At 73.6% G+C, this 55,581-nt stretch carries 51 protein-coding genes and 1 pseudogene (1 of these 52 only partly in view); 26 read left to right on the forward strand and 26 right to left on the reverse strand.

What is annotated here, in order from left to right:
* Window positions 1-67: 67 nt before the first annotated feature.
* The 3 genes from ACE1OA_RS15020 to ACE1OA_RS15030 all read left to right on the forward strand — a co-directional run bounded on the left by ACE1OA_RS15020 (window position 68) and on the right by ACE1OA_RS15030 (window position 2,716).
* The gene (locus ACE1OA_RS15020; RefSeq protein WP_432752890.1) at window positions 68-1,327 is read left to right on the forward strand and encodes a serine/threonine-protein kinase; all 1,260 of its coding nucleotides are present in this window, start codon (window positions 68-70) and stop codon (window positions 1,325-1,327) included.
* Window positions 1,324-2,079, forward strand: a complete 756-nt coding sequence (locus ACE1OA_RS15025; protein WP_432752891.1) for a hypothetical protein — start codon at window positions 1,324-1,326, stop codon at window positions 2,077-2,079. Before ACE1OA_RS15020 ends, ACE1OA_RS15025 begins: the two co-directional genes overlap by 4 nt.
* A gap of 130 nt (window positions 2,080-2,209) precedes the next feature.
* Entirely contained in the window at window positions 2,210-2,716 is a 507-nt protein-coding gene (locus tag ACE1OA_RS15030) for a mycothiol transferase (RefSeq protein WP_356599844.1), read from the forward strand.
* A gap of 23 nt (window positions 2,717-2,739) precedes the next feature.
* Here ACE1OA_RS15030 and ACE1OA_RS15035 read toward each other — a convergent pair whose 3' ends face one another.
* Entirely contained in the window at window positions 2,740-3,168 is a 429-nt protein-coding gene (locus tag ACE1OA_RS15035; RefSeq protein WP_356599846.1) for an ATP-binding protein, read from the reverse strand.
* A 91-nt stretch (window positions 3,169-3,259) separates the two neighbouring features.
* On the opposite strand from ACE1OA_RS15035, the pseudogene ACE1OA_RS15040 reads away from it, so the two are divergent.
* The 6 genes and pseudogenes from ACE1OA_RS15040 to ACE1OA_RS15065 all read left to right on the forward strand — a co-directional run bounded on the left by ACE1OA_RS15040 (window position 3,260) and on the right by ACE1OA_RS15065 (window position 10,320).
* Window positions 3,260-4,123: pseudogene (locus ACE1OA_RS15040) on the forward strand (helix-turn-helix domain-containing protein).
* On the forward strand, window positions 4,120-4,374 hold the full coding sequence (locus ACE1OA_RS15045) for a DUF397 domain-containing protein (protein ID WP_432752892.1): 255 nt from the start codon (window positions 4,120-4,122) through the stop codon (window positions 4,372-4,374). The pseudogene ACE1OA_RS15040 and the gene ACE1OA_RS15045 overlap by 4 nt, the downstream one beginning before the upstream one ends.
* Window positions 4,371-5,000 (forward strand): HAD-IA family hydrolase, encoded by a 630-nt coding sequence (locus tag ACE1OA_RS15050; RefSeq protein WP_432752893.1) that lies wholly within the window; start codon window positions 4,371-4,373, stop codon window positions 4,998-5,000. Before ACE1OA_RS15045 ends, ACE1OA_RS15050 begins: the two co-directional genes overlap by 4 nt.
* A 96-nt stretch (window positions 5,001-5,096) precedes the next feature.
* Window positions 5,097-7,205, forward strand: a complete 2,109-nt coding sequence (locus tag ACE1OA_RS15055) for a hypothetical protein (protein ID WP_432752894.1) — start codon at window positions 5,097-5,099, stop codon at window positions 7,203-7,205.
* Complete coding sequence (locus tag ACE1OA_RS15060; RefSeq protein ID WP_356599856.1) at window positions 7,202-9,454, forward strand: WD40 repeat domain-containing protein; 2,253 nt, start codon at window positions 7,202-7,204, stop codon at window positions 9,452-9,454. The genes ACE1OA_RS15055 and ACE1OA_RS15060 overlap by 4 nt, the downstream gene beginning before the upstream one ends.
* Window positions 9,451-10,320, forward strand: coding sequence for a hypothetical protein (locus tag ACE1OA_RS15065; RefSeq protein WP_356599858.1), 870 nt, complete (start codon window positions 9,451-9,453; stop codon window positions 10,318-10,320). Before ACE1OA_RS15060 ends, ACE1OA_RS15065 begins: the two co-directional genes overlap by 4 nt.
* Before the next feature lie 69 nt (window positions 10,321-10,389).
* Here the strand turns inward: ACE1OA_RS15065 and ACE1OA_RS15070 are convergent, their stop codons facing one another.
* Together ACE1OA_RS15070 and ACE1OA_RS15075 are read right to left on the reverse strand one after the other, a co-directional pair.
* Entirely contained in the window at window positions 10,390-10,866 is a 477-nt protein-coding gene (locus ACE1OA_RS15070) for a Zn-ribbon domain-containing OB-fold protein (protein ID WP_356599860.1), read from the reverse strand.
* On the reverse strand, window positions 10,863-11,315 hold the full coding sequence (locus ACE1OA_RS15075) for a DoxX family protein (RefSeq protein WP_356779349.1): 453 nt from the start codon (window positions 11,313-11,315) through the stop codon (window positions 10,863-10,865). Before ACE1OA_RS15075 ends, ACE1OA_RS15070 begins: the two co-directional genes overlap by 4 nt.
* A gap of 157 nt (window positions 11,316-11,472) precedes the next feature.
* Between ACE1OA_RS15075 and ACE1OA_RS15080 the strand changes: the two genes are divergently transcribed.
* From ACE1OA_RS15080 to ACE1OA_RS15095, 4 genes are all read left to right on the forward strand, one after another.
* Complete coding sequence (locus ACE1OA_RS15080; protein ID WP_356599864.1) at window positions 11,473-12,624, forward strand: flavin-containing monooxygenase; 1,152 nt, start codon at window positions 11,473-11,475, stop codon at window positions 12,622-12,624.
* Between the two features lie 274 nt (window positions 12,625-12,898).
* Window positions 12,899-15,142: an acetate--CoA ligase family protein gene (locus ACE1OA_RS15085; protein WP_386540905.1), complete on the forward strand. Its 2,244-nt coding sequence runs from the start codon at window positions 12,899-12,901 to the stop codon at window positions 15,140-15,142.
* Window positions 15,143-15,215: 73 nt separating this feature from the next.
* The gene (locus ACE1OA_RS15090) at window positions 15,216-15,953 is read left to right on the forward strand and encodes an enoyl-CoA hydratase/isomerase family protein (protein ID WP_432754066.1); all 738 of its coding nucleotides are present in this window, start codon (window positions 15,216-15,218) and stop codon (window positions 15,951-15,953) included.
* 74 nt (window positions 15,954-16,027) lie between these two features.
* The gene (locus ACE1OA_RS15095; protein WP_356599870.1) at window positions 16,028-16,636 is read left to right on the forward strand and encodes a flavin reductase family protein; all 609 of its coding nucleotides are present in this window, start codon (window positions 16,028-16,030) and stop codon (window positions 16,634-16,636) included.
* Between the two features lie 15 nt (window positions 16,637-16,651).
* On the opposite strand, the gene ACE1OA_RS15100 is transcribed toward ACE1OA_RS15095, so the two are convergent.
* Window positions 16,652-17,974, reverse strand: a complete 1,323-nt coding sequence (locus ACE1OA_RS15100; RefSeq protein WP_386540907.1) for an MFS transporter — start codon at window positions 17,972-17,974, stop codon at window positions 16,652-16,654.
* Between the two features lie 136 nt (window positions 17,975-18,110).
* Window positions 18,111-19,403, reverse strand: coding sequence for an MFS transporter (locus tag ACE1OA_RS15105; protein WP_432752895.1), 1,293 nt, complete (start codon window positions 19,401-19,403; stop codon window positions 18,111-18,113).
* A gap of 59 nt (window positions 19,404-19,462) precedes the next feature.
* On the opposite strand from ACE1OA_RS15105, the gene ACE1OA_RS15110 reads away from it, so the two are divergent.
* The gene (locus ACE1OA_RS15110; RefSeq protein WP_384871277.1) at window positions 19,463-20,434 is read left to right on the forward strand and encodes a GlxA family transcriptional regulator; all 972 of its coding nucleotides are present in this window, start codon (window positions 19,463-19,465) and stop codon (window positions 20,432-20,434) included.
* Here ACE1OA_RS15110 and ACE1OA_RS15115 read toward each other — a convergent pair.
* The 3 genes from ACE1OA_RS15115 to ACE1OA_RS15125 form a co-directional block, all read right to left on the reverse strand.
* Window positions 20,398-21,612, reverse strand: a complete 1,215-nt coding sequence (locus tag ACE1OA_RS15115) for an MFS transporter (protein ID WP_432752896.1) — start codon at window positions 21,610-21,612, stop codon at window positions 20,398-20,400. The two genes, ACE1OA_RS15110 and ACE1OA_RS15115, sit on opposite strands and share 37 nt — an antisense overlap.
* 63 nt (window positions 21,613-21,675) lie before the next feature.
* Entirely contained in the window at window positions 21,676-22,725 is a 1,050-nt protein-coding gene (locus ACE1OA_RS15120; protein ID WP_386540914.1) for a Zn-dependent alcohol dehydrogenase, read from the reverse strand.
* Window positions 22,722-23,654 carry an SDR family oxidoreductase gene (locus ACE1OA_RS15125; RefSeq protein ID WP_356599880.1) on the reverse strand — a complete coding sequence of 311 codons (933 nt, stop codon included), beginning with the start codon at window positions 23,652-23,654 and terminating at the stop codon, window positions 22,722-22,724. The genes ACE1OA_RS15120 and ACE1OA_RS15125 overlap by 4 nt, the downstream gene beginning before the upstream one ends.
* Before the next feature lie 98 nt (window positions 23,655-23,752).
* Here ACE1OA_RS15125 and ACE1OA_RS15130 point away from each other — a divergent pair, with 98 nt between their 5' ends.
* Window positions 23,753-24,691, forward strand: a complete 939-nt coding sequence (locus tag ACE1OA_RS15130) for a cyclase family protein (RefSeq protein WP_356599882.1) — start codon at window positions 23,753-23,755, stop codon at window positions 24,689-24,691.
* 217 nt (window positions 24,692-24,908) lie between these two features.
* Here ACE1OA_RS15130 and ACE1OA_RS15135 read toward each other — a convergent pair whose 3' ends face one another.
* From ACE1OA_RS15135 to ACE1OA_RS15150, 4 genes are all read right to left on the reverse strand, one after another.
* A complete protein-coding gene (locus ACE1OA_RS15135; protein ID WP_356599884.1) occupies window positions 24,909-25,367 on the reverse strand; it encodes an ATP-binding protein in 459 nt (152 codons plus the stop codon).
* Between the two features lie 401 nt (window positions 25,368-25,768).
* Entirely contained in the window at window positions 25,769-26,674 is a 906-nt protein-coding gene (locus ACE1OA_RS15140; protein WP_356779359.1) for an acyl-CoA dehydrogenase family protein, read from the reverse strand.
* A gap of 5 nt (window positions 26,675-26,679) precedes the next feature.
* Entirely contained in the window at window positions 26,680-27,813 is a 1,134-nt protein-coding gene (locus ACE1OA_RS15145; RefSeq protein ID WP_356599888.1) for an acyl-CoA dehydrogenase family protein, read from the reverse strand.
* Entirely contained in the window at window positions 27,813-29,006 is a 1,194-nt protein-coding gene (locus ACE1OA_RS15150) for an amidohydrolase family protein (protein ID WP_356599890.1), read from the reverse strand. The genes ACE1OA_RS15145 and ACE1OA_RS15150 overlap by 1 nt, the downstream gene beginning before the upstream one ends.
* 134 nt (window positions 29,007-29,140) lie before the next feature.
* Between ACE1OA_RS15150 and ACE1OA_RS15155 the strand changes: the two genes are divergently transcribed.
* Together ACE1OA_RS15155 and ACE1OA_RS15160 are read left to right on the forward strand one after the other, a co-directional pair.
* Window positions 29,141-30,685 (forward strand): class I adenylate-forming enzyme family protein, encoded by a 1,545-nt coding sequence (locus ACE1OA_RS15155; protein WP_356779360.1) that lies wholly within the window; start codon window positions 29,141-29,143, stop codon window positions 30,683-30,685.
* A gap of 110 nt (window positions 30,686-30,795) precedes the next feature.
* The gene (locus ACE1OA_RS15160; protein WP_356599894.1) at window positions 30,796-31,584 is read left to right on the forward strand and encodes a polysaccharide deacetylase family protein; all 789 of its coding nucleotides are present in this window, start codon (window positions 30,796-30,798) and stop codon (window positions 31,582-31,584) included.
* 7 nt (window positions 31,585-31,591) lie between these two features.
* Here ACE1OA_RS15160 and ACE1OA_RS15165 read toward each other — a convergent pair whose 3' ends face one another.
* Together ACE1OA_RS15165 and ACE1OA_RS15170 are read right to left on the reverse strand one after the other, a co-directional pair.
* Entirely contained in the window at window positions 31,592-32,119 is a 528-nt protein-coding gene (locus ACE1OA_RS15165; protein ID WP_356599896.1) for an EF-hand domain-containing protein, read from the reverse strand.
* Between the two features lie 27 nt (window positions 32,120-32,146).
* A complete protein-coding gene (locus ACE1OA_RS15170; RefSeq protein ID WP_356599898.1) occupies window positions 32,147-32,527 on the reverse strand; it encodes an STAS domain-containing protein in 381 nt (126 codons plus the stop codon).
* Between the two features lie 222 nt (window positions 32,528-32,749).
* Between ACE1OA_RS15170 and ACE1OA_RS15175 the strand changes: the two genes are divergently transcribed.
* Both ACE1OA_RS15175 and ACE1OA_RS15180 read left to right on the forward strand, forming a co-directional pair.
* Window positions 32,750-33,331, forward strand: coding sequence for a sigma-70 family RNA polymerase sigma factor (locus tag ACE1OA_RS15175; RefSeq protein WP_356599900.1), 582 nt, complete (start codon window positions 32,750-32,752; stop codon window positions 33,329-33,331).
* Window positions 33,328-34,608 carry a zf-HC2 domain-containing protein gene (locus tag ACE1OA_RS15180; RefSeq protein WP_356779361.1) on the forward strand — a complete coding sequence of 427 codons (1,281 nt, stop codon included), beginning with the start codon at window positions 33,328-33,330 and terminating at the stop codon, window positions 34,606-34,608. Before ACE1OA_RS15175 ends, ACE1OA_RS15180 begins: the two co-directional genes overlap by 4 nt.
* A 93-nt stretch (window positions 34,609-34,701) precedes the next feature.
* Here ACE1OA_RS15180 and purU read toward each other — a convergent pair whose 3' ends face one another.
* Window positions 34,702-35,553 carry a formyltetrahydrofolate deformylase gene (gene purU / locus ACE1OA_RS15185; RefSeq protein WP_356599902.1) on the reverse strand — a complete coding sequence of 284 codons (852 nt, stop codon included), beginning with the start codon at window positions 35,551-35,553 and terminating at the stop codon, window positions 34,702-34,704.
* Between the two features lie 46 nt (window positions 35,554-35,599).
* Window positions 35,600-36,046, reverse strand: a complete 447-nt coding sequence (locus ACE1OA_RS15190; protein WP_410093987.1) for an SCO4402 family protein — start codon at window positions 36,044-36,046, stop codon at window positions 35,600-35,602.
* Between the two features lie 181 nt (window positions 36,047-36,227).
* Here ACE1OA_RS15190 and ACE1OA_RS15195 point away from each other — a divergent pair, with 181 nt between their 5' ends.
* Window positions 36,228-37,496, forward strand: a complete 1,269-nt coding sequence (locus ACE1OA_RS15195; protein WP_384871255.1) for an ABC transporter substrate-binding protein — start codon at window positions 36,228-36,230, stop codon at window positions 37,494-37,496.
* Between the two features lie 85 nt (window positions 37,497-37,581).
* On the opposite strand, the gene ACE1OA_RS15200 is transcribed toward ACE1OA_RS15195, so the two are convergent.
* Both ACE1OA_RS15200 and ACE1OA_RS15205 read right to left on the reverse strand, forming a co-directional pair.
* The gene (locus ACE1OA_RS15200; protein ID WP_356599906.1) at window positions 37,582-38,988 is read right to left on the reverse strand and encodes a hypothetical protein; all 1,407 of its coding nucleotides are present in this window, start codon (window positions 38,986-38,988) and stop codon (window positions 37,582-37,584) included.
* Between the two features lie 294 nt (window positions 38,989-39,282).
* Window positions 39,283-40,665: a transcriptional regulator gene (locus ACE1OA_RS15205; RefSeq protein ID WP_432752897.1), complete on the reverse strand. Its 1,383-nt coding sequence runs from the start codon at window positions 40,663-40,665 to the stop codon at window positions 39,283-39,285.
* Window positions 40,666-40,932: 267 nt separating this feature from the next.
* On the opposite strand from ACE1OA_RS15205, the gene ACE1OA_RS15210 reads away from it, so the two are divergent.
* The 4 genes from ACE1OA_RS15210 to ACE1OA_RS15225 all read left to right on the forward strand — a co-directional run bounded on the left by ACE1OA_RS15210 (window position 40,933) and on the right by ACE1OA_RS15225 (window position 45,032).
* Window positions 40,933-41,610: a bifunctional DNA primase/polymerase gene (locus tag ACE1OA_RS15210; RefSeq protein WP_356779366.1), complete on the forward strand. Its 678-nt coding sequence runs from the start codon at window positions 40,933-40,935 to the stop codon at window positions 41,608-41,610.
* Window positions 41,611-41,682: 72 nt separating this feature from the next.
* Window positions 41,683-42,522, forward strand: a complete 840-nt coding sequence (locus ACE1OA_RS15215) for an ABC transporter ATP-binding protein (protein ID WP_432752898.1) — start codon at window positions 41,683-41,685, stop codon at window positions 42,520-42,522.
* Window positions 42,519-44,156 (forward strand): transporter, encoded by a 1,638-nt coding sequence (locus ACE1OA_RS15220; RefSeq protein ID WP_432752899.1) that lies wholly within the window; start codon window positions 42,519-42,521, stop codon window positions 44,154-44,156. Before ACE1OA_RS15215 ends, ACE1OA_RS15220 begins: the two co-directional genes overlap by 4 nt.
* Before the next feature lie 423 nt (window positions 44,157-44,579).
* Window positions 44,580-45,032, forward strand: coding sequence for a subtilase-type protease inhibitor (locus ACE1OA_RS15225; protein ID WP_432752900.1), 453 nt, complete (start codon window positions 44,580-44,582; stop codon window positions 45,030-45,032).
* 68 nt (window positions 45,033-45,100) lie between these two features.
* On the opposite strand, the gene ACE1OA_RS15230 is transcribed toward ACE1OA_RS15225, so the two are convergent.
* Both ACE1OA_RS15230 and ACE1OA_RS15235 read right to left on the reverse strand, forming a co-directional pair.
* Window positions 45,101-45,958 carry an alpha/beta fold hydrolase gene (locus ACE1OA_RS15230; protein ID WP_356599916.1) on the reverse strand — a complete coding sequence of 286 codons (858 nt, stop codon included), beginning with the start codon at window positions 45,956-45,958 and terminating at the stop codon, window positions 45,101-45,103.
* 565 nt (window positions 45,959-46,523) lie between these two features.
* Complete coding sequence (locus ACE1OA_RS15235; RefSeq protein WP_147978483.1) at window positions 46,524-47,216, reverse strand: metal-dependent transcriptional regulator; 693 nt, start codon at window positions 47,214-47,216, stop codon at window positions 46,524-46,526.
* Between the two features lie 149 nt (window positions 47,217-47,365).
* On the opposite strand from ACE1OA_RS15235, the gene ACE1OA_RS15240 reads away from it, so the two are divergent.
* A complete protein-coding gene (locus ACE1OA_RS15240; protein WP_356599918.1) occupies window positions 47,366-48,133 on the forward strand; it encodes an SIS domain-containing protein in 768 nt (255 codons plus the stop codon).
* Between the two features lie 102 nt (window positions 48,134-48,235).
* Here the strand turns inward: ACE1OA_RS15240 and ACE1OA_RS15245 are convergent, their stop codons facing one another.
* Together ACE1OA_RS15245 and pdxH are read right to left on the reverse strand one after the other, a co-directional pair.
* Window positions 48,236-49,603, reverse strand: coding sequence for a PAS domain-containing protein (locus tag ACE1OA_RS15245; RefSeq protein ID WP_432752901.1), 1,368 nt, complete (start codon window positions 49,601-49,603; stop codon window positions 48,236-48,238).
* Window positions 49,604-50,102: 499 nt separating this feature from the next.
* Window positions 50,103-50,753 (reverse strand): pyridoxamine 5'-phosphate oxidase, encoded by a 651-nt coding sequence (gene pdxH / locus ACE1OA_RS15250; RefSeq protein WP_356599986.1) that lies wholly within the window; start codon window positions 50,751-50,753, stop codon window positions 50,103-50,105.
* 218 nt (window positions 50,754-50,971) lie between these two features.
* Between pdxH and ACE1OA_RS15255 the strand changes: the two genes are divergently transcribed.
* Window positions 50,972-52,081 (forward strand): citrate synthase 2, encoded by a 1,110-nt coding sequence (locus ACE1OA_RS15255; protein WP_356599925.1) that lies wholly within the window; start codon window positions 50,972-50,974, stop codon window positions 52,079-52,081.
* Window positions 52,082-52,155: 74 nt separating this feature from the next.
* Here ACE1OA_RS15255 and ACE1OA_RS15260 read toward each other — a convergent pair whose 3' ends face one another.
* From ACE1OA_RS15260 to ACE1OA_RS15275, 4 genes are all read right to left on the reverse strand, one after another.
* Window positions 52,156-53,199, reverse strand: coding sequence for an isopenicillin N synthase family dioxygenase (locus ACE1OA_RS15260; RefSeq protein ID WP_384871239.1), 1,044 nt, complete (start codon window positions 53,197-53,199; stop codon window positions 52,156-52,158).
* Window positions 53,200-53,465: 266 nt separating this feature from the next.
* Window positions 53,466-54,044 carry a TetR/AcrR family transcriptional regulator gene (locus ACE1OA_RS15265; protein WP_356599927.1) on the reverse strand — a complete coding sequence of 193 codons (579 nt, stop codon included), beginning with the start codon at window positions 54,042-54,044 and terminating at the stop codon, window positions 53,466-53,468.
* Window positions 54,032-54,754, reverse strand: coding sequence for an enoyl-CoA hydratase family protein (locus tag ACE1OA_RS15270; protein WP_356599929.1), 723 nt, complete (start codon window positions 54,752-54,754; stop codon window positions 54,032-54,034). The genes ACE1OA_RS15265 and ACE1OA_RS15270 overlap by 13 nt, the downstream gene beginning before the upstream one ends.
* Window positions 54,751-55,581 carry the 3' portion of a 4-coumarate--CoA ligase family protein gene (locus ACE1OA_RS15275; RefSeq protein ID WP_356599931.1) on the reverse strand. The gene runs 753 nt beyond the window's last position, so 831 of the gene's 1,584 nt are visible here — the last part of the coding sequence; its start codon lies off the right edge, out of view; it ends in the stop codon at window positions 54,751-54,753. Before ACE1OA_RS15275 ends, ACE1OA_RS15270 begins: the two co-directional genes overlap by 4 nt.

The raw sequence follows: 55,581 nt of genomic DNA on the forward strand, positions 1-55,581 counted from the left end.
CCTCCTCCACCCTGACGCGCGTTCGACTGACCACGCATCAGGTTCGACCGGGGGGAGCCAGGCCGGCATGCGCAGCGACAGCGGCAAGGAGAGGGCACGGGGCGGGGCTGACGGGGGCATCGAACCGCTCGTGCCCGGGGATCCGCGCCGGATAGGCCCCTACCGCCTCCTCGGCCGGCTCGGCTCCGGCGGCATGGGACGCGTCTACCTGGCCCGCTCCGAGGGCGGGCGCACCGTGGCCGTCAAGGTGGTGCACGAGGAGCACGCCTCGGACCAGCGGTTCCGGGCCCGCTTCCGCCGCGAGGTCGAGGCAGTGCGGAAGGTCGGCGAGCACTTCACCGCGCCCGTGCTCGACGCCGACCCGGAGGCCGACCGGCCGTGGGTGGCGACCGGCTTCGTCCCGGGGCCGTCCCTCGAACAGGTCGTCCGCGGGCACGGTCCCCTGCCCGCGGAGTCGATCCTGGCGCTCGCCGACGGGCTGCTCAAGGCGCTCCGCGGCATCCACGGGGCCGGCATCCTGCACCGCGATCTGAAGCCCTCCAACGTGATGCTCACGGTCGAGGGCCCCCGGGTGATCGACTTCGGCATCGCGCGCGCCCTGGAACCCTCGGTCGACTCGCTCCTCACCAGCACCGGCCTGGTCGTCGGCTCCCCCGGGTTCATGGCCCCGGAACAGGTCCGCGGCGAGTCCCTGGGTCCCGCCGCCGACGTCTTCGCGCTGGGCTGCGTGCTCATGTACGCGGCCACGGGCCGGCTGCCGTTCGGGCACGGCGCCAGCAACCAGCACGCGATCATGTTCCAGATCGTCGAGGCGGAGCCCGACCTCGACCGGGTGAAGGACGAGGCCCTGCGCGGCGTCATCGCCCGCTGCCTGACGAAGAGTCCGGACGAACGCCCGGGCGTCGACGCCCTGCTGGAGGACCCGGCGCTGTCCGGCGCGACCACGGCCGACGGTTCCTGGCTGCCCCCGGGCTGGTGGCTCGCCTCGCCCGGCAGGCGGCGCGGCTGCTCGACGTGGAGGCGCTGGCCACGACCGACCGGGCGCCGGAGGCGGACGGACCGGAGCCGGTCGCGGCGACGGGCGGAGAGACGGCGGGCGGGAAGGGGGGCGCCGGGAGCGAGGACGGGTCCGGCCCGGCCCCGGCGGTCTCCTCCGGTACCGGCACCCTCGGCCTGCGGGCCAGGGTGGCCGACGCGGACGGGCGCGACGGCGCGCGGGATCCCGGAGCGGCGGCGGGCTCCGCCCCCGAGGGCGCGGGCGAACGCCCCGAGCGCCGCCGCGGCCGCGGGACCTGGCTCGTCGCGGCGGCCGCCCTCGCGGTGGTGAGCGTCGGCGGCAGCGTCACCTACTACATCCAGGACGAGGCCCGGCACCGCGACATCCAGGGAGCACCCGGCGGCCGAGGCTCCACCCCACCGGCCTCGCCCACCACCGGCGCGACCGCGACGCCCCCCTCCACGGCGCCGCCCTCCCGGGGCCCGTCGGGCACGCCGGGCCCGCCGAGCGGCGCGGCCGGCGCGGGCGGGGCGGCGAGCACCGGCGGAGCCGTCGGCGGCGGCTCCACGGGCCCGACCGGGGGCGGCGGGTCGCCGTCCGGGGGCGCCGCCTCGATCGGCGGCTCGTCCTCCTCGGGCGGCTCGTCCGGCGGCTCCTCCACGTCCGGAGGAACGACCACCTCGGGCGGCTCCTCCAGCACCCGGGGCACGGGCTCCGGCGGCACCACCTCCGCGCCCGACAACCGCGTCCCGTCGTCGTTCGTCGGTACCTGGACCCTCAGCGGCTCGTACGCCATCGGCCAGCCGCAGACCGTCACCATCTACCGGGTCGCCCCCGGCCGGATCGCCGCCAAGCTGGTCATCGACTCCCAGGGCTTCCACTGCGAGCACCACGCGACGCTGCTCTCGGTCGCCGACGGCGGCAAGCGCATCAACCTGTCCTCCGGCGCCCTGGACAAGGCGCGCTCCACCAGCTTCTGCGGAAACAGCGACCCGTCGTACTTCGCCCTCGCCGTGCCGACCGGCCTGCGTCACGACGTCGGCCCCTCCCACGGCGACGGCTACCACTACGAGCGGAGCTGACCGCGGCCCGGCGGCCGGACGGGTGAATCTCGCCCGTCCGGCTGCCCCGCCGACCGTGCGGGCCGCGACGCCTCGGGGAGCCTGACGGGACCGAACGGAGCCCGACCCGACCCGCGAGGAGCCCCGCCCCATGAAGAGCGCCGACCTGCTGCTCGACGCGTTCGACCGCGTCCGGGACGCCGTGCACGGGGCCGTCCAGGGCCTGTCCGAGGACGAGCTGACCGCGCGGATCGACGACGAGGCGAACTCGATCGCCTGGCTGGTCTGGCACCTCACCCGGATCCAGGACGACCACGTCGCGGGCGCGTTCGGCACGGAGCAGGTGTGGACCGAGGAAGACTGGATCTCCCGCTTCGGCCTCGGCTTCCCGAAGGGCGCCACCGGCTACGGGCACTCCAGCGCCCAGGTCGCCGCCGTCCGGGCCCCGGCGGACCTGCTCCTCGGCTACTACGACGCGGTGCACGCCCGCTCCCTGGAGCAGCTGGGCGCCCTCACGAACACCGACCTCGACCGGGTGGTGGACGAGGCGTGGGATCCGCCGGTGACGCTCGGTGTCCGCCTCGTGAGCGTGATCGCGGAGGACAACCAGCACGCGGGCCAGGCGGCCTACGTCCGCGGCGTGCTGGAACGCCGCTAGGAGGTGTCTTGCCGGGCGCGGTCTCACGGCAGCGGGACCGTCGCCCAGACGGTCTTGCCCACGCAACGGCTCCTGACGCCCCACGCGGTGGCCAGGGCCGCGACGAGCAGCAGGCCGTAGCCGCCCTCGTCGGGACACCCCGCCGCCCGAGGTTCGCGTTCCGCGCGGGCGTCGCTGACCTCGATCCGGACGTGGTCGGGGGCCGGCACGAGCCGCAGCTCGAAGTCACGGCCGGGGACCCGGCCGTGCCGGACCGCGTTCGAGGCGAGCTCGGCGACGACCAGCTCGACCGTGTCGGTGGCGGCGGCGGCCACGCCCCAGTCGCGGAGCTGCTGCGCGGCGAGCAGCCGGGCGAGCCGGGCTCCCCGGCGGGTGGCCGACAGGCGCTGCACGAACACGTCGGCGGACACGCCGCCGAACTCACCGTTCGGGGTGACGATTTCGGACTTCATGCCCCTGAGCCTGGTGCGCCCGCTCTACGCTGACCAGCAGCGACGCCACGACGCTGAGTAACTGTACGGGTACGCCAAGAGGGCGGTACGGATGTCGGGGAACCAGGGTGAACGGCCGGAGCGGCCGTCCGAGGTCGACGGTACGGCGCACCTGTTCAGTGCGCTCGGAAAGATCATCAAGGTGCTGCGGAGGAACGCCGGCCTGAGCCAGGCGGAACTGGCGGAGGCCACGCACTGCAGCGAGGACCTGGTCTCGTCGGTGGAGCGCGGGGTGCGGACCCCGCAACCCGACTTCCTGCTGCGCGCGGACCGTGCACTGGCGGCCGGCGGGGTGCTGGCGGCGGCAGTGGAGGACGTCCGGGAGGCCCTGGCACGGGCGCGGACACGGCACCCGGACTGGTTCCGCGACTTCGCGAAGGCGGAGGCGGAGGCGGTGGCTCTGCACTACTACGCCGCGCAGGCAGTGCCGGGCCTGCTCCAGACCCCCTCATACGCGCGGGCGGTGTTCCGGGAACGTCGCCCCCTGTACGACGAGGAGACGGTCGAGAAGCGGGTGGCGGATCGGTTGGCTCGCCAGACCGTGTTCGACAAGTGGCCCGCGATCACCTTCAGTTTCGTCGTGGAGATGGCCGTCCTGAACCGCCCGATGGGTGGCCGCGAAGCCTTCCGGGAGCAGCTGAGGCACCTCCGCGAGATCGCCGGCCTCCGCACCGTCCACCTCTAGTTGATGCCGCAGGACCGCACCGAACACCCGGGGCTGGAGGGCTCGTTCACGCTGCTCACCCCGAAGGGCCGGCGCGAGGTCGCGTACACCGAGATCTATGGCCACTCCCGGCTCATCACCGACCCGGAGGAGGTCCGTCAGTACACCGAGCGCTATGGGATCATCCGGGCGCAGGCACTCACGCCTCACGAGTCCCTGACTGCCATCGAGAAGATGCTGGGAGAGCTATGAGCACCGAGGAACCGACCTGGTTCAAGAGCAGCTACAGCGGGGGCGAAGGCGGCGAGTGCGTCGAAGTCGCCTACACCTGGCGCAAGTCCAGCTACAGCGGGGGCGAAGGCGGCAACTGCGTCGAGGTCGCCGCCCACCCCGCCGCCGTCCACGTCCGGGACTCCAAGGTGCCCGACGGCCCCCTGGTCTCCGTCGCGCCCTCCTCCTGGGCGGCCTTCGCCGCGTACGCCGCCCGTAGCATCCGGGCGTGACCAGTAGAAAGTTCGTTCTCTTCGACGTCGACGGCACCCTCATGGACGCCGTCGCCAACCAGCGCCGCGTCTGGCACGCCTGGGCGGCTCACCACGGGCTCGACGGGGACGAGGTGTACGCCGTGGCGCTCCGGACGCGGCCGGTCGAGACCTTCGCGGCCGTCGCGCCGGGCCAGGACCCGGACGCCTGCCTCGCCCTCCTGCACTCGCTGGAGGACGAGGACGTGCGCTCGGGCACGTACGCGGCCTTCGACGGCGCCGCCGCCCTCCTGCGCGCCCTGCCCGCCGACCGCTGGGCGCTCGTCACGTCCAACTACGAGCACCGGGTCCGGGGGCGCTTCGAGCGGACCGGGCTGCCGCTGCCGTCGCTGATCGTCGACGCCGCGTCGGTGAGCGAGGGAAAGCCGTCGCCCGCCCCGTACCTGATGGCGGCGGGGAGGCTGGGCGCCGAGCCGTCGGACTGCCTCGTCGTCGAGGACGCGCCGTCCGGGGTCCGTTCGGGGCTCGACGCCGGGATGACCGTGTGGACGGTCAACACCCCCGCACCGGCCGAGGGTTCCCATCGGCACTTCGCCTCCCTGGCGGCCGCGGCCGACGACATCCTGGCGTTCGCCGGTCTCGCCTGAGCCGGTCCGCGGACCTCCCCGATCACCCCGACCGCGGCCGCCTCCTTGACTATCGTCGAAGGAGGCCCGCGCGGGGCGGGGGAACGGGGACGGCACATGACCGAGGAACGGCGGCACGCCGTGCTGTCGTTGGGCATTCCCCTGGTGCGGACCGAGGACGGATCCTCCCCGCGCCTGGGGCTCGATCTGCTCGAGCAGGCCCCCAGGCACTCCGAGAGCGTCACGACGGTGCTGCGGGACTTCCGCTACGCCCTGCTGCCGGGGGCGGACGGGGATCCCGCCGACCACCTGGGCCGGGTGGACTCCGCGGTGGTCAGCCCGGACGTCGACGTGCTGATCGTGCACATCGTCGGGCACGGCGAACTCGCCGAGGAGCGCAGCGAGAAGCTCTACGTCCTCGACGGAGCGGGCAGGCGCCTCGCCCGGCCGGTGGCCTCCTGGATCGAGCTGATCGAGGACCATCCGGACGACCACCGGCCGATGACGCTGTTCATCCTCGACGTCTGCTACGCGGGCGAACCGGCCGTACGGGCCTGGCACGGCCGGATGAACGTGGCCAGGCGCCGGGCCTGGGTGCTGGCCGCGACCGGACCGAAGGACACCGCGTTCGGCTACCGCCTGAGCCGGGCCGTGGTCCGGGTCCTGGAGAAGTACCGGAACCGCGAGGTGCGGTTCGACCCCTCGGTGCGGTACATCCCGCCGAGCACGGTCTACCAGGAGATCGACCGCACGGTGAACGACCTGATCGCGGAGGTGCCGGGGAGCCTGCCGCAGTCAATCATCACCAGCCTGGTTCCCGCCCATGTGGACCTGTCGCAGCTCCCGTTCTTCCCGAACCCCGCCTACGGCGAGACCCCCGCCGACGGTCTGCCCGGCGACCTGCCCCCGGAGATCGCCCGGCTCACCGACTGGGCCTGGGACCCCGAGCACTTCATGCGGCGCGGCGGCGGGGGCGAGCCGGTGGGCCGCGACTGGAGCGAGGGGTACTTCTCCGGGCGCGAGAAGGAGCTGGGCGAGCTGTCGGCCTGGCTCGACGACGCCGAGGCCGGGCCGCGGGTGCGGACGGTCACGGGCAAGCCGGGCTCGGGCAAGTCGGCCCTGCTCGGCGTCCTGGTGTGCGCCGCCCACCCCCTGCTGCGCCGGCACACCCGGCGGCTGTGGCACCGGCTCGACGGCCCGGTGCCGGGCGAGAACGAACGGCTGGCCGTCGTGCACGCGCGGCGTCTCGGGCTCGACCAGATCACCGCCGCTCTCGCACGGCAGCTCCGCCCGGACTCCCCCGCCGCCGCGTCCGGCGGCGCCGCGAACCCCGCCGACCACCTGTACGGGCTGCTGCCCGACGAGGGCCCCCCGGTCACCGTCGTCCTCGACGCCCTCGACGAGGCCGACCGGCCCGAGGACATCGTCGCCGCCCTGCTGCTGCCGCTGGCCCAGCGGGCCCTGGAACCGGGCAGCAGGCTGCGGCTGCTGGTCTCCACCCGCGAGGACGGCCGTTTCCGTTCGCTGCTCGCCCTGGCCCGCGACGGCGGCGGGTGCACCGACCTCAGCGCCGCCTCCCCCGACACCGTCCGCCAGGGCGTCGCCGCCTACGTGGAGCGGCTGCTGCGGGACGACGGCCCGTACGCCCGGGGCAGCCGCAGCGCCGCCCGCGCCGCCCTGGCGGACGCCGTCGCCGAGCGGCTGGTGGGCCGCGGGGACGAGCTGCAGTGGGGAGAGTTCCTGGCCGCCGGACTGTACGTGCACTACCTGCTCGCGGCCGAGGAGCCGTGCGACACCCCGGAGGAGGCGGCGGCGCTGGGCGGGCGCGTGCCGCTCGGGCTGCCCGAGCTCCTCGAACTCGACCTGATGCGCCACTCCGACGAGCCGCATCTGCGTCCGGTGCTGACCGCTCTGGCGTTCGCCCAGGGCCGTGGCATGCCCGAGCGTGTCCTGGCGCACGCCGCCTCGGCCTTCACCGGGGATCCCGGCGGGGAGCCGCTGCCGCTGCCCCAGCTGTACGAGGTGCTGGACCGCAAGGCGCGCTTCTACCTGCGGCGCGAGGTGGACGACGACGGCACGACCCTCTACCGCCTCTTCCACGAGGGTCTCGCCCAGTGGCTCCAGGCCAACGCCCCGGGTCCGGCCGACGCCTCACCGGCCGGCGGGGCCGGCTCCGCACCCGCACCGCTCACCGACACCGCCGACGCACAGGAAGGCACCCCGTGACCGCCGCCCTCTATACCCGGCTCCTGGAGTCCGTCCCCCGTGACGGGGCGGGCCGCAGGCTCTGGCACCTGGCGGCCCCCTACCTCTGGCGGCACACCGCCCAGCACGCGCTCGCCGCCGGCCGGCTCGACGACCTCGTGCGGGACAGCGAGTTCCTGCTGCACGCCGACCCGCACGCCCTGGCCGACGCCCTGCGGAACGTGGAGTCCGAGCAGGCCCGGCACACGGCGGCCGTCTACCGCGCGTCCTGGGGCCTGCACCACGGCATGCCGCCCGCCGAGCGCCGTCAGCTCCTGGCCCTGGACGCGGCCCGGTTCCGGGACGCGCGCATGCAGGCGGACCTGCCGGGCGACGCGGACTGGCGCGTGCGGTGGGCGACGGGACACCAGGTGACCAGGGAACTCGTCCGCACGCTCGTCGGACACGACGGGGCCGTCACGGCCGTGGCGGTGACCTCGGTGGACGGTCGGATGCACGCGGTCACCGGGAGCGCGGACCGGACGGCCCGGGTGTGGGACCTGACCACCGGACGCCAGGTCGGCACCCTCGACGGTCACGACGGGGCGGTGGGCGCGCTCGCGGTGGCCCGGGTCGACGGGCGCCCGCACGCGCTCACGGTCGACCAGGGCAGCACGGTACGGGTGTGGGACCTGACGACCGGACGCAGGGTGACGGAACTGCTCGGCCACACCAGCGCGGTGACCACCGTGCTGGTGACGGAGCTGGACGGTCGCCCGCACGCCGTGACCGGGGGCAAGGACCGTGAGGTGCGGGTGTGGGACCTGACGACCTGGCAGCTCAGGAGACTGGTGGGCCGGCACTCCAAGATGGTCATCTCGCTGGCCGTCGCCGAGGTCTTCGGGCGCCCGCACATCGTCGTGAGCGACCGGTCCGGGACGGTCTCGGTGTGGGACCTGACGACCGCCCGGCGGGTACGGGAGCTGACCGGCCACCGCGACTGGGTGGTGTCCGTGGCGACGGCGGTGGTGGCGGACCGGCCCCAGGCGCTGACCACGGACACGACGGGTACGGTCCGCGCGTACGACCTGGCCACCGGGGCGCGGGTGGGGGAACTGAGCGGGCACACCAAGGCGGTCGACGTGGTGACCGGGGCGTCGCTGGCCGGCCGCCCGCACGCGCTCACCGGGGACCGCTCGGGCGCGGTGCGGGTGTGGGACCTGGCCACCCGGCGGCAGCGGCGGGTGCTCATCGGCCACACCAAGGCGGTCACGTGGGTCACGGTGGCCGTGCTGGACGGCCGGCCGCACGCCGTCACGGGCAGCCACGACCACACGGTGCGGGTGTGGGACCTGACCGCCCGGCACGAGACCAGTGCGCTGAAGGGCCGGACCGACCGGGTCGACACCGTCGCGGTCGCGGACGTCGACGGCTCCCCGTACGCGATCACCGGCGAGCGGGCCGGGGCGGTCCGCGTCTGGGACGTGGCCGGCGGCCGGCAGGTGCGCGAGCTGAGCGGGCACGGCAGCGCGATCCAGACGATCGGGACCGCGACCGTGCGCGGGCGTCCCCACGCGCTGGCCATCGGCACCCATCGCTCGGTCCGGATGTGGGATCTGACGACCGGGCGGCGGACGCCGTCGCTGCGGGGCCACGAGAGCGCGGTGGTCGCGCTGGCCGTGACGGAGCTGGACGGCCGGCCGCACGCCGTGACCGGCAGCCACGACCGCACGGTCCGGGTCTGGGACCTGACCACGGCGTCGGAGGTGGGCCGGATGACGGGCCACGGGGGCTCGGTCACCGCCCTCGCGGTGGCGCGGGTGGAGGGTGTCCCGTGCGTCGTCACGGGGACGAGCCAGGGTGCTCTGCGGGTCTGGGACCTGACGACCGGTGAGCGGACACGGTCGCTGGTCGGCGGCCACAGCGCGGTGATCGCGATCGTGGCCGGCGAGGTGGACGGCCGCCCGCACGCGCTCACCAGCCATCGTGCGGGGCGGGTCCACCTCTGGGACCTCACGACCGGCCGGCAGACCGGGACGCTGATCGACGGGGACCTGACCGTCCACGCGGTGGCGATGTGCACGGTCGACGGCCGCCCCTGCGCCGTGACGGCCGGACTCGACCGGACGGTGCGGCTGTGGGACCTGGGAACGCGGACGTGCGTCTCCGCGTTCCACCTTCCGGACGAGGCGCGGGCCGCGACCGTGGGCTCCGACTCGACCGTGCTCCTCGGCGTCGGCCACGAGGTCGTCGTCCTCAGTCTCGAACCCCTCGCACGGAGGCTTCGTTGACCGGTTCCGCACCTCTTTCCGTCGTCGCCGTCCACGGGGTCGGCAACAGCTTCGGCGCCGACGTGGACGGCGAGCTGCTCGAAGACCTGCGGGGCCGGCGGGCCGCCGTATGGGCCAAGGAGATCGCCAAGGGCCTGGGCGTTGGCCCGGACCGGCTCGACCTGGACTTCGCGTACTACGCCGACCGGCTGGCGGCCGGCCGGCCCGTGGCGCAGGGCGACGACGACGAGCTGCTGGACGACCCGCTGGCGCGCCGGATGCTGGAGGAGTGGGCCCGGGAGCTGGGCGTCGCCGACGAGGTGTCCCAGGGGCACGCGGGGATCCCGGTGCGGGCGCTGTCGTCGTGGGTGGCGCGGAAGTTCGACCTGGCCGAGGGCCCGCTGCGGATCTTCATCCGGCTGTTGTTCCGCGAGGTGGCGACCTACCTGCGGGCCGACGACGCGCCGGAGCGGCTGGCGGCCCGTGAGGAGGTGGCCGCGCGGATCGCGGCGCACCGGCCGCGGGTGGTGATCGCCCACTCGCTGGGCTCGGTCGTCGCCTACGAGGCGCTGCACGCCCATCCGGAACTGCGGCCCGAGCTCCTCCTCACCCTGGGGTCGCCTCTCGCGCTGCCGCGGGCGGTCTTCGACCGGCTCGTCCCGCGCCCGGAGTACCGGGGCACCCGCCCGCCGGGCGTCACCCGCTGGGTCAACATCGCGGACCCGGGCGACCCGGTGGCCGTGCCGCCGGGTCTGAGCGGGTACTTCGAGGGGATCGCCGTGGACCACACCTCGGTCGTCGGCTTCCACTTCGACCTGCACCACGCGGTCAACTACCTGCGGTCGGCGACGACGGCGGCGACCCTGGCGCCGTACCTGGGCGTGTAGGCACGGGCGGGGCCTTCCGGGGCCGCCCCCGGTCCGGCCGGCCCGGCACGGGCTCCGGGCCGGGCCGGGTCAGCCGGGGCCGGGTCCGGGTCCGTTCGGCCGGGCCCGTCCTGGCCGGGCCGGGTCCGTTCGGCCGGGCCGGCCGCCCGGAGCGGTGAAGACGGGGATCGTGGTGTCCTCCCGGACGTGGAAGGCCACCTCCAGGTCCATGCCGATCCGCAGGGCGGTCTCCGCCACCCCGACGACCTCGGTCATCATCCGGGGGCCCTCGGCGAGGTCGACCACCGCGGCGACGTAGGGCACCCGTTCGCCGAAGGGCGGGAGGTCGTTGCGGTGGACGACGGACCAGGTGTAGAGCGTGGCCCGGCCGCCGGCCGGCTCCCAGGTGACGTCCTCGCTCCAGCAGTGCGGGCAGAACTCGCGCGGGTAGTGGTGGGCGCGTCCGCACCCGGCGCAGCGCCGCAGGAGCAGCCGGCCCCCGGCCGCCGCGTCCCAGTAGGGCCGGGTGAAGGCGTCGACGTCGGGAAGGTCGAAGCGGGGGCTCATCCGAAGAGTCCGATCGCGTGGTCGAGGGACCAGGTCTGCCAGGACAGCGCGAAGAGGGCGACCAGCGAGATGAGCGCCATCATCGCGTTCTGACCCTGCTCGGCCCAGTCGTGGATCATCAGGACGAGATAGAGGAGATTGAGCAGCAGGCCGCCGACGAGGGCGACCGGGGTGAGGAAGCCGGTCACCAGGCCGAGTCCGAGGGCGAGTTCGGCGTACACGACGACGTACGCCATGAGCCGGGGCCGGGGGGCGACGACCTTCTCGAAGCCGGTCCGCACCGCGCCCCAGCGGTGCTCGGCCGCCACGCCGGCGGCCCAGGCGATGCCGGTGCCGCGCTCGAACCAGCCCTTCCTGTCCTTGTGGCGCCAGCTCTCCAGCCACCACAGGCCGAGGCCGATGCGGAGGACGGCGAGCCATTCGGCGCCGGTGAGCCAGACGGTCTGCATCTGTCGGTACCTGCCCCTCCCGAACGAATCTGACGATACGTCAGTTCAGCGGATGGCGCCCCGATCCCGCAAGAGGTCGGCAGGCGTGACCGATTCGCAACCAATTCCCCTCTTGACCGAGACCCAACAAGTGAGCATGTCATTACGCTCAGCATTCATGGCCCATACCCCCCAAGACCGCCCCGACCATCCCGTTTACGTCATCGGCGGCGGACCCGGCGGACTCGCCGTCGCCGCCGCCCTGCGCGAGCAGGGCGTCCGGGCGGTCGTCCTGGAGAAGTCCGACGCCGTCGGCGCCTCGTGGCGCGCGCACTACGACCGGCTGCGCCTACACACCACCCGCCGGCTCTCCGGACTGCCCGGACTGCCGATGCCCCGCTCCTTCGGGCGCTGGGTCGCCCGCGCGGACGTGGTGCGCTACCTGGAGAAGTACGCCGAGGTCCACGAACTGGAGATCGTGACCGGCGTCGAGGTCTCCCGGGTCGAGCGCGCCGGGGACGACTGGACACTGCACGCGACCGGCGGACGCCGGCTGACCGGGCGGGCGGTGGTCGTGGCCACCGGCCACAACCACACCCCGCGGCTGCCCGAGTGGCCGGGACTCGACACGTACGACCGCGAACTGGTGCACGCGAGCGCCTACCGCAACCCCGCCCCGTACGCCGGCCGCGACGTGCTCGTCGTCGGCGCCGGCAACACCGGGGCCGAGATCGCCGCCGACCTCGCCGAGGGCGGGGCCGCCCGCGTGCGGCTCGCGGTGCGCACGGTCCCGCACATCGTGCGGCGGTCCACGGCCGGCTGGCCCGCCCAGCGCACGGGCATCCTGGTCCGCAGACTGCCGGTGCGCCTGGTGGACCGGATGGGCGCGCTGATGGCCAGGGTCGCCGTGCCTGACCTGTCCGAGCACGGGCTCCCGCGGCCGGACACCGGGCTGTACTCGCGCGTGCGCGAGGGGGCGGTCCCGGTGCAGGACGTGGGCCTGATCGACGCGGTGCGGGCCGGCACGGTGGAGGTGGTCGGCGCGGTCGAGTCCTTCGACGGCGACAAGGTCGTCCTCGCCGACGGAACGCGGATCACGCCCGACGCGGTGATCGCCGCGACCGGCTACCGGCGGGCGCTGGAACCGCTCGTGGGCCACCTCGGCGTGCTCGACGAGCGCGGCCGGCCGGCGACCCGGGGAGCGCGGACGCCGGAGGGGGCGCCCGGGCTCTACTTCACCGGATTCACCAACCCGATCAGCGGGATGTTCCGCGAGCTCGCGCTCGACGCGGAGAGGATCGCGCGCCGGATCGCGAAGGCGACCCGCTAGGGAACGTCCGTCCGGGGCCAACGGACCGAGGGCGAGGGGCCGGGGGCGGGGGGGCCGGGGGCGAGGGAAGACGGGGCGGGGTTTCGGGGGCGCGGGGCGAGCGGCCGGGGGTCGCGGCGCGCCCGGCACGGCGGGCCCGACCGGGCCCCGGGAACCCGGGGAGGGTACCCGAAGGGACCGTTCCTGCACGGGTGTTCCTGACTGAGCGTCAGTTCTGTAATCTGACTACACGTCAGTTATGGACGAGGGACTCGGGACTGGGACGGGCGGACCGATGCTTGGATCGACTCACGGCACCTTCACCACCGATCTCCGCGCCCGCGTGGTGGCCTGCGGAGAGCACCCCGGACAGGCCGGGACCACCGTCCACGGGAGAACCGCCGCCGAGGGCGATCACGACGTCAGCGGCCGGCCGCTGCACGCCCCCGTCCCCGACCTCGACCGCTTCTTCCGGCCGCGTTCGGTCGCCGTCGTCGGCGCCTCCGACGGCGAGGGGCGGCCCAACACCGGCATCACCCGGCAGCTCGTAGCCTGGGCCGAGCGCGTCGGCGCGGAACTGGTGCCCGTCCACCCGACCCGTACGGAGGTCTTCGGGATCCCCTGCGTGCCGTCCGTCGGAGCGCTGTCCGCGGTCCGCGCCGAGCCCGTCGACCTCGCCGTGCTGCTCGTCGCCGACCCGCTGCCGGTGGTCGAGGAACTCGCCGACGCCAAGGTGCGGTTCGCGGTCGCCTTCGCCTCCGGCTTCGCCGAGACCGGCCGGGAGGGCGCCGCCGCACAGGAGCGCCTCGCCGACGCCGTCCGGCGCTCCGGCATCCGGCTCCTGGGGCCCAACACGAACCTCAACGCCTTCGAGCGCTTCCGGGACGACCTGGACGGCCCCGCGATCGCGCTCATCACGCAGTCGGGCCACCAGGGCCGCCCCGTCCACACCCTGCAGGAGCTGGGCGTACGGCTCTCCCACTGGGCCCCGACCGGCAACGAGGCCGACCTGGAGACCGCCGACTTCATCTCGTACTTCGCCGGGCGGCCGGAGGTCGGCGCCATCGCCTGCTACGTGGAGGGCCTCAAGGACGGCCGCTCCTTCCTGCTGGCCGCGGACCGCGCCGCCCGCGAGGGGGTGCCGGTCGTCACGGTGAAGGTCGGACGCACCGAGACCGGGGCGCGGATGGCCGCCTCCCACACCGGCAAGCTGACCGGCGCGGACCAGGTCGTCGACGCCGCCATGCGCCAGTTCGGCGTGATCCGGGTCGACGGGCTCGACGAACTCCAGGACACCGCGGCGCTGCTGGCACGCGCCCGCAAGCCGGTGGCCGAAGGCGTCGTCGTCTACTCGATCTCCGGCGGCACGGGCGCCCACTTCTCCGACCTGGCGACCGCCGCGGGCCTGACCCTGCCGACGCTCTCCGAGGCCAAGCAGGCCGAGCTGCACACGTGGATCCCGTCCTACCTCGGCGTGGCGAACCCGGTGGACAACGGCGGGCACCCGGTCGGCGACTGGCGCGGACGGAAGATCATCGACGCGATCCTCGCCGACCCCTCCGTCGGGGTCCTCATCTGTCCCATCACCGGCCCCTTCCCGCCGATGAGCGACCGGCTGGCGCAGGACCTGGTGGACGCGGCCGAGGCCACCGACAAGCTGGTGTGCGTCGTGTGGGGGTCGCCGGTGGGGACCGAGGCCGCCTACCGCGAGACCCTCCTCGGCTCCTCGCGGGTCGCGACCTTCCGGACCTTCTCCAACTGCATCGGGGCCGTGAAGTCCTACCTCGACCACCACCGCTTCTCCGCCGGCTACCGCTCGCCGTTCGACGAGGCGCCGCGCACCCCCTCGCCGTCCTTCCGCAAGGCCCGGGCCCTGATGCTGCCCGGCCGGCAGCTCAGCGAGCACTCCGCGAAGCAGCTCCTGCGGGCGTACGGGATCAGGGTGCCGCGCGAGCAGCTGGTGACCAGCGCCGCCGCGGCCGTGCGGGCGGCCGGCCTGGTCGGCTATCCGGTGGTGATGAAGGCGTCGGGCACCCAGCTCGCCCACAAGACCGAACTGGGCCTGGTCAAGGTGGGGCTGACCTCGGCGAGCCAGGTGCGCGACGCCTACCGGGAGCTCACCGACATCGCCCGCTACGAAGGCGTCGAGCTCGACGGGGTCCTGGTCTGCCAGATGGTCGGCCGCGGCGTCGAGATGGTGGTCGGCGTGACCCGCGACCCGCTCTTCGGGCCGACGGTCACCGTGGGCCTGGGCGGCGTCCTGGTCGAGGTGCTGAACGACGCGGCCGTGCGCGTGCCGCCGTTCGGCGAGCACGAGGCGCGGGCCATGCTCGGGGAACTGCGCGGCCGGGCCCTGCTGGAGGGCGTGCGCGGGGCGCCGCCGGCGGACGTCGACGCCCTGGTGGAGGTCGTGCTGCGGGTGCAGCGGATGGCCCTCGAACTCGACGGCGACCTGGCCGAACTGGACATCAACCCGTTGATGGTGCTGCCGCGCGGACAGGGCGCGGTCGCCCTGGACGCGCTCGCGGTCTGCCGATAGGAGCCCCGTGGACGACGTACTGCACGCCGTCGGGAACGGCGTCGCGTGGATCACCCTGAACCGTCCCGAGGCCATGAACGCCGTCACCTGGGACCAGCGCGAGCGGATCATCGGGCTGCTCGCCGACGCCTCCGCCGACCCGGACGTGCGGGCGGTGGTGCTGACCGCGACCGGCCGGGGCTTCTGCGCGGGCGCGGACCTGCGCGGGTCTCCCCCGGCGGGCGGCGCGGGGGCGTCCGGGGGACGCGTCCCCGGCGACGTGGCACGGACCATCCGGCGTGGGGCGCAGCGCTTCATCGGAGCCGTACTGGACTGCGAGAAGCCGGTCGTCGCGGCCGTGAACGGCACGGCGGCGGGGATCGGGGCGCATCTGGCCTTCGCCTGCGACCTGGTGCTCGCGGCCGAGTCGGCGCGCTTCATCGAGGTGTTCGTCCGGCGCGGCCTGGTGCCGGACGGGGGCGGGGCGTACCTGCTCCCACGGCTGATCGGCCCGCAGCGCGCCAAGGAGCTGATGTTCTTCGGCGACGCGCTGGACGCGGCCGACGCGCGGACCATGGGCCTGGTGAACCGGGTCGTCCCCGACGGCGAGCTGGAGAAGACCGCCCGCGCCTGGGCCGAACGCCTGGCGCAGGGCCCGACCCGGGCGATCGCCCTGACCAAGCAGCTGGTGAACGGCTCGCTGGAGGCCGACCGCGCGAGCGCGTTCGCGGCGGAGGCGGCGGCGCAGGAGATCAACATGACGACCCGGGACGCGAACGAGGGCGTCGCGAGCTTCGTCGAGCGGCGCACCCCGCGCTACGAGGGCCGCTGAGGGCACGGCACGGCGGAGGAACCGGCGCACGAGGGTTCCTATCTGACGATTCGTCAGTTTCAATGGACGGTGTGATGGGACACGCTGGGATGGCGGCCACCGCCGTCCGATACCTCAGGTCCGCCGGGGCGCCCACGGCCGCGGAGGCCCGCTCCGGCAGCCGCCCCCGGCCGCTGCTGCGGGCGGTACGGGACGACGAGCGGCTGCCCGTCGACCCGGCCGAGTTCCGCCGCGTGCTGGGCCACTTCGCGAGCGGCGTCACCGTGGTGACCGCGCGGGACGACGAAGGACCGGCCGGCTTCGCCTGCCAGTCCTTCGCCTCGCTGTCCCTCGACCCGCCGCTGATCGCCTTCATGGTCGCCCGCACCTCGACCACCTGGCCCCGCATCGCCCGGGTCGGCGCCTTCTGCGTCAACGTCCTGGGCGCGGACCAGGGTCCGTTGTGCCTGGGCTTCGCCAGGAGCGGCGCGGACAAGTTCGCGGGGGTGACCCACACCCCGGCCCCGGTGACCGGCTCGCCCCGCCTGGCCGGTGCCCCGGCCTGGATCGACTGCACGATCGCCACGGTCCACACCGGTGGCGACCACCTGATCGTGGTGGGCCGGGTCGAGGCCCTCGACGGCGCCGCCGAGGGCGACCCCCTCGTCTTCCACCGCGGCCGCTTCGGCCGCCTCGCGACCTGAGCCCCGCCCGGGGCACTACACCCGGACCGCCGGCACCGTCACCGGCTGCGGCCGGCGGCGGATCACCAGGGCCATCAGGGCGGCGGCCGCGCACAGGGCGCCCGAGGCGTACCAGACGACGTCGTACGAGCCGAAGACGTCCCGGGCCACGCCGCCCGCGAAGGCGACCACCGCCGCGCCCACCTGGTGGGAGGCGAGCACCCAGCCGAAGACGATCGCGCTGTCGTCGCCGTAGTGCTCGCGGCACAGGGCGATCGTCGGCGGGACCGTGGCCACCCAGTCCAGACCGTAGAAGACGATGAAGAAGATCATCGGCGGGTGGATCGAGGGGGCCAGCAGCATCGGCAGGAAGAGCAGGGACACGCCCCGCAGCGCGTAGTAGACCGCGAGCAGCCGCCGCGCCTCGAAGCGGTCCGTGAACCAGCCCGAGGCGATCGTGCCCACCACGTCGAAGACACCGATCACGGCGAGGAGCGAGGCCGCCGCGGTGATGGGCATGCCGTGGTCGTGGGCGGCGGGCACGAAGTGGGTCTGGACGAGGCCGTTGGTCGAGGCGCCGCAGATCGCGAAGGTGCCGGCGAGCAGCCAGAACGGGCCGGTGCGGGCCGCCTTGACGAGGACGGTGACGGCCCGGCGCGCCGCCCCCGTCACCGGCGCGGGCTTCTCGGCGTACACCCCGCCGTAGGGGGCCTGGCCCACGTCCGCGGGGTGGTCGCGCAGCAGGAGCCAGACGAAGGGGACGACCGCGAGGGCGGCGAGCGAGACGGTCACGGAGGCCGGACGCCAGCCGTGTTCCTCGACCAGCCAGGAGAGCAGCGGCAGGAAGATCAGCTGGCCCGAGGCGCTGGCGGCCGTGAGGATGCCGGTGACCAGGCCCCGGCGCTCGGTGAACCAGCGGTTGGTGACCGTCGCCGCGAACGCCAGCGCCATCGAGCCGCTGCCGAGGCCGACGAGCAGCCCCCAGTACAGGATGAGCTGCCAGCTCGACGTCATGAAGACGGTGAGTCCCGAACCGGCGGCGATGACCGTGAGGGCCGTCGCGACGACCTTGCGGATGCCGAAGCGGTCCATCAGGGCCGCGGCGAAGGGCGCCGTCAGCCCGTACAGCGCGAGGTTGACCGAGACCGCGAGACCGATCGTGCCCCGGGACCAGCCGAACTCGCCGTTGAGCGGGTCGATGAGCAGGCCCGGGAGGGAGCGGAACGCGGCCGCGCCGATGATCGTGACGAAGGCGACGGCCGCGACGAACCAGGCGCGGTGGATGCGGGGCCCGGGGGGCGAGGAGGGCGCGGGAGCCTCGGCGGAAGTCTCGGTTGTCTGGGTCACGTCACACAGCATCGTGGGGCCCCGACACCCGGGCCACTGGCCCGACCGACAGCTTTAGCAAGAATCGGGCCACTCCCCTCGGGCCTCGCTCCCGGCCCCCGCCCGGCCCCCGCCCGGCCCCGCCCCTCCGGCCCCCGCGGGCGGCGCCTCACTGCACCCGCGGCAGGGTCCTGATCGGCCGCACCACCAGCAGCGCCACCACCACCAGCACCGCGATCCCCGCCCCGGTCAGCAACACCGTCTCGGTGCCCACCGCCTCCGCCACCGGGCCGGCGAGCGTCCGGCCCGCCGCCATCATCAGCAGGGATCCGGCCACGTCGTAGGCGTGCATCCGGTTCAGCGCGTCCTGCGGCACGTGCGTCTGGACCGAGGTCGACCACATCACCAGCCAGAAGGCGAAGGCCGCGCCGCCGACGAACTGGCCGGCGCCGAGCAGCACCACGGACGCCCCGGAGCCGAGCAGGACGAGGTTGACCGGCAGGCCGAGCAGCGCCACGGCGCCCGACGCCAGCGGCCGGCGCGGGCGCAGCCGCAGGGCGAGCAGACCGCCGGCCGCGCTGCCCGCGCCGTTGACCGCCATCAGGACGCCGTACGCGGCCGAACCGTGGTCGCCGGTGACCAGGGTCGCGGTCAGCGGGACCAACGGGCCGGCGACCGTCAGGCCGTACACCGTCCAGATCGCGATGACTCCCCACAGCCAGCTCCGCGCCCGGAACTCCCGCCAGCCGACCGCCAGCTCGGCCCGCAGCGAGCCGCGAGCGGCCGTGTCGCCGGGGGCGGCGGGGAGACGCATGAGGGTGAGGCAGAGCGCGCTGACCGCGAAGGTCGCGCCGTTGGCGCCGAAGGCGGCCCCGGCGCCCAGGAGCGCGACGAGCAGACCGGCGACGGCCGGCCCCGCCATCGTCATCAGGGACTCGACGACCCGCAGGACGGCGTTGGCGCGCTGCACGTCCGGGGCGATGCGCGGGATCGTGGACGCGACCCCGGGCTGGAAGAGGGCGGCGCCCACCCCGCTGACGGCGCTGAGCGCGTACACGGACCACAGCGGCGGGCCGCCCAGTGCGAAGGAGACCGCGAGGACGGAGGCTCCGGGCAGTCGCAGCACGTCCGCCGTGATCATCATGCGGCGGGCGGTGAAGCGGTCGGCGAGGACGCCCCCGAAGACCACGAAGAGCGCGAAGGGGCCGATCCAGGCACCCAGCGCGTAGCCGACGGAGGAGCCGGAGTGACCGGCGCCGAGCAGACCGGCGGCGAGGGCGACCGGGACCATGCCCTCACCGAAGACGGCGGCGGACCGGGCGACGAAGAACAGCCGGAAGTTGCGGCTCCAGAGCGTCGGGGCCGCGGCGGGGACGACGTCCGGGCCGGGGAGCACCTCGGCGGGCACCGCGTCGGGAATGACCGCGTCGGCCTCAGACTTGTACGTGTACTTGTCCGTCACGGACCCGAGATGTATCAACAAATGGTCTGGACCACCAAGGGGTTTTCGGAGGAACCACCGTGCCGCACCGCATCGCCGTCCTGGCCCTGCCCGGCCTGCTCCCCTTCGAACTGGGCATTCCGCACCGGATCTTCGGACGGGCGAAGGACTCCGGGGGCCGCCCGCTGTACGAGATCGTCACCTGCGCGCCGGCCGCCGGACCGGTCCGGACGGACGCGGACTTCGCCGTGCACGTCGAGCACGGGCCGGAGGCGCTGGCGACGGCGGACACGGTCGTCGTCCCGGCCTCGTACGAACTCGGCCCGGTCTACGAGGAGGGCCGCCTGACGCCGGAGCTCGCGGCCGCCCTCGCGCACATCAGGCCCGGGACGCGGCTCGTGTCCATCTGCACCGGCGGCTACGTGCTGGCCGCCGCCGGCTGGCTCGACGGGCGTCCGGCCACCACCCACTGGTCCTCGGCCGAGCACTTCCAGCGGCTCTTCCCGAGCGTCCGGGTGGACGCGGACGTGCTCTTCGTCGACGACGGGGACGTGCTCACCTCCGCCGGCGTGGCGGCCGGCATCGACCTCTGCCTGCACATCGTGCGGCGGGACCACGGCACGGCCGTCGCCAACGAGGTGGCGCGCCGGACGGTCGTGCCGCCGCACCGGGACGGCGGCCAGGCCCAGTACATCGAGCGCCCGCTCCCGGACCCGGGCACGGCGACCACGACGGCCGCCCGCGCCTGGGCGCTGGCCCATCTGCACGAGCCGCTGCAGCTGCGCGACCTCGCCGTGCGGGAGTCGATGAGCGTACGGACGTTCACCCGCCGCTTCCGCGAGGAGGTCGGGGTCAGCCCGGGCCAGTGGCTGACCCGGCAGCGGATCGAACGCGCCCGCCACCTCCTGGAGTCGACGGACCTCCCGGTCGACAGGATCGCCCGCGACGCCGGCTTCGGCACGCCCCAGTCCCTGCGGACGCACCTGCAGACGGCGATCGGCGTGACACCGACGGCCTACCGCCGCACCTTCCGCGCGGGCGCCACGGGCTGAGCCGCGGGCGCGGCCTCCGCCAACCGCCGCTCCCCCACGGCCCCGACCGCGGTCAGCAGCAGGGTCAGGCCGACACCCCACAGGATCGCGGTCGAGGGTGCCACCACCTGCAGCAGGCCGCCCGCCAGGGAGCCGCTCGCCGCGTAGCCGGCTCCCACGGCGGCGTACATGACCGAGTAGCCGGCCGCGAGGACGCTCGGGGGGAGGATCCGGCGCAGGGCCAGGTTCCGGGTCAGCATGGCCGGTGCCTGCAGCAGACCGGCCAGGACCAGGGCGACGGCGATGGCGGCCGTCCAGGGCAGCAGGGCCACCAGGACGACACCTCCCGAGACGCCGAGGATGAGGACGAGGCTCTGCGCCGTGAGCCGGCCGGGCCAGTCGCCGCGGAGCCCGTAGAGGAACGCCCCCAGCGCCGAGCCGGCCGCGAAGCCGGCGAGCAGCGGCCCGGCCCAGCCGATGCCGATCCCGCGCTGCTCCAGCAGGGCGGGCAGGACGAGTTCGGCCAGGGCCAGCAGCGTCAGGCTCGCCGCGCCGGTCACGTACACGGGCCAGGCGCGCGCCAGGAGCCGCCGCACCGGCTCTCCGCCGGCGCCGGGGCCGCCCTCGGCCTTCCAGCCGCCGGGCAGCAGCCGGAGCCCGGTCACCGCGACCGCCATCAGACCGCCCTGGAGCAGCAGCGGCACGGCCGGGTCGACACCCAGCGCGAAGCCCGTCGTGAGGGCGGGCGCACCGGCCCAGATCCCGAAGGTGAGCACCGACTCCATGCTCATCGCCTGGGTGACGGCGTGCTCGGGGACCAGCGAGGTGAGCAGCGCGCGCAGCCCGCCCGGCACGGCCGCCGGTCCGGCGCCCGCGGCGAACGCGAGCCCGCAGAGGACCGCGGGGTGCGCGCCGTCGAGAAGTCCGAGCCCCGCGAAGCCGAGCGCGCCGACCGCGAGTCCGGACGCCAGCTGCGGCCGGGCCCGTTCGGCGTTCATCCGGATGCCGAGGACGGGCGCGGCGAGGATCTCGCCGAGGACGTACACGGCGGCGAGGACGGCGCCGAGTGTGTACCCGCCGGGCCGCTCGCGGACCAGGAGGACCAGCGCGAGCGGCGCCATCGCCACCGGCATCCGTCCGGCCACGGTGACGGCGGACCAGGCGAGGACGGGCCGGGTGGCGAGCGCTCGGTAGGACATGGCACCGAACGTAGCGACCCGCCGCCCGCCGCCGTCGGGATTTTCCCCGCCGAGGGCGGTCGCTCAGAAGGTGAGCACCCCGCGGGCCACCTTCCCCCGCGCCGCGTCCTCGGCCGCTCTCTCGAAGTCCTCCACGGGATAGGTCTCGGTGACGAGCTCGTCGAGGAGGAGGCTGCCCCGGCGGTAGAGCTCGGCGTAGAGCGCGAGGTCCTTCTGCGGGCGGGAGGAGCCGTAGCGGCAGCCGAGGATCGACTTGTCCAGGAACATCGCGGCGGGCAGGAAGCTCGCCTCGGCGGTCGGGGCCGTCATCCCGAGGAGCACCGCCTGGCCGTGCCGGTCGAGCAGGTCGACCGCGGCGCGCACCAGTCCGACGTGGCCCACGCACTCGAAGACGTGGTCGGCGCCGGTGGGCAGGACCTCCCGCACGCCGTCCGCCGAGCCCAGGAAGTGCGTGGCGCCGAACCGGCGGGCGGTCTCCTCCTTCGCCGGGTTGGTGTCGACGGCGACGATCGGGTGGGCGCCGGAGATCCGGGCGCCCTGGAGCACGTTGAGGCCGATGCCGCCGGTGCCGATGACGACCACGCTCTCGCCCCGTGCCACGCGGGCGCGGTTGAGCACCGCCCCCACGCCGGTGAGGACGCCGCAGCCCATGAGGGCGGCGGAGGTGAGGGGGATGTCGGAGGGGATCCGCACGGCCTGGACGGCCTTGACGACGGTCCGCTCGGCGAAGGAGGAGTTCGAGGCGAACTGGAAGAGCGGCTGCCCGCCGCGGGAGAAGGGCTGCCCGGGCCTGCCGATGGCCTTCCGGCACATCGTGGGTCGGCCCCGGTCGCAGTCGGCGCAGGTGCCGCAGTTGGCGAGCGTGGACAGGGCCACGTGGTCACCGGGCCCGATATGGGTGACGCCCGGCCCGACGGCCTCGACGACACCGGCGCCCTCGTGTCCGAGGACGACGGGCGCGGGGAACGGGATCGTCCCGTCCACGACCGACAGGTCGCTGTGGCACAGCCCGGCGGCGGCGACCGCGACGAGGACCTCCCCGGGTCCCGGGTCCCGCACCTCCAGGTCGTCGACGACCTGGACCTGCTTCCCGTCGAAGACGACGCCTCTCATGACCGCTCCTCGTCCGCGACGTTGGGGCGGGAGCCGGCCGCCGCGGCGCGGGCCATCTCCTCCAGCCGGGTCAGCAGCGGCATCGGGTCGGTGCCGACCGTGCCGGGCAGGAAGTCCGCGATCCGCTCCGGCGTCCACGCGCCGCCCTCGGCGTACCCGGCCCGCAGCTCGCGGGGCTGCGCCCAGACCGCGATCTTGGGTCCGGCGATCGTGTAGACCTGGCCGGTGATCCCCTCCGCCCGGGCCCGCTCGGACAGGAGGTAGACCACGAGCGCCGCCACGTCCTCCGGCTCGCCGATCTCCTTCAGCTCCATGGGCACGTTGGCCGACATCCGGGTGCGGGCCACGGGCGCGACCGCGTTCGCCGTCACCCCGTACTTGTGGAGCCCCAGCGCCGCGCTGCGCACCAGCGAGATGATCCCGCCCTTGGCGGCGGCGTAGTTGGCCTGCGCCACCGAGCCCTGGTGGTTGCCACTGGTGAAGCCGATCAGCGTCCCGCCGCCCTGCTTCCGCATCACCGCCGAGGCGGCCCGGAAGACGGTGAAGGTGCCCTTCAGATGGGTCGCGACGACCGGATCCCACTCCTCCTCGGACATGTTGAACAGCATCCGCTCGCGCAGGATGCCGGCCACGCACACCACTCCGTCCACACGCCCGTACTCCGCGAGCGCCACGTCCACGATCCGCGCGCCGCCCTCCATCGTCGAGATGTCGTCGGCGACCGCGACCGCGGATCCGCCCGCCGCCTCGATCTCCTTCACGACGGCGAGTGCGACCTCGGAGGTCGGCTCCCCGCCCTCGACGGAGACGCCGTAGTCGTTGACCACGACTTTCGCGCCCTCCGCCGCGCACGCCAGGGCGACCGCACGGCCGATCCCCCTCCCCGCGCCCGTCACGGCGATGACCTTGCCAGCCAAGAAGTTCCCCACGCCCGGCCCCTTCCCGCGGTTTCTGACGGTCCGTTAGATTCGTCAACAGGATTCTACGACCCGTCAGATACCGGAGAACAAGCCCCCTGGAGGCCCCGATGTCAGCTCCCCCGGCTCTCCCAGCCGCGTTCCACGACATCGCCAAGCGCGTCAACAACTGGGGCCGTTGGGGCCGGGACGACGAGATCGGGACGCTGAACCTGATCACCGACGAGGTGGTGCGCGAGGCGGTCGCGACCGTCCGCTCGGGACAGCGCGTCCCCCTCGCCCTCGACCTCAAGCAGGACGGCGTACAGACCGGCATGATCCCCGGCCGGGTCAACCCGCTGCACGTCATGGTCCAGGTCAACCAGGAGCTCTTCGGCCCGGGAACGGTCGCCACCAGCGACGACGCCGTGACCTTCGGCCTCCAGGCGGCGACGCACTGGGACGCGCTCACGCACGTCTCGCACTCGGGAAAGATCTACAACGGGCGGCCCGCCGCCTCCATCACGCCGCACGGGCGCTCCGAGTTCAGCGGCATCCACACCGCGCGCCACCTCGTCGGTCGCGGTGTCCTGCTGGACGTGGCCGCGGCCAAGGGACTCGACCGGCTGCCGGGCGACCACGCCGTGACCCCCGAGGACCTGGACGAGGCGGCGGAGTTCGGCCGGGTGACGGTCAAGGCCGGCGACATCGTGCTCGTACGGACCGGGCAGGTGCGGCAGTACCTGGCCGGGGACAAGCACGGGTACGCCTTCCCGTCCCCCGGGCTCTCCGTGCGGACGCCCGAGTGGTTCCACGCGCGGGACGTCGCCGCCGTCGCGAACGACACGCTCACCTTCGAGATCTTCCCGCCCGAGATCGAGGACCTGTGGCTGCCCGTGCACGCGCTCGACCTCGTCGAGATGGGCATGCTCCAGGGTCAGAACTGGAATCTGGAAAGTTTGTCCACAGCCTGTGCACAGAGCGGGCGGTACGCCTTCCTGCTCTCGGCGATGCCCGAACCCTTCGTCGGCGGCACGGGCACACCGGTGGCACCGGTCGCGATCCTGTAGGGCCGGCCGGCGCGCGGGGCCACGGCCGGGGAGGAAGAGGGACTCACGGGTGGCGGCGAGCATCGCGCCCGCCCCGAGCACGGCACGGCGGGCCGCCACCCCGGTCGCGACCCGCACTCGCCGAGGGTGCGGCACCCTCGGCGTCCCCTCGCGACGCATCGCTCACCCCAGGGTGAACAAAACGGCACGAACCGTCAACAGTGCCTCCGGCGGAGCGTCAGCAGGAGGCCCGGTCGAAGGCGATCGGCTCCCGTACCACCGGCGCCGGGGCCGGAACGCTCCGGTCCACCTCGCACCAGATGCTCTTGCCGGCACCTTCGCGCTGCCAGCCCCAGCGGTCGGCCAGTCCGTCCACCAGCTCCAGGCCGCGGCCGTTGGTGTCCTCGCCCTGGGCGTGCCGCTGGAGCGGGGGCCGGTCGCTCCGGTCGGCCACCTCGACCCGGACCGTCCCGGCGTCCGGACAGCCGGCGCCGAACAGCATCCTCAGGACGGCCGGACAGCCCGTGTGCACCACGGCGTTGGTCACCAGCTCGGAGATGAGCAGCACCAGCGTCTCGGCCAGCGGCTCGTCCACCCCTATGCCCGATCCGGCGAGCCTCGAACGGGCCCATCGCCGGGCTCGTCCCACCTCTGCCGGGTCGGCCCCGACCTCCAACTGAACCTGAAGCACCTGCACCGTTCACACCATCCGAACCGGCGGACACATCGCCTCGCGCCTCACAGCCATCGACGCCCTCACGGAACGTGATTTCCTTGCGAGACAGCATGGTTGACGTACAGTCACCGCAACAAGCGCTTCAGGCATATTCCAGCGCGAAGGAGTACGCATGGTCCATACTGTGCGACGCACGCTGCGGGGAGTCGAACAGGGGCGCGCGAGGCGCCTCCAGGGGGCGCGAACGGCGGGCATTCCGGGGCCCGGAGCCGCCGCACCGGCGGCACCGGTACGGACCGGACCCACAACCACTCGCATCCCACGGAGCGTACCGGAGCGGGGCCCCGACTCCGGGCCGTGACGGCCCGGCCGAGGGACACAACCCGATATCGACGCTCCGTGAGCGTCGCCGGCCACGCCGGCTACAGCCGTGCCGCCTCCACCTCCTCCGCGAGGGCCTTCGGGATCCACCGTTCGGCCCGGACCCAGGCCCGTTTCAGATGCAGATGGACCTCCGCCTCCCAGGTGAAGCCCATGCCGCCGTGGATCTGGAGGCAGTCGCGGGCGCAGCGGGTCGCGGCCTCGTCGGCGAGCAGTTTGGCCCCCGCGATCTCGACCGGGTCACCGGTCACGGCCGCCGCGTAGACGGCGGCGCGGGCTACTTCCGTTCGTACGAGCATCTGCGCGCACAGATGCTTGACGGCCTGGAAGGCCCCGATCGGCCGGCCGAACTGCTCCCGCTCGCGGGCGTGGCGCACGGCCGCCTCGGTCGTGCGCCCGGCGCTGCCGAGCTGTTCGGCGGCGGTCAGCAGTGCGCCGGTCGCGACGAGCGCGTCCGGCACCGGGTCGGTGGCGTCCGGCCGTTCCCGGCGGGCGCCGCCGGCGGGGCCCGGCAGGCGGTGCAGGGGCGTCAGCGGGTCGACCGAGCGCACCGGGACGGCGCCGGAGACGTCCCCGCGGACGACGTCCGCCTCGTCCAGCCACTCCACGAGCCCTCCGTCGGGCCCGGTGACCACGGTCTTGCCCTCGGCCGCCCCGGGCACCTCCCCGGCCGCCAGGTGCGTCGCGATCAGCGGCCCGGGCAGCAGGGCCCGTCCCGCCTCCTCGAAGACGAGCACCGCCTCGGGGAGGCCGAGGCCCACACCGCCGGCCTCCTCGGGCAGCCGGAGCGCGAAGAGGCCCGCCTCGCCCAGTTCCCGCCACAGCGCCCGGTCGAGCGTCCCCGCGGCGACGGCCGCCCGGAGCTCCTGCGCGCCGAAGCGTCCGGCGAGCAGCTCCCGCACGCCCGCCCGCAGCGCCCTCTGGTCCTCGGTGAGCCGGAAGTCCACTCGGATCACCCTCCCTTCGGAAGGCCGAGGATCCGCTCGGCGACGATGTTCCGCTGGATCTGCGAGGTGCCCGCCGCGATCGTGTACGAGAGCGAGGACAGCCGGTCCTGGTTCCACTCCCGGCCGAGGTCGAGCGCGTCCGGGCCGAGGACGGCGGCGGCCGCGTCGTAGAGCTCCTGGCGGGCGTGGGAGTAGCGGAGCTTGAAGACGGAGCCGCCGGTGCCGGGAACGCCGCCGCTGGCCTGCGCCTCGCTGACGTTCCACTGGGTGAGGCGCCACAGGGCGCGGAACTCGGCGCTCAGCGCGCCCAGCCTGCGGCGCACCACGTCGTCGTCCCAGGTGCCGTTGCGTCGTGCCGCGGCGGCGAGTTCGCCGAGGGTGCGGCGGCAGGCGACGACCTCGCCGACGAAGGCCGTGCCGCGTTCGAAGGACAGCGTCACCATGGTCACCCGCCAGCCGTCGTTCTCCGCGCCGACCCGGTGGGCGGCCGGCACCCGGACCTCGTCGAGGAACATCTCGGCGAACTCGGCGGACCCGGCGAGCGTGCGCAGCGGCCGGACGGTGATCCCGGGGGCGTCCATCGGCATCGCGAGCCAGCTGATGCCGCGGTGCCGGGGGGCCTCCGGGTCGGTGCGGACGAGCAGTTCGCACCAGTCGGCGACCTCGGCGTGCGAGGTCCAGATCTTGGAGCCGGTGACCACGTAGTCGTCGCCGTCCCGGACCGCCCTGGTGCGCAGGGAGGCGAGGTCGGAGCCGGCGTCCGGCTCACTGAAGCCCTGGCACCAGACCTCGTCGCCGCGCAGGACGGGCGGCAGCCAGCGCTCCCGCTGCTCGGCGGTCCCCTCGGCCGCGATCGTCGGTCCCGCGTGCAGCAGTCCGACGAAGTTGGCGCCGACGTAGGGGGCGCCGGCCCGCTCGGTCTCCTCCAGGAAGATCAGCCGTTGGGTCGGGGAGGCGTCCCAGTGGACGTCCGCGTAACCCGCCTCGTACAGCCGGCGCTGCCAGCCGCAGTCGTAGGCGCGGCGGCCCGGCCAGTCCCGCGGGTCGGGCCGGGGCGGCAGGGTGGGCAGGACCGTCGCGAGCCAGGTGCGCAGCCGCGCCCGGAAGTCCTCCTCCTCGGCGGTGTACGCGAGGTCCATCAGACGATGTCCAGGCCGAGCATCCGGATGGCGTTGCCGCGCATCAGTTTGTAGACGGTCTCGTCGTCGAGGTCCTTGACGTGGTCGAGGGCGACCTCGCGGGTGTGCGGGAACGTCGAGTCGACGTGCGGGTAGTCCGTCTCGAAGGTGGCGTTGTCCCGCCCCACCACGTCGAGCGAGGCGATGCCGTGCTTGTCGCGGAAGAAGCAGCAGAAGATCTGCCGGTAGTAGTACGTGGAGGGCGGTTCGGGGATCAGGTCGCGGACGCCGCCCCAGGCGCGGTGCTCCTGCCACACGTCGTCGGCCCGTTCGAGGGCGTACGGGATCCAGCCCATCTGGCCCTCGCTGTAGGCCAGCTTGAGCGTCGGGAAGCGGACCAGGACCCCGCTGAAGAGGAAGTCCATCATCGAGGCCATGGCGTTGTTGAAGCTGAGCGACGCCTGCACGGCGGGCGGCGCGTCGGGGGACGCGGCGGGCATCTGGGAGGAGGAGCCGATGTGCATGTTGACGACGGTCCCCGTCTCCTGGCACACGGCGAAGAAGGGGTCCCAGTAGCCGGAGTGGATCGACGGCAGTCCCAGGTGGGTGGGGATCTCGGAGAACGTCACGGCGCGCACCCCGCGGGCGGCGTTGCGCCGGATCTCGGCGACGGCGAGGTCGATGTCCCAGAGGGGGATGATGCAGAGGGGGATCAGCCGCCCGCCGCTGCCGCCGCACCATTCCTCGACCATCCAGTCGTTGTAGGCGCGGACACAGGCGAGGGCGACCTCCTTGTCGTGGGCCTCGGCGAACGTCTGGCCGCAGAAGCGCGGGAAGGTGGGGAAGCACAGGGACGCCTCGACGTGGTTGAGGTCCATGTCCTTCAGCCGTTCGACGGGGTCCCAGCAGCCGCGGCGCATCTCCGCGCGGGTGATGCCCTCCAAGGTCATGTCGTCACGGTCGAAGCCGACGGCGGCGATGTTGCGCTTGTACGGGAACCTCAGGTCCTCGTAGATCCACCAGTCGGTGGGCGGGCCGTCGGGGTCCATGGTGATCCGGTACTTCCCGCCGACGTACTCCAGCTCCCCGATGCCCGCGGTCACGGGCCGCGGTCCGCGGTCGCGGTACCTCGCCGGCAGCCAGGTGTCGAAGAGGTGCGCGGGCTCGATCACATGGTCGTCGACGCTGATGATCCGAGGCAGTTCCTGGTCCATGGGCGCACTCCTCTTCTGACGGGTCGTCAGATAGCAGGCTAGCTCCGCACCCCTGGACCGACAAGGAGCATGGCTTTACGCTCTCCGCACGATCTGACAGTCCGTCAGTTCAATTGAGCCGCTCGGAGTCGAGAATGACCGACACCGCACACGCCCTGGGCGCCTCCCGCACGCTCTGGGAGCTCGTCGCCCGCCGCGCCGCCCTCACCCCCGACCACCCCGTCCTGCTCCAGGGCGACCGGACGCTGACCTTCGGCGAACTGCGCGACCGCGCCGAACGGTGCGCCGCCGGCCTCTGGGAGATGGGGGTGCGCCCGGGCACGGTCGTCGCCTGGCAGCTGCCGACCCGGATCGAGACGGCGGTCCTGTCCTTCGCGCTGACCCGCGTCGGAGCCGTCCAGTCCCCGGTCATCCCCTTCTACCGGGACCGCGAGGTCGGCTTCGCGCTGCGCGCGTCGCGGGCCGAGTTCTTCGCCGTACCCGGGGTGTGGCGCGGCTTCGACCACACGGAGCTGGCCCGCCGGCTCGGCGCCCGGGGCGTCTTCGAGGCCTACGACTCCCTTCCCGACGGCGACCCGGCGGTCCTGCCGCCCCCGCCGTCACCCGACTCCGGGCAGGACGTGCGCTGGATCTACTGGACCTCCGGCACCACCTCCGACCCCAAGGGCGTCCTGCACACCGACCGCTCGCTGATCGCGGGCGGCTCCTGCCTCGCCCACGCCCTGCACCTGACCTCGGACGACGTCGGCTCGATGGCGTTCCCGTACGCCCACATCGCCGGGCCCGACTACACGGTGATGCTGCTGCTCTACGGCTTCCCCGCGGTGATGTTCGAGCAGTTCGCGCTGCCCGGCGCCCTGGAGGAGTACCGCAAGCACGGGGTGACGGTGGCGGGGGGGTCCACCGCCTTCTACGCGATGTTCCTGGCCGAGCAGCGCAAGCTGCCGCCGGGCGAGAAGCTCATCCCGAGCCTGCGGCTGCTCGCCGGCGGCGGGGCGCCCAAGCCTCCGGAGGTCTACCACGCGGTGGTGCGCGAGATGGGATGCCAGCTCACCCACGGCTACGGCATGACCGAGGTCCCGATGATCACCATGGGGTCGCCGGACGACACCGCCGAGAACCTCGCCACCACGGAGGGCAGGCCGCCGGCCGGCATGGAGATACGCATCGCGCGGGACGCCTCCGGCAACGGCGAGGTGCGCCTGCGCGGCGAGGCGGTGTGCCGGGGCTACCTGGACCCCGCGCAGACGGCCACCGCCTTCGACGAGGACGGCTTCCTGATCACCGGCGACGTGGGACACCTCACCCCGTCCGGGCACCTGGTCCTCACCGGCCGAATCAAGGACATCATCATCCGCAAGGGGGAGAACATCTCGGCCAAGGAGATCGAGGACCTCCTCCACCGGCACCCGGCGGTCGGCGACGCGGCCGTCATCGGCCTGCCGGACCCGGAACGCGGCGAGCGGGTCTGCGCGGTGGTCGAACCCGCCGAACGGCCGCCGGGCGCGGCCCCCCTGACCCTGGCGGCGGTCACCGACTTCCTGCGCGGCGAGGGGCTCTCCGTCCACAAGCTGCCGGAGCAGCTGGAGGTGGTCGAGGAACTGCCGCGCAACGACACCCTGCGGAAGGTCCTCAAGTACAAACTGCGCGAACGGTTCACCGCGGTGGACCCGGCCTGAACACCGGGCGGCCCGTTCCGCAGTACGTCCCTTTTGAGTGAAACCTTCCCGGGCTTTCCGACGTCCTCCTCTCGGAAGCCGGTCACGGGCCAGCGGGGGAGTGGACGTTCATGGCACTGAGGAAGTACACCGCGCACATAGCCGTCGTCGCGTCGGCGGTCGCACTCACCGGAGCGGTGTGGGGCGCGTCGGTCCTGACCCGCTCGGAGGCGGCCGGCACGGCGCGCGGGCCGGCCGCGGAGGGCAAGGGCCCCGCGGCGCAGAACCCGGCGCGCCCGCCCGCCAGGGTCCCGGAGAGCATCGCGCACGCCTCCGAGTCGGGCGGACAGGCCGTCAACATCACCATCGACGACGGCCCCGACCCGCGGTGGACCCCCGACGTGCTGCGGATCCTGAAGAAGAACGACGTCAAGGCCGTCTTCTGCATGATCGGCCCGCAGGCCCGGCAGCACCCCGAACTGGTGAAGCAGGTCGTCGCGGACGGACACCGGCTCTGCGACCACACCACGGACCACGACACCACGATGGACCGGAAGTCGCCCGAGTACCAGAAGCAGCAGATCCTCGCGGCGAAGAAGATGATCGAGGACGCGGCGGGCGGTGCGAAGGTCGAGTACTACCGCGCCCCGGGCGGTGCCTTCACCCCCGACAGCCGGCGGATCGCCGCGGCGGCCGGCATGCGGCCGCTCGGCTGGAACGTCGACACGAAGGACTTCCACCGGCCCGGCACGCAGGCGATCGTCGACACCGTGCGCAACGAGCTGCCCAACGGGCCGACGATCCTCTTCCACGACGGCGGCGGCGACCGCAGTCAGACCGTGGCCGCGCTGGAGCAGGTCCTGCCCTGGCTCAAGGAGCAGGGCCACCCGACCGGCTTCCCCGTGCGGACCCGCCCCTGAAGGCCGTTCAGGAGTCGCGGTCCTCCGTCATGAAGTACCGGGCGAAGGCGCCCACCGCGGCCTGCTCGTCGACGGCGCCCGAGTCCGCGGTCGGCAGCGTACGGGCGCTCAGCGCGGCCGCCTCCGGGGAGACACCGAGCGCCAGCAGGGCGCGCTCGACCTCCGCGGGTGTCCCGGCGATGGCGAGGGCGGCGTGCAGGAACGGCCGGGCGATCTCCGCGAAGCGCTCGGGGTGGTCGTGCAGTCGCTTGACCGCGCCGCCGAGGAACTCCTCGTGGCTCACCTTCTGGTCGCCGTCGACGTCCGCCATCCCGGCCATGCCCTGCCAGAACGCCTCGGCGCCGTCGCACAGGGCCTGCCCGCGATCGGAGCGGAACGTGACGCCGAACTCGGTGAGAAGCCGTTTCGCCGCGGTGGAGAAGTCCTCGCGGGAGATGGTCCCGTCGCCGTCCTGGTCGAAGGCGGCGAAGCGGGAGGCGAGCCGGCGCTGCAAAAGCCGCTCGCGGTCCGGGTGCTCCGGGTGCGTGTGCTCCATCCCCGGAGACTACGACGACCGGGCCCGCTATGCCGAGAGGGGCCGGGCGTCCTCGCTCACGGCGGCGTCCACGTCCCCGTACACCTCGAAGAGGCGCCGCACCCCGAGCGCGGCCAGCACCCGGTTGACGTGCGCGCCCTCCATGGCGTCCGGCGCGGGCAGCACGACGTGCAGCCGGCCGCGGCAGGAGTACATCAGCCGGCGGGCGGCGATCAGCACGCCCACCCCGCTGGAGTCGCAGAACACCACGCCCGAGAGGTCCAGGACCAGATCGTGGCGCCCGTCGGCGACGGCGTCGTGGACCCGTCTGCGGACCAGAGGAGAGGTCACCAGGTCCAGCTCCCCGCGGATGCGCAGCACCGTCCACGGGCCCTGTTCGTCTTCGTCTTCCTCGACGTGGAGCGTCACCGATCGCGCCCTTCAAACGGAGGGAGTCCTTCCCGTGACTCTCCCGCTGCCCCGGGGGAACCGCGCGAAACCCCCCGTATCGTGATTGACGCTTTCCTTACCATCGGGAATTCCGTCAAGAGCGCACTTGCGGCAAAGAGGAGTGCGCCGGTGCCGCGGCCCATTACTTTGGAGTATGAACTCGGGTCGGGAGGGCCGCCGCAGAGCTCCGGAGGGCTTCGTATGGCGAAGGACACACCACCGCGCTGGGACCGCAGGATGCAGCAGCGGCTGGCGCGGGGCGAGGCAGCCGCGCTCGGGGAGCTGTACGACCGCTTCGCCTCGCTGGTGCACAGCCTCGCCCACCGGGTGCTCGACGACGACGACGCGGCCGACCAGGTCACCCGCGAGGTCTTCGGCTACATCTGGGAGAACCCCGACGCCTACGACCCCAAGGAGGGCAACATGCGCTCCTGGGTCGCGCGGCTGACCCAGCGGCAGGCCGTGCACCGGCTGCGCCAGACCGAGGCGGTGGCCTACGCGGAGAGCGGCGAGGGGTCCGCGGAGGAGCTGGAGCAGAAGGTGCTCCGGGCCTCGGTGGCGGCCCGTGCGGACTACATCGTGACGTCGATGCCGGCGCCGCTGCGAGCCGCACTGGAACTGGCCTATTTCCAGCGGCGCGACTACCGGCAGACCGCGGCCGACCTCGGTGTGACGGAGGACGAGGCACGGCGCCGGCTGCGGCTCGGGCTCCAGCTGCTGTCGTCCGCGAACACCCGCCCGCTGGAGGGGTCTTCGCCCCCCGGTTACGGGCGCGCCCGGTGACCGGGTCGAACGGCTCCGACGACACGCCCGACGAGGTCGCACGCGCGCCTCGGATACCGGGACCGCGCTGGGCCGCGGACGACCACGCCGACCTGTCGCGCGCGGTGCCGCCCGCGGACGCACCCGTCCCGGCGCCGGACCTCCCGCAGGTGCTCCCGCCTCCCCCGCCGCCGCCCTCGCACACCGTGCTGAAGTCCCTGCTCGGGGCCTGGGCACTGTCGGCGTGCTCGGTGGAGGAGACCGAAGCGGTCGAGAACCACCTCACCGAATGCGCCCCGTGCGCCGACGAGGCCCTGCGCCTGCGGGACGCGGTCGGCCTGCTGCACGCGGAACGTGACCTGGACCTCGACCCGCTGCTGCGCTCCCGGGTCCTGGAGAACTGCCTCGGCCGCCGCCCGGCCCGGATCCCGGTGCCGGCCTGGGCCGCCCCGTACGACGCGGAGACGGCCCGGCTCGACGCGCTGCTCCAGGACATCGGCGAGTCGGAGTGGCACGCCCCGGTCCGGCTGAAGTGGTTCGAGGAGGAGCGCCCGGCCAGCCGCCGGACCACGGTGGCCGGCGTGATCGGGCACCTGCTCACGGTCGACGGCCTGGTGGCGACGGCCCTGGGCCTGGACGACCCGCTCGGCGGCACCCGGGCCGTGTCCCCGGCCTCGCCGACCGCGCGGACGGAGGCGTACTGGCAGAGCTCGGACCATCCGGTGACGCGCGGCGTGCGCGAACCGTGGCGCGACCAGAGTCACACCCTGATCCGCACGGTCTCGTTCGCCGGGCGCGGCGTCGCGGACCTCACCGTGACGTACGGGGACTTCGCCCTGCCGATGCGCGACTCGCTGCTGGAGCGGGCCTTCGAGTGCTGGGTGCACGCGGACGACATCGCCAACGCCGTGGCGTACCCGTACGAGCCGCCGAGCGGGGCGCACCTGCACGGCATGATCGACCTGGCCGCCCGGCTGCTGCCGGCCGCCCTGGCCGGGCGCCGCCGCGCGGGTCTGGCCGCTCCGGCCCGCCAGCTGGTCGAGGCGGGTGCCCCGGGCCGCTCGCTCCATCTGGAGGTCGAGGGCGCGGGCGGCGGCCACTGGTACATCGCCCTCGACTCGCCGGCGGCCATGGGTTCCCCGGACCACGCGGTGGCCCAGGTGGCGATGGACGGTGTCGAGTTCTGCCAGCTGGTGGCGGGACACGTGCCGCCCGAGGAGGCCGCGGCGGGCCAGGACGGCGACCGCGAGGCGATCCGGGACGTGCTGTTCGCGGCGGCGTCGCTGAGCAGGCTGTAGGGGGTGTCTTGTCGATCGGCCCGATCGACAAGACAACCCGACACCCCTAGGGGGCAGGGGCGTGCGCGTCCCTGCCCGCTCCGGCGCGGCCCGTCAGGCGAAGACGACCGTGCGGCGGCCGTTGAGCAGGATGCGGCGCTCCGCGTGCCACTTCACGGCCCGCGCCAGGGCCTGGCACTCGACGTCGCGGCCGATCGCCACCAGCTGGTCCGGGGTGACCTCGTGGCCCACCCGCTCGACCTCCTGCTCGATGATCGGCCCCTCGTCGAGGTCGGCCGTCACGTAGTGGGCGGTCGCGCCGATCAGCTTCACCCCGCGCATGTGCGCCTGGTGGTAGGGCTTCGCGCCCTTGAAGCTCGGCAGGAAGGAGTGGTGGATGTTGATGATCCGGCCCGACAGCTGCTTGCACAGGTCGTCGGAGAGCACCTGCATGTAGCGGGCGAGGACGACGAGCTCCACCTCCTCGGCGCGGACGAGCTCCAGGAGCTCCGCCTCTGCCTCCGCCTTGGTGTCCTTGGTGACCGGAATGTGCCGGAACGGGATGCCGTACGAGCCCACGAGCTCCTCGAAGTCGGTGTGGTTGGACACCACGGCGACGATCTCGACCGGCAGCGCCCCGATGCGGGAGCGGAAGAGCAGGTCGTTCAGGCAGTGCCCGAACTTCGACACCATCAGCACGATGCGCATGCGTTCGTCGGCCCGGTCGAGCTGCCAGTCCATCTCGAAGGCGTCGCCCACCGCGGCGAAACTGGCCCGCAGCTTGTCCACCGACACCGGCGCCTCGGCCGAGAAGTGGACCCGCATGAAGAAGAGGCCGGTGTCCCGGTCCCCGAACTGCTGGCTGTCCTCGATGTTGCAGCCCGTGATGAAGAGGTAGCTCGACACGGCGTGCACGATGCCCTGTTTGTCCGGGCAGGAGAGCGTGAGGACGTACTGGTCGGTCATCCCCGTAGCGTGCCACACGCGGGGAGGACGCCCCGGCCGCCGTCCGTCAGGCGGACCGGGTCATGATCCGGAGCACGTCCAGCGAACGCGGGGGCGCGTCCGGGTCCTCGCCGTCGGCCGACGCCAGCCGTACGTGTGCCTCACGGGCGGCACGGACGGCCTCCGGCCACCCGTGATGGTCCATGTAGGCCGAGACGGGGGCGTCCGGACCCACCTGGTGCATGATCCTCAGCACCCGGAGCACGGCCACGTCGACGAGCGCGGCCTCCCCCGAGTCGCGGAAGACCGTGCCCACGTACTTCTCGGCGGACCAGTTGTCGAGCCAGGTGTCCTCGACCAGGCGGTAGACGGCGTCGGTGACGTCGCCGTACCCCTCGTGGCCGGCCAGCCAGGTGGTCTCGTGGAACCCGGGGTCGGAAAGCATGTGCAGCGCCGAGCGCACGTTGCTGCGCCAGCGCCACCAGGGCAAGTCGTTGAGCGGCATGCCGCCCATGGTGGAGGAGCGACGGCCGCGACGGGAAGAGTTCATCGAACCGGAGACTGGACTGGACACGTTTCGATCGTACGTTCCCCGCCGACCGGTCCCGACCGGCCCCCGCAATTCACCTTCGCGTCACCCAGCGTTGAACCATGCTCACTCCCGCGTTACCCATGAGGCGGAATTGTGCATGCCCATGACCGGTAGGCGACTGACCTCATTCCTCGCGCACGTCACGACCGCGGCGGCCGGAGCGTCGCTGCTCACCGGATGTGGCGTGCTCCCTGGTGCCACGGGGGGCGCCAGGGAGCCCGTCACGGTGATGACCTGGGCACCCGACGGCACCCGGGCCACCAACATGCCGGGCATGCCCGCCATGGCCAAGGCGTACGGCCGCTGGATCAACGAGTCCGGCGGGATCGACGGCCACGAGCTCCGCGTCCTCACCTGCAACGAGGAGAACACCTCCGCCGGCGCGGCGGCCTGCGCACGCCGGGCCGTGAAGGAGGGCGCCGTGGCCGTCGTCGGCTCCTACAGCAGGCACGCACATGCCTTCCTCGCCCCGCTGGAGGCCGCGGGGATCCCGTACATCGGCGGCTACGGCGTCACCGAGGACGAGTTCACCAGCCCGCTCTCCTACCCCGTCAACGGCGGCCAGGCGTCCCTGCTCGCCGGCAACGGGATCCAGCTCGCCGAGTCCTGCCGCAAGGTCTCCCTCGTCCGGCCGGACAACGCGGCCGGCGACAAGCTGCCCGACCTCCTCAACTCCGGCCTGCGCAAGTCCCGTCACGGCAGCGCCATCGACATCCCGGCCGCGGAGGACTCCACCGAGTACACCCGGCAGGCCGGCCGGGCCCGCTCCAGGGCCGGCAACGACAAGGGCTGCGTCACCGCCGTGCTCGGCGAGCGCACCCAGACGTTCTTCGACTCGTTCCGCCGGCTGCCCGAGAACGCGAAGGACGGTGTCGGCGACGAGGGCGTCCGTATCTCCTCGGTGCTCGGCAGCGTCGCCCAGCCGGTCATCGACCGCACGGGCGGCCCCCACAGCCCCTTCGAGGGCGCGTACGTGACCGGCTGGTACCCGGAGGAGAACGACCCGAGCTGGGCCCCGATGCGCAAGGTGATCAAGGAGCAGGCCTTCGTCGACAACCGGGTCGACCCGGCCGACGCGGGCGTGCAGACGACCTGGATCGCCTACACCGTCCTGAAGCAGGTCGTCGAGTCGCTGGACACCGACACCGTCGACGCGCACGCCCTCTCGATGGCCCTCGACCGCGGGGTCGAGATCGACACCGGCGGCCTCACGCCGCCGCTGCGCTGGCGGCACGAGGACCTGCTCGGCGCCACCGGCTTCCCCCGGATCGTCAACCACCAGGTGACGTTCCAAGTGGTGCGCCAGGGACGCCTGGTGGCCCAGAAGCCCGGCTTCGTCGACGTCGGCCAGACCGTCCTCACCGCCCCCTGAGGGCTGTCCCAGGGGCCGTGCCGGACCGGCCGACCGCCGGGCGGGGCAGCGCCCGGCTGGTCGGCGCCCGGCTGGTCGGCGGCGGTCAGAGCTGGGTGGGCGTCCGCTTCGACAGCCCGTACTTCTCGGCGGTCGGGTTCCACAGCCCGGCCGCCTCGCGCTTGGCGACGGTGGCTTCGCTGCTCGCCTTGCCCGCCGCGACCGTCTCGCCGGTGCTGCGCGCCTTGCCGCCCTTGCACATCTTCTTGTTCTTCATCTGGTCGGCCCAGGCCGCGTAGTGGTCGTCCGCCGAGGCGGACGCCTGCCACGCCTTCGTCAGGGACGCCGTCAGCTCCGAGTTGTTCGGCAGCTGGTCGACCGACAGCGCCTGCAGGCGGGTCACCAGACCGCGGCGCTGCTCGGCGGCGCCCCGCAGGTCGGAACCGGCCTGGTCGAGGTTCTTGCACTGCTTGATGGACTCGACCGAACGGATCACCGCGTCACGGCTGTTGTTGCTGTCGGCGAGGAGCTTGTCGAGCGCCTTCGCCTGCGGCTCGGCCGGGTCGGCCGCCTTCTCCGTGGGGGCGGTGGACGGCGTGCCGGTGGTGGCGGCCACCGGCTGGCCGGACTTCTTGTCCTTGTCGCCGTCGCCACCGCTGAGCAGCGCGCCGGCACCGAGACCGACGACCGCGCAGCCGATGACGACGGCGGCGATCAGCGCGACGGGCGACCTGCGGCGCGGCTCGGGCTCGTCGTCGTACCCGTCCTGGTAGGCGTCCTGGTACGGCGACGGCTGCTGCTGGTGCTGGTGGAACTGCTGCGGCGGCGGCTGCTGCGCGTACGGGGCCTGCTGGTACGGCTGCTGGTACGGCTGCCTCGGTGCCTGCTGCTGCGCCTGCGGCATCTGCGACGTCGTGTCGCTGCGGAAGAGGTTGTCGAACTCCGCGGGAGGCTGCCGCTCGCCGTGCATCTGCGCCGGTACGGGAGCGATGTACTGGGTCGCGTCGGACGCGCCCGCCGGCGGAGCCGGCTGCTGCAGCGGGCCCGCCCCGAGGAACCGGGTGTCCGGGCCGCCGCCCTGCCCGGCGACCGGCGGAATGTACTGGGTGGCCTGCATGTCGGAGGCCGGGGCGGCCGGCGGATAGCCGTAGCCCGCCTGCGGCGGCTGCGCCTGCGTGTCGGGGGCCGGGGCGGCCGACGGATAACCGTAGCCCCCCTGCGGCGGCTGCGCCCCGGGTACGGCGCCCGGCATCGGCCCCGGCGGCCCGCCCTGCGGGACCGGCGGCATGTACTGGGTCGCCTGCATGTCCGCGGCGCCGCCCGGCACGGCCTCCGGGGGCAGCGGCTGCCCCTGCTGCCCACCAGGGCCCCAGCCGCCGCTCCACGGCTGCCCGCCGGCCGGCCCGGCGGCCTGGCCGCCCGCCGCACCGCCGTCGGCGGGCAGCACGACACCTTCGTGCGTGGGCCGCCCCGCCGGGTACTGCGGCTCCGGACCCTGTCCGCTTTGCGTCACCGGGACTCCTACTGATGGACCTACGGAATCGTCGGCTCACGCTACCGGGTGCGTCCGGCGGCGCGCACACGCGTGTGATTCCGATTACACACCTGGGACAACTCCCGCCACACACGCTCCTGGTGAGCGGGCGTGACGACACTCACGTCCCGGCCGAGGGGGGCCGAAACCCCCGATCGGACCGAGCGGCACGCCACTCCCCGCCCTCCCTGCCCTCCTCTTCCTCCCTGCCCTCCCGTCCGCCCCGTGCGCCGCCTCCCCTCCCCACGGTCGCGGGCCGGGCCGGGCCGCACCTCAGGCCGCGTGGAGCGCGAGCCGGGTGCCGAACTCGCGGACCACCGGCTCCCGGGAGAAGGGTTCAAGGCGTTCCTTCAGGTCGTCCAGGTACTCCGCGCCCCGGGACGACCGCAGGGTGCCCAGGAGTTCGAGCGCCTGCGTGCCCGTGTGACAGGCCTGTTCCACCTCGCGCCGCTGGACCTGGGCCGAGGCCAGCAGGACCAGGCCGATCGCACGGCGCCGGGCCCGCGTCTCGGGGTGCCCGGTCAGGGAGTCCTCCGCGGCCCGCGCCGCCGCCTCCGCCTGGCCCAGGTCCCGGTGGCAGTGGGCCAGTTCGTCGGCCAGGTAGGCGTGGTCGAAGTGCGCGATCCACGCCGGGTCGTCCCCCGAGTCCGGATCCGCCCGCTCCAGCGCCCGCACCGCGCGCCCCGCCACCACCTCGAAGGCCCGCGCGTCCCCCAGCAGCGCGTGCCCGCGGGCCTCCGCCGCGCAGAACATCGCCTCCGCCCGCGGCGTCACCCGGCCCCGCGCGCCCTCCTGCGCCGCCCGCGCCAGCTGCGCGATCTCCCTCGGGTTGCCGAGCTGCGCCGCCAGATGACTCATCGAGGCCGCCAGCACGTACCCGCCGTAGCCGCGGTCCCCGGCCGCCTGCGCCATCCGCAGCGCCTGGATGTAGTAGCGCTGGGCGAGCCCCGGCTGCCCGGTGTCCACCGCCATGTAGCCGGCCAGCTCCGTCAGCCGCGCGACGGCCCCGAAGAGCCGGCGGCCCACCGACTCCCGGTACGAGCCCGACAGCATCCCCGACACGACGCTGTTCAGGTAGTGCACGACCACCGGGCGGACGTGACCGGAGCCGAACCGGCGGTCCAGGTCCACCAGCGCGGCCGTCATCGCCCGGATCGCCTCCACGTCCGCCATCCCCACGCGCGCCCCGGCCGACCGCGCCACCTGCGCGTCCGCGCCGGTGATCAGCCAGTCCCGGCTCGGCTCCACCAGCGCGGAGGCGGCCACGGTCGACCCCGACAGGAAGTCCCGGCGCCCCACGTCGCTGCGCCACAGCTCGCAGACCTGCTCGATCGCGCCGAGCACCGTCGGCGCGAACTGCAGCCCGACACCGGAGGCCAGGTTCCGGCCGTTCGCCATGCCGATCTCGTCGATCGTGACCGTGCGGCCCAGCTTGCGGCCCAGCGCCTCCGCGATGATCCCCGGCGCCCGGCCGCGCGGCTGCTGACCGCGCAGCCATCGCGCCACCGACGTCTTGTCGTAGCGCAGGTCGAGGCCCCGTTCCGCTCCGACCATGTTCACCCTGCGCGCGAGACCGGCGTTGGAACACGCGGCCTCCTGAATGAGCACCTGCAGCCGTTCGTTCGGCTGACGGGCAACGAGTGGCCTGGCTGCCATGACTACCCCCTGAGGCCGGTGTGCGAGCGATAGGACTGATCACTGCCCGGCGGATATCCGGTCAATGCAGATGTGAACACGCGAAACCGGACGCATCGACCACTGCCCTGTGGCCGGCACCCCCCTTCACTGGCTACCCGTTCGCCGCTTCCCTGCCGCACGCGCGCCCCCGCCCGTGCACCGATGCGCCCCGCATGCAGGATCGATGCTCCACACCGCTCTCCGTCCCGCCCGTAACCCCAGGTGGCGGCGGGAGTTGAGTTCACCGTGGAAGAGACGATCGGAGTCACGGAGGCCGCGCAGATCCCCCAGCAGCGGGGGGAGCTGCTGCTGGACAGCGCCGTGCGGTACGCGGAAGAGCGGCACTGGGACGTGTTCCCCGGCACCTGGCTGGAGGCGATCGAGGGCGGGGAGCGCTGCTCCTGCGGTGCCGACGCCTGCGTGGCACCCGGCGCCCACCCGGCCAGGCCCGACTGGTCGACCCAGGCCACCGGCAGCGCGGTCGGGGCGCGGCGCATGTGGTCGAAGCACCCCAAGGCGTCGATCCTGCTGCCCACCGGCCGCACCTTCGACGCGATCGACGTACCCGAGTCGGCGGGCTTCCTGGCGCTGGCGCGCATGGAGCGGATGGAGCTGACCCTCGGCCCGGTGACCTGCACCCCCGACCGCCGGATGCTCTTCTTCGTGCTGCCGGGCGCCGCCACCAAGGTCCCCGACCTGGTCCGCAAGCTCGGCTGGGCCCCGGCCTCGATCGACCTGGTCACCCGGGGAGAGGGCCACTACGTGGCGGCGCCGCCCACCCGGGTCGGCGGGATCGGCGCGGTGCAGTGGGCCCGCCGGCCCACCCCGGCGAACCGCTGGCTGCCGGACGCGGAGGAGCTGATCAGCCCGCTCGCCTACGCCTGCGGGCGGGAGGCGGCGGCCGAACGGGCACGTCAGTCATGACCTCTTCCTCCTGAAGCCGCCGCCGTAAGGTTGGCCCGTCGCGTACGGGGACGACCGAAGAGGTGACGGATCATGCCTGACCAGGCATTTGACGGAGTGTTCGAACAGACGGGCCACGCGCCGGAGGACGGCGCGGTGCCCGCGGTCTGGGTCGAGGGGCTGTGGAAGCGCTTCGGCCCGCAGATCGCGGTGAACGGGATCGATCTCGTCCTGCCCGCGGGGAAGTTCATCGGGCTCGTCGGCCCCAACGGCGCCGGCAAGACGACGACCCTGTCCATGATCACCGGACTGCTGCGCCCGGACCACGGACGCATCCTCGTGGCCGGACACGACGTCTGGCGCGACCCCGAGTCGGTGGCCGAGGTCAAGGCCCGGATCGGCATCCTGCCCGAGGGCCTGCGGCTCTTCGAGCGTCTCTCGGGCCGCGAACTGCTGGCGTACACCGGGCGGCTGCGGGGGCTGCCCGGTGCCGAGGTCGACAAGCGGGCCGCCCAGCTGCTCGACGTACTGGACCTGGCCGGCTCGCAGAACAAGCTGGTCGTGGACTACTCGACCGGCATGCGCAAGAAGATCGGGCTGGCGGCGGCGCTGCTGCACAACCCCGAAGTCCTCTTCCTCGACGAGCCGTTCGAGGGCGTCGACCCGGTGTCCGCGCAGACCATCCGGGGCGTCCTCGAGCGGTACACCGGCTCGGGCGCGACCGTCGTCTTCTCCAGCCACGTGATGGAGCTGGTGGAGTCGCTGTGCGACTGGGTCGCGGTGATGGCCGCCGGCCGGATCCGGGCGCAGGGCACGCTGGCGGACGTACGGGGCGAGGCGCCGTCGCTGCAGACCGCGTTCCTCGAACTGGTCGGCGCGCAGGGACGGGAGACCGGGGAGTCCCTGGACTGGCTGGGCGGTTCCGCCCGATGACGACCGCCACTCCCGCCTCCCCCGCCCCGACGGCCGCAGCTCCGTCGCTGACCTCGGTGTTCGTACGTCTCAAGCTGGCGTTGCTGCGCAACGGACTGCGCCAGTCCGCGGGCCGGACCGCCGCCTACGTCACCTCGATCGTCGTGACGGCCGTCTTCGCGGCGGGGACGGTGCTCGCCTTCGTGCTGCTCCGCGGGAACGCGGACGCGGTCTCGGTCGCGGTGCCGATGACGGCGTTGCTCGCGCTCGCGTGGACCGTGATGCCGCTGTTCGTGCCGAGCGGCGACGAGACGCTCGACCCCTCGCGGCTGGTGATGCTGCCGCTGCGGCCGCGGTCGCTGGTGCGGGCGCTGCTGGTCGCCTCACTGGTGGGGATCGGCCCGCTGTTCACCGTCTGTGTGGCGCTGGGCGCGGCCTTCGCGCTGGCCCGGGGCGCCGCCGGGATCGTGGTCTCGGTGTTGGCCGTGCCCCTGGTGACGCTGGTGTGCGTGGCGCTGTCGCGAGCGGTCGCGGCGGCCAACGTCCGGTTGCTGACCTCGCGCAAGGGCCGGGACCTGGCGGTGCTGAGCGGCCTGGTCATCGCGGTCGGCATCCAGTTGGTGAACTTCGGAGTCCAGCGGCTCAGCCGGGCCGGCGGGCTGTCCGTGCTCAAACCGGCCGCCGAGCTGACGGGCTGGCTACCGCCCGCCTCCGCCGTCGCCGCGGTGGACGCGGCGAGCGCGGGCGACCACACGTCGGCCGCGGCCCGGCTGCTGCTGACGGCGGCCGCGCTGGGGGCGCTGCTGTACTGGTGGCAGCGGAGCCTGGTGAAGCTGATGACGGCGCCGGACGGCTCGACGATCGGCGCGGCCGGCGAGGCGACGGCGAAGGACACGGCCGGCCGCGGACTGCTGAACCGGCTCCTGCCCGGCGGGCGGACCGGCACGGTGATGGAGCGCAGCCTGCGCTACATCTGGCGCGACCCGAAGACGAAGGCCGCGTGGATCACCTCCCTGGCGATCGGCCTGATCGTCCCGATGGTCAACGCCCTCCAGGGCACCGGCTCGATCTACTTCGCCTGCTTCGCCTCCGGCATGCTCGGCATCCAGATGTACAACCAGTTCGGGCAGGACACCTCGGCGTTCTGGATGGTCGCGCAGACCATCTCGACGACGGCGGACGCGTACGCCGAACTGCGGGCGCGGGCGCTGGCCCTGCTGACGATCACCCTGCCGTACACGGTGCTGGTGACGGCGGCGACGGCGGCGGTCCTCGGCGACTGGCCGGCGCTCCCGCAGGCACTCGGCCTGGCCTTCGCGCTGCTCGGTGCGATGCTGGCGACGGGCGCGGTGGCGTCGGCGAACTTCCCGTACTCGATCCCGCAGGACAGCGCCTACAAGAACGTCGCGCCGGGGCAGGCCGGGCTGGCCTGGATCTCGATCTTCGGCGGGATGCTCGCGGCGGCGGTGCTGTGCGCGCCGGTGATCGGCGCGACGGTCTTCCTCCACCTCACGGACCGGGAGCCGCTCCTCTGGATCCTCCTCCCGGGCGGCACGGCGTACGGGGCACTGATCGCCTGGGCGGGCCTGCGGATGGCGGCGCCCCGGACGGCGCGGCGGCTGCCGGAGATCCTCGCGGCGGTGAGCAAGGGCTGAGGCCGACAGGGCCCTGAGGGCTGTCCCGCGCGCGGGACGAGAGGGCGGGGCCGGACGGGATGCGTCCGGTCCCGCCCTCTTCGCGTGTCCCGACCCGACGGATTCATGGGCGCGCGGACCCTTCGGACTGGGGTCTTCCGGCCGACCCGGCCGCCGCCGTAATGCTCCAAGACCGAACCAATTCGAAGTCTTCGCAGCTCAGCGTGTCGTTCGGGCTTGTACCAATGCCCGATTTCGGCGTCGCGGGCCCGCAATCGCGTCTCGGCGCACCCTCTCCCAGCTGCCCGAACGACCAATCGGTCGGGTGCTGTCCGGGGCCCGCGGCCGGAAAGCGGCGAGCGATGTGCGATCACCCTCCGCATCAGCAAGACTCCCGTCCGCAATCGCATGTCACCCGCACAAACATCCGAAGGAGACATACCCGTGCGTTACCTCCGCGGCTCATCCGTCGCCACCGCCCTCGCCACCGCGACCGGCCTCGCCCTTCTGGGGACGGCCGGCGCCGGCCTCGCCCAGGCCGCCCCGGCCGCTCCCGCGAGCCTGTACCCGCCGTCGGCACTCGTGCTCACGGTCGGCAAGGGCGAGGACGCCGCGACGGCCACGGTCGAGAGGGCGGTGACCCTGAACTGCAGCCCGCGCCCCAGCGGCACCCACCCCGCGCCCGCCGCCGCCTGCAAGGAGCTGGCCGGGGTCGGCGGCGACCTCGCGCAGCTGAGCGTGATGTGGGGCGACAGCCCCTGTACGCGCCAGTGGGACCCGGTGACGGTCACCGGCGACGGTGTGTGGCAGGGCCGGCGGGTCAGCTGGTCCGCCACGTACGCCAACACGTGCGAGATGCACGCCGGGATGGCCCGGAACAGCGTGTTCGCGTTCTGATCCGCGACCGCGACCAGGGAGGCCGGGCCCCGAGGGGCCCGGCCTCCCCCGCGTCCGGCGGGGCTCGGTCAGGACGTGAGGACGCCGTTGAGGAAGGGTTCGACGGCCTCGCGCCACGCGGTGGCGTGCTCGGCCTCGTAGTGGAGGAGGTGACCGGCGTCCGGCACCTCGGCATAGGCCCCGCGGGGCAGCACCCGGACCATCTCCTGGGCCTCGGCGCGGCCCAGTTCGCCGTCCAGACCACGCACGACGAGGGTGGGGCAGCGGACCTGGGCGAGCGAGTCCCAGTGGGCGTCGTGGACCCAGGTCTCACGGGAGGTCAGCATCTGGGCGGGGTCGAAGACCGGCCGCCAGCCGTCGGCGTGCTCGGTCATCACCTCGGCGAAGAACTCGCCGCGGGCGGGGTGGGGCCGCTCGACCCAGGGGTCGTCCTCGCCGAACCACTTCCGCACCGCGTCGGGGGAGGCGAAGGGGAGGGGCCAGCGGCGGAACCAGTCCTGCCACTCCCGCTGGGAGGCGGCCCCGAGGGCGGAGGCCCGCATGTCGCAGATGACCAGGGCACGGACGAGGTCGGGGCGCTCGGCGGCGAGCTGCCAGGCGGTGAGGGCGCCCATGGAGTGGCCGACGAGGGTGACCGGTCCGAGGTCGAGCTGCTCGACGGCTGCCACCGCGTCGGCGACGTACGCCTCGCGCGTGAACGGGCCGGCGGCGGGCTTGTCGCTGCGGCCGTGACCGCGCTGGTCGAGTGCGACGGTCCGATGGCGTTCGGCGAGCCAGCGAGCGGTGGGCGCCCAGTGGGAGGCGCGCCCCATCAGACCGTGGAGGAGTAAGACGCCCGAGGCGCCCCCCTGCACACGCTCTTCCCTGAACTCCCAGGCAGCCAGGCGTACGCCGTCGGCTCCGGTGACGTCGATACGTCGCACCATGTTCCCTGGCACCCCCTTCTTTCCATCGAGCGTGTCGAGCTCCGCCAGACTATCGAACCTGTATTCGAAAATGGGGATCTGCCACGCAACACCCCTCGTTCGAGTGACGGTGCTCAAGGATTGGCGCGCGTCGCCGAGGGGAGATGTTCAGCGGGAGGCGGGCCGCTCGGGGAAGACGGTCCGAAGGGGATGACCCTGGGAGCTCGGGGCTCCGGGTCAGCACAGGGGAGGACAGGCCCCGGCGCCCATGGGCGCCGGGGCCCTCTGTCGTTCGGCGCACCGCCCTCATCGCACCCTCCCCGGCACGTCCGGCTCGCTCCCGTGCCACCAGCGTGGCACGCCGCGCCTTCGGCCGTGGTGATTCCGACGTAAAACGGGCCGGGCGGTTGACCCCGCGCGGCGGCGCTGTCCGATACGCCGAACGCCCGTCCGGCGAACCCCCCGAAAGGGGTCCGCCGGACGGGCGTGGGCACGTGCACGGCCCCGGACACGCGTCGGCTCGCCGCCGTGCGACGAGCCCGAAGGACCGGGAAGTGATCCTGGCCGCGCCGGGCCAGGACAGGACCTACTGCTTGGCGACGAAGACGTGCGCGGCGACCTCGGCCTCCAGCTCGGCGGCCTCGCCGCTGCTGCCGACCAGGACACCGCCCGGAGACTCGGTCACGCTGACGACGGAGCCGGGCTGCACGCCCGCCCGGCGCAGCGTGTACATCAGCTGGGCGTCGGTCTGGATCGGCTCGCCGATGCGGCGGACGATCACCGTCTTGCCCTCGTTGCCCGCGTCCAGGTCCGCCAGCGACACCATGGAGTCGTCCAGGAAGGACTCCGCCTCGGCCTTCTCGCCCAGCTCCTCCAGACCCGGGATCGGGTTGCCGTAAGGCGACTCCGTCGGGTGCCGCAGCAGCTCCAGCACGCGGCGCTCGACGGCCTCGCTCATCACGTGCTCCCAGCGGCACGCCTCGGCGTGGACCTGCTCCCACTCCAGGCCGATGACGTCGACGAGCAGGCACTCGGCGAGCCGGTGCTTGCGCATCACGCGCGTGGCCAGCCGCCTGCCCTCGTCCGTCAATTCCAGGTGCCGGTCGCCCGCGACGGTCACCAGACCGTCCCGCTCCATGCGGGCGACCGTCTGGCTCACGGTGGGACCGCTCTGGTCCAGCCGCTCCGCGATCCGGGCACGCATCGGGACCACACCTTCTTCTTCGAGCTCGAGGATGGTGCGGAGATACATCTCCGTTGTGTCGATCAGTCCGGACATACGTGCCCCTCGATGAGTTGTGCGCTGGCCCTGCACCAATTCTGACGCATCGCGCCGACAACCGTGCCGCACCGGGGTGAGGCGGTATTGACAGAGCAATGGTCCAGACCGCACCGTGATCCGCGACACGACGACAAGGAGCTTCTGGAATGGGCGACGGCGCGCGCGAGAGCAAGCTGGCCGGACAGTTCTTCGACGCCGCGATCGGCCTGCTCCAGCAGGTGCGGGACGAGGACTCCGGGGAGATCGCCGCCGCCGGCGCCGCGATCGCCGAGACCGTCGCCGCGGGCGGCCGGCTCTTCGCCTTCGGCGCGGGCCACTCCTCCCTCGCCGCCCAGGACGTCGTCTACCGGGCGGGCGGACTGGCCCTGATGAACCTGCTGGTCGTGCCGGGCGTCGTCGGCGTCGACGTGATGCCCGCGACCCTCGGCTCGGCGCTGGAGCGGGTGGACGGCCTCGCGAGCGCGGTCCTGGACTCCTCCCCCGCGGCGGCGGGCGACGTGCTCGTCATCATCTCCCTCTCGGGCCGCAACGCCCTGCCGGTCGAGATGGCCATGAACGCCCGGGCGCTCGGCCTCAAGGTGATCGGCGTGACGTCGGTGGCGTACGCGACGGAGACGAAGTCCCGGCACGTCTCGGGGACGTACCTGAAGGACCACTGCGACATCGTCCTCGACTCCCGGATCGCCGTCGGCGACGCCGAACTCACCCACGAGGGCATCGAGGCCCCCTTCGCGCCCGCCTCGACGGTCGTCACCAGCGCCCTGATGCAGGCCATGATGGCCGCCGCCGCCGAGGAGCTCGTCCGCCTGGGCGTCGAGCCGCCGCTGCTGCGCTCGGGGAACGTGGACGGCGGGCACGAGTGGAACGGGCGCGTGATGACGGAGTACCGCGACCGGATCTTCTACCGGCACTGAGCGGACCCGTCGGCACGGACGCCCCGCCGGCCCCCGCGCCCCGCGACCGCCGGCTTACGTGCAGTACCACCACCAGGAGGTGTGACGGCCCGGCGGGCGCCCTCAGTCTCCGGGGCCGGGGGCGCCTGCCGGGCCCTTCCCCGCCAGGTCCAGGGAGGCCGCGACCCGGACCGCCACGGTCTCCGCGTAGACCGCGTCCGGGCGCTCGAAGGCGGGGCGGGAGGCCGCGCGGAGCAGCGTCAGCACCCCGACCGTACGGCCCCGGCTGCGCAACGGCATGCAGAGGGCGTGGACGGCGTCGCGCGGCCACCGGCGCTCTCCGGCCCAGTCCTCGGCGGCCTTCGCGTTCCCCGCCGAAGCGGAGCAACGGACCGGACCCAGGCGGTTCACGGCCTGCAGGGCGGGATGACCCACGGCGTAGCGCAGCGGGATCCCGCCGCCCGCGACCGGTGCGACCGGGCCCGGCGCCCCCGCCGGCGTGGCCGCCACCCGGAACAGGCTGTCCGAGCCCGCCGTCACGTCCACGAGCGCGTGATCGGCGAAGCCGGCCAGGGCGAAGTCCAGCAGCACCGTGGCCGCCTCCATCGGGTCCTCGCACTCGGCCGCCGCCGCGCCCGCGCGGTGCAGCTGGCTGTAGCGGAAGCGCAGCCGGTCCGCCTCCTGCTCGGCGAGCCGCTCCTCCGTCACGTCCTGGAAGAGCCAGCCCACACCCAGCGGCACCGGTTCCTCCGCCAGGGGCGAGGCGAGTCGCAGGAAGCCGCTCCGCCAGCACCGCCGGCGCTCGCCCTGTGCGGTCCGCAGGGTCACCCACACTTCGGACAGCGCCCGCGGCGCGCCCTCCGCGAGGACGTGCTGGAGCGCGCCCTCCAGGTCCTCCACGCCCTGGACGATCAGCTCGCCGAGCGGCCGGCCCAGCAGCGCCGTGCGCCCGACGCCCATCACCCGGGCCGCGTGGGCGTTGACGACGGCCGGCCGCAGATCGACGTCGACGAGGACGACTCCCCAGGAGGCGTCCTCGAACAGCGCCTCGCTCAGCGCGATCGACCGCTCCAGGTCGATCTGCGCGTGGACCTCGCTGAACGCGCAGTACACCCCGGCCGGAGAGCCGTCGGGCCCCCGCACGCCGGCCGACTGCGTCCGCACGAGAACCCGGCCGCCGTCCTTGCGCAGCAGCGCGAACTCGTGCACCTGGCGCCCCGGTGCCCCCATCGCCCCCATGAGCCGCGCGAGCGCCTGTTCCGCGTCGGCCGTACGCGCCGCCCAGCCGTCGAACCCGTGCCGCCCCACGGCCTCCCCGGCCGACCAGCCGAGGATCCGCTCGGCCTCACGGTTCCAGTGGGTGACGTGCCCGCCGGCGTCGAGCGCGCAGAGCGCCGCGTCCATCCCGTCCAGCAGGGCGGCCAGCAGATCCGCCCCCGGCCCGGGCCCGTCGGCCGCCCGTCGCGCGGTCTCGCTCGTGGAAGCACTCATCCCGAACCCCCTGGCAGGACGGTGTACGCGCGTGCATCCGCACGCCCCCGGCAATTCAACTGGAACGTGACCCAGGACACACCCGGTTCGAGGAAATCGTTGCACCGCGGAAACGAACCGGTCCGGTCGGCACCAGGGCGGCATCCGGACCCGCCCGCCGCGGGCCGTCCGAGGAAGGTCCCGTAAATCGCTTGAGCCCGCGCACCGGGCTTCCTAGTCTGGTCTCACACGCTGAAAGGAGGTGATCCGAAAACATGGTTTCTTTTCGGACTCGTGAGGTGACTGCGGGCTAAGGCCTGCCGTCGCACTCTGTGCACCTCGGCAGGCCTTTCTGCCGACAACAACGCAGTCACCCGACCCGTGGGCCGCCGGTAAGTCCGGCCGGCTTCCGTCCGAACTCGAGCGGACGGGACCAGGCCCACGGGTCGTCTGCGTCCACGGCGCGCCGCCCCGCGCACGAACCGCCGCCAGGACGGGCGGCACCCGCCCGCCACCGGCATCAGGGCGACAGGCGCTCCACCCGCCACTCGGCCGTGCCCGCGCCGTCTCCGCCGTCGCCGACCCGCGTGTACCGCAGCCGGTCGTGCAGCCGGTTCTCGTGGCCCTGCCAGAACTCCACCGTCTCCGGCACGACCCGGAAACCGCCCCATTCCGGCGGCACCGGCACCTGCTCGCGGTCCGGGTAGCGCGCGGCGAGTTCCTCGTAGCGGGCCAGCAGCTCCTCACGCGACGCGATGACCGAGGACTGGTGACTGGCCCAGGCGCCGAGCTGGGAGCCGTGCGGGCGGGTACGGAAGTACGCGGCCGTCTCGTCGCGGCCGGTGCGGACGGCCCGGCCGGTGACGATGACCTGGCGGGCCAGCGGATGCCAGGGGAAGAGCAGCGAGACGTACGGGTTGGCCGTCAGCTCGGCGCCCTTGCGGGAGAGGTAGTTGGTGTAGAAGACGAACCCGGCCTCGTCGTAGTGCTTGAGCAGCACCGTGCGGGAGGACGGGCGGCCGTCGGGGGTCGCCGTCGAGACGACCATCGCGTTCGGCTCGTGGATCGCCGGACTGTCGGCCGTCTCCTTGAACCAGCGCGCGAACTGTTCGACGGGGGCGGGGGCGAGGTCGCCCACCGTCAGCTGCGGGGTGCGGTACTGCTCGCGCATGTCGGCGGGATCGAGAGCGTCGGTCACGGACATCATCCTGCCGCAGTGACGCAGTCTGCCCGGCACCGCCCGACGGCAATCCTCCGTCGCCGGATCGGCGCAGTGTGCCGGATGTCACGCTTCCCCGCATCATCGGAACCGTACAGACTCTTTCGCTGGACGACTGTTAGATCCCGACCAACACCCGGATGATTGATCATCGATAGAGGAGCCGCCTGATGTCCGACTTCGTACCCGGACTCGAAGGAGTCATCGCGTTCGAAACGGAGATCGCCGAACCGGACAAGGAGGGCGGCGCGCTCCGGTACCGCGGCGTCGACATCGAGGACCTGGTCGGCCACGTCTCCTTCGGCAACGTCTGGGGCCTGCTCGTCGACGGTGCCTTCGACCCCGGTCTGCCGGCCGCCGAACCCTTCCCCATCCCGGTGCACTCCGGTGACATCCGCGTGGACGTCCAGTCCGCGCTCGCCATGCTCGCCCCGGTCTGGGGCCTCAAGCCGCTTCTCGACATCGACGCCGAGCAGGCCCGTGAGGACCTCGCCCGGGCCGCCGTCATGGCCCTGTCGTACGTCGCCCAGTCCGCGCGCGGCCAGGGCCTGCCCATGGTCCCGCAGAGCGAGATCGACAAGGCCGAGTCGGTCGTCGAGCGGTTCATGATCCGCTGGCGCGGCGAGCCCGACCCCCGGCACGTCAAGGCCGTCGACGCGTACTGGACCTCCGCCGCCGAGCACGGCATGAACGCCTCCACCTTCACGGCCCGCGTCATCGCCTCCACCGGCGCCGACGTGGCCGCGGCCCTCTCGGGCGCGGTGGGCGCCATGTCCGGGCCGCTGCACGGCGGCGCCCCGTCCCGCGTCCTCGGCATGATCGAGGAGATCGAGCGGACCGGCGACGCCGTGGCGTACGTGAAGAAGGCCCTCGACAAGGGCGAGCGCCTCATGGGCTTCGGCCACCGCGTGTACCGCGCGGAGGACCCGCGCGCCCGCGTGCTGCGCCGTACCGCCAAGGAGCTGGACGCGCCGCGCTACGAGGTGGCGGCGGCACTGGAGAAGGCCGCGCTGGAGGAGCTGCACGCCCGCCGCCCGGACCGGGTCCTGGCGACGAACGTGGAGTTCTGGGCGGCGATCATGCTGGACTTCGCCGAGGTCCCGGCGCACATGTTCACCTCGATGTTCACCTGCGCCCGCACGGCCGGCTGGTCGGCCCACATCCTGGAGCAGAAGCGCACGGGCCGCCTGGTGCGCCCCTCCGCCCGCTACACCGGCCCGAGCCGGCGCGACCCCCGCGACATCGACGGGTACGCCGACCTGGCCTCCTTCGCGGGCTAGAACCACGTGCCGGGGCCCGGCGGGCGATCGCCCGCCGGGCCCCGGCACGTCCGCACCCCTCACCGCCCCCGCCGTCACCCCGCCGTGGTCAGCTGGCGGCCCTCCGCGGCCAGCAGGTCCGCGTGGTGGCGGGCCGCGACCAGCGGGTGGGCGCGCAGCTTGCCCTTGAGCTCGTTGCGGCCGTACTCGGCGAACAGCGGATTCGCCGGGTCGGTCGTCACCCCGGGCGCCGCCGAGGCGTACGGGAAGGCCAGCGGCGTGATCCGGGCGTCGAGCCGCGGGTTGTAGAAGAACGGGACCGAGAAGCGTTCCGTCGCCCCGGGCGGGGAGACCACCCGGTGCTTGGTCGCGACCAGATAGCCGTTCGTCGCGACCTCCAGGAGCTCGCCGAGGTTGACCACGAAGGCCCCGCGCAGCGGCGGCACGTCGTGGAAGACGCCGTCCTCACGCTCGACCTGGAGGCCGCCGACGTGGTCCTGCAGGAGCAGGGTCAGGAAGCCGTAGTCCTTGTGGGCGCCGACGCCCTGGTCGGCGCCGTCGCCGGCACTTCCCGGGTAACGCACCAGCTTGAGGTGCGGATGGGCGTGGGGGCCGAAGTTGTCGTCGTAGAAGCCCTCGGGCGCCCCGATCGAGACGAGCAGCTCGTGCAGCAGCCGCTCGGCGACCCCGCTGAGCCGCTCGACCCAGTTCAGGGCGGCGATCCGCAGTTCGGGCAGGGCGGCGGGCCACTGGTTGGGACCCTGGAGCCACCAGTACGGGGCCTCCCCCGGGCCGGGGACGTGGGCGGGCCGCTCGGCGCCGATGTCGAGCTGGTCGCGCCAGTCTCGCGAGCCGCCGGTGCGCTCGTCCCCGACCCGGGTGTAGCCCCGGAAGTGCGGCGAGTTGATGTTGTCGATGGCGAGCCGGTCGGCCTCCGGCAGGGCGAAGAAGGCCCGCATCGCGGAGGTGAGCGCGGTGGTCTCCGCCTCGGTGACGCCGTGCCCCACCAGCTGGAAGAAGCCCACGTCGTGGGCGGCGCTGTGGAGCTGGGCGTGCAGCAGACGCCGGGCCTGGGGGCCGCGGTCGGCGGCGGCGAGGTCGACGATGGGGAGCTGGGAGGTGTACGTCATGGTGTGCATCCGCGGGGTGTACGGGAGCCCGGGCGCCACCGCCGGGGGTGGGGCGGGGGCCACGGGTGCTGCCTGAGAGAAGAAGGGCTCGCCCCTGGGGGCGTCGGGATCAGGCGGAGCGTCGACAGCCCATGCTCGTGACGCGGACGAAGTCCACGTGGCGGCGGCGTACGAGCGAAAGCATGCGAACAGCGTACTGCGGCGCGCGCCGAACGGGTGTGGCTCCGGTCACGGCACCCGCCCGCGCCCCCGGGCGGCCGCCCCGGCCGGCCCCGTCAGCCCAGCGCCTCGTCCACCAGCACGGCCCACTGCGCGACCACGCGCTCCCGCCGCGCCCGGTCGTCGGTCAGCAGCGTCGCCAGGCCCAGACCGCGGGCCATGTCCAGCAGCCCCTGGACCGTCTCGCGGACCCCCGGCACGGATTCGTCCGCCCCCAGCAGCTCGACCGCGATGCGGTGCGACTCGCGGCCGACCCGCGCCTCCAGCTCGGTCACCCGGGCCCGCAGCTGCTCCTCGTCGGAGGCCGCGACCCACAGGTGGAGGGCGGCCCGGAAGAGCGGGCCGGTGAAGAGGTCGACGACGGCGGCGACGACCTCCGGGCGACTCTGCACCGGCAGGGTGCGCAGCGCCTGGGAGCGCTCCTCGGCCACGTACTCGACGGCCGCGGTGAACAGGTCCTCCCGGGTCGGGAAGTGGTGCTGGGCCGCCCCGCGCGAGACGCCGGCCCGCTCGGCCACCACCGAGACGGTGGAACCCGCCCAGCCGTGCTCGGCCAGGCAGGACACCGCCGCCTCCAGGAGCCGCTGCCGGGTGGCCCGGCTGCGGTCCTGCTTGGGAGAGGTCACCACACCCATTCGGGGTCCCGTCGTTCGAGGAAGGCCGTCATCCCCTCGCGCGCCTCGGCGGACGCGAACAGCGACGCGGACCGCTGGACCAGCTCCTCCGCGTCGCGCTCGAAGGTCTCCAGGACTTTAGCCGTGACCAGCCGCTTCGACTCGGCCAGGCCCTGCGGGGAACCCTTGCGCAGACCGTCCAGAATGCCGTCCAGGTCCTCGTCGAGGGCCGTGACCAGGCCCATCCGGACCGCCTCCGCCACCCCGAAACGCTCGCCCGTCAGGTAGTACCGCGCCGCCGCCCGCTGCTCCAGCTTCGGCAGCAGCGTCAGCGAGATCACCGCCGGGGCCACCCCGATCCGCGCCTCGGTGAGGGCGAAGTCCGCCTCCGCGGAGGCCACGACCAGGTCGCAGGCGCCCAGCACGCCGAGGCCGCCGGCCCGGGCGTGCCCCCGGACGACCCCCACGACGGGCTTCGGCAGTTCCACGATCTGCCGGAGCAGTGCCACGAAGGTGTACGGGTTCGGCGGGGCCTTCAGGTCGGCGCCCGCGCTGAACGTGGAACCGGAGTGCGCCAGCACCACCGCCCGCACCGCGGGGTCCTTCCCGCACGCCGCCAGGGCCGCCGCGAGCTCGGCGACGAGGGTCGCCGAGAGCGCGTTGCGGTTGGCGGGCGAGTCCAGGGTCAGGGTCGTGATGCCGCGCTCTTCGGCGGTGGTAACCAGGGTCATGCGCCTTCTCGCTCCCTCAGTTCGCGGCGCAGGATCTTCCCCGACGCGGCCCGGGGGACCGTGTCGACGAACTCCACCCGCCGGATCTTCTTGTACGGGGCCACCTTCCCGGCCACGAAGTCGATCACGTCCGTCGCGGTCAGGTCGCCGGCGCCCGCCTGCCGGACGACGTACGCCTTCGGTATCTCCGTGCCGTCCTCGTCGTACACCCCGATCACCGCCGCGTCCGCGACCCGCTCATGGGTGAGGAGCAGCGCCTCCAGTTCGGCCGGTGCGACCTGGAAGCCCTTGTACTTGATGAGCTCCTTGACCCGGTCGACGACGAACAGCCAGCCGCCCTCGTCGACCCGGCCGACGTCCCCGGTGTGCACCCATCCGTCGGCGTCGATCATGGCGGCGGTGGCGTCGGGCCGGCCCAGGTATCCCTTCATCACCTGCGGGCCGCGGATCGCGATCTCGCCCTCCTCGCCGACGGCCGCGTCCCGGTCCGGGTCCGTCAGCGAGACCAGCCGCATCTCGGTGGACGGCAGCAGCTTCCCGACGGTCCCGGACGGCGGGTCCGTTGCCTCCAGCGGCACGACGTGCGTCCCCGGCGACAGTTCCGTCATGCCGTACGCCTGCCGGATCGGCGGCAGGTTCAGCCGCTCCGAACAGGCCCGGGCGAGCGCGCCGTCCAGCGGGGCGGCCGAGCAGACGATGTACTCCAGCGACGACAGGTCGTACTGCGCGACCGCCGGGTGCTTCGCCAGGGCGAGCACGATCGGCGGCGCCACGTACAGGGCGTTGATCCGGTGCTTCTCGATCGCCGCCAGGAACTGGTCGAGGTC

Origin of the sequence: Streptomyces sp. JL2001, assembly GCF_050917515.1 — a bacterium.
GTDB lineage: Bacteria > Actinomycetota > Actinomycetes > Streptomycetales > Streptomycetaceae > Streptomyces.

Bases quoted from the DNA above. Each gene is read 5' to 3' on its own strand.
- ACE1OA_RS15085 (WP_386540905.1), top strand. From the start codon at position 12,899: ATGCTTGGATCGACTCACGGCACCTTCACCACCGATCTCCGCGCCCGC.
- ACE1OA_RS15145 (WP_356599888.1), bottom strand. From the start codon at position 27,813: ATGGACCTCGCGTACACCGCCGAGGAGGAGGACTTCCGGGCGCGGCTG.
- ACE1OA_RS15055 (WP_432752894.1), top strand. From the start codon at position 5,097: ATGACCGAGGAACGGCGGCACGCCGTGCTGTCGTTGGGCATTCCCCTG.
- ACE1OA_RS15255 (WP_356599925.1), top strand. From the start codon at position 50,972: ATGTCCGACTTCGTACCCGGACTCGAAGGAGTCATCGCGTTCGAAACG.
- ACE1OA_RS15235 (WP_147978483.1), bottom strand. From the start codon at position 47,216: ATGTCCGGACTGATCGACACAACGGAGATGTATCTCCGCACCATCCTC.
- ACE1OA_RS15195 (WP_384871255.1), top strand. From the start codon at position 36,228: ATGACCGGTAGGCGACTGACCTCATTCCTCGCGCACGTCACGACCGCG.
- ACE1OA_RS15165 (WP_356599896.1), bottom strand. From the start codon at position 32,119: ATGGAGCACACGCACCCGGAGCACCCGGACCGCGAGCGGCTTTTGCAG.
- ACE1OA_RS15095 (WP_356599870.1), top strand. From the start codon at position 16,028: ATGGGACACGCTGGGATGGCGGCCACCGCCGTCCGATACCTCAGGTCC.
- ACE1OA_RS15265 (WP_356599927.1), bottom strand. From the start codon at position 54,044: ATGGGTGTGGTGACCTCTCCCAAGCAGGACCGCAGCCGGGCCACCCGG.
- ACE1OA_RS15215 (WP_432752898.1), top strand. From the start codon at position 41,683: ATGCCTGACCAGGCATTTGACGGAGTGTTCGAACAGACGGGCCACGCG.
- ACE1OA_RS15230 (WP_356599916.1), bottom strand. From the start codon at position 45,958: ATGGTGCGACGTATCGACGTCACCGGAGCCGACGGCGTACGCCTGGCT.
- ACE1OA_RS15090 (WP_432754066.1), top strand. From the start codon at position 15,216: ATGAACGCCGTCACCTGGGACCAGCGCGAGCGGATCATCGGGCTGCTC.
- ACE1OA_RS15270 (WP_356599929.1), bottom strand. From the start codon at position 54,754: ATGACCCTGGTTACCACCGCCGAAGAGCGCGGCATCACGACCCTGACC.
- ACE1OA_RS15075 (WP_356779349.1), bottom strand. From the start codon at position 11,315: ATGCAGACCGTCTGGCTCACCGGCGCCGAATGGCTCGCCGTCCTCCGC.
- ACE1OA_RS15080 (WP_356599864.1), top strand. From the start codon at position 11,473: ATGGCCCATACCCCCCAAGACCGCCCCGACCATCCCGTTTACGTCATC.
- ACE1OA_RS15205 (WP_432752897.1), bottom strand. From the start codon at position 40,665: ATGGCAGCCAGGCCACTCGTTGCCCGTCAGCCGAACGAACGGCTGCAG.
- ACE1OA_RS15260 (WP_384871239.1), bottom strand. From the start codon at position 53,199: ATGCACACCATGACGTACACCTCCCAGCTCCCCATCGTCGACCTCGCC.
- ACE1OA_RS15150 (WP_356599890.1), bottom strand. From the start codon at position 29,006: ATGGACCAGGAACTGCCTCGGATCATCAGCGTCGACGACCATGTGATC.
- ACE1OA_RS15190 (WP_410093987.1), bottom strand. From the start codon at position 36,046: ATGGGCGGCATGCCGCTCAACGACTTGCCCTGGTGGCGCTGGCGCAGC.
- ACE1OA_RS15220 (WP_432752899.1), top strand. From the start codon at position 42,519: ATGACGACCGCCACTCCCGCCTCCCCCGCCCCGACGGCCGCAGCTCCG.
- ACE1OA_RS15070 (WP_356599860.1), bottom strand. From the start codon at position 10,866: ATGAGCCCCCGCTTCGACCTTCCCGACGTCGACGCCTTCACCCGGCCC.
- ACE1OA_RS15115 (WP_432752896.1), bottom strand. From the start codon at position 21,612: ATGTCCTACCGAGCGCTCGCCACCCGGCCCGTCCTCGCCTGGTCCGCC.
- ACE1OA_RS15130 (WP_356599882.1), top strand. From the start codon at position 23,753: ATGTCAGCTCCCCCGGCTCTCCCAGCCGCGTTCCACGACATCGCCAAG.
- purU (WP_356599902.1), bottom strand. From the start codon at position 35,553: ATGACCGACCAGTACGTCCTCACGCTCTCCTGCCCGGACAAACAGGGC.
- ACE1OA_RS15245 (WP_432752901.1), bottom strand. From the start codon at position 49,603: ATGAGTGCTTCCACGAGCGAGACCGCGCGACGGGCGGCCGACGGGCCC.
- ACE1OA_RS15240 (WP_356599918.1), top strand. From the start codon at position 47,366: ATGGGCGACGGCGCGCGCGAGAGCAAGCTGGCCGGACAGTTCTTCGAC.
- ACE1OA_RS15030 (WP_356599844.1), top strand. From the start codon at position 2,210: ATGAAGAGCGCCGACCTGCTGCTCGACGCGTTCGACCGCGTCCGGGAC.
- ACE1OA_RS15020 (WP_432752890.1), top strand. From the start codon at position 68: ATGCGCAGCGACAGCGGCAAGGAGAGGGCACGGGGCGGGGCTGACGGG.
- pdxH (WP_356599986.1), bottom strand. From the start codon at position 50,753: ATGCGCGAGCAGTACCGCACCCCGCAGCTGACGGTGGGCGACCTCGCC.
- ACE1OA_RS15155 (WP_356779360.1), top strand. From the start codon at position 29,141: ATGACCGACACCGCACACGCCCTGGGCGCCTCCCGCACGCTCTGGGAG.
- ACE1OA_RS15120 (WP_386540914.1), bottom strand. From the start codon at position 22,725: ATGAGAGGCGTCGTCTTCGACGGGAAGCAGGTCCAGGTCGTCGACGAC.
- ACE1OA_RS15175 (WP_356599900.1), top strand. From the start codon at position 32,750: ATGGCGAAGGACACACCACCGCGCTGGGACCGCAGGATGCAGCAGCGG.
- ACE1OA_RS15100 (WP_386540907.1), bottom strand. From the start codon at position 17,974: ATGCTGTGTGACGTGACCCAGACAACCGAGACTTCCGCCGAGGCTCCC.
- ACE1OA_RS15035 (WP_356599846.1), bottom strand. From the start codon at position 3,168: ATGAAGTCCGAAATCGTCACCCCGAACGGTGAGTTCGGCGGCGTGTCC.
- ACE1OA_RS15045 (WP_432752892.1), top strand. From the start codon at position 4,120: ATGAGCACCGAGGAACCGACCTGGTTCAAGAGCAGCTACAGCGGGGGC.
- ACE1OA_RS15160 (WP_356599894.1), top strand. From the start codon at position 30,796: ATGGCACTGAGGAAGTACACCGCGCACATAGCCGTCGTCGCGTCGGCG.